A 57,054-nucleotide genomic window follows, 5' to 3' on the forward strand; every position below is an offset into this window, starting at 1 on the left:
CCAGCAGCCAGGAGGTCGGAAACTTCAGCGGACTCTTCCGGCGCGTTGCTTTCGTCTGTGTGCCAAACGACCCCATCGTGATCGTCGATGCTGACATTGGCTCGCTGCCAATGGTGACGATTCACCTTGGAGGAGACGTCGAAGGCTACAAACCTGTAGGCCCACGTCGTGAACCGGCATTCCCCCCGGAACGTGGACACTTTGCGGCAAATTGCAAGAGCGGCATCGGCGGCCGCCTGGTGGGCGATGTCGTCCAGCTCAGGCCCCGCCAACTGTATGCGCGCCCCCTTTCGACGCGCTTCCGAGTACGCCATCTTGAGCAAGATTCTGTACAGCTCGCCGACGGTGTCCGGGTGGTTGGCGCTGCCCGGCGACAACCCGGCGACCCACTGTTCGTTCTCGAACGCGACGTCTGCTGAGACCCGGCTGTCGAGGGTGTGGTCACCAGGGCCAGCAGCGGTCACGACGTACGCATCAGCCTCGGTCGGTTGATCAGCGGACGTCATGGTCCTGGCTCCTTCGTCAGCCCCAACGAACATGTCACTGGCCTGAGACGTGGCTACGTGGAAGCCACGATATATGGACCGATCGGTCCATAGCAAGGGGCCTTGAAACATCCGACCGGGACCGGGCGGCGACGGGCCACGACACGCCTCAAGGCGTCATTTTCAGACGCATGAGCGAGGGCCAGCGCGGGCCTCGCCCTCAAAGAGAGACGGTGTTGATGGGACCGCATGGTCCGCTTGAGATCGCGAAGCGCCAGGGGCGCCCATGGTGCCCGTAGTCCGTGCCAGCAGCTAGGCCGATGAGCGACTCGGCGTCCGCCGCGACTGTGCTGACTGATGCTCGATAGCTCTTCATGTCGTCGACAACACGTCGAGCATCCAGAGGATTACACCACTCGCGGGGACGCCATCCGCGACGTCCTCTGGCGTGAGTTCGGACGCGCGAGGAACGACTGGAACCTGACCTCTTGAACCGGGCCTGGAAGGATGCGGGAGCTGACACGTCGCTGCACCTGGACACTGCGACCGCGCTGGCTGGGCACACCGCCAACCAAGCAATGAGCGCGCTAGTTCAGCACATGCCGGCCGCTGCGAGGTTCACAGCAACCGCCAACAGAGACACCAGTACAGGCGTCGGGCGCCGTCAGGTTCGGGGTGTAGCGCCCTCGGCGAGCTTGACACGAGTCCAGATGTTCATGTTGATGACCACGCCCACCAGTTCCAGAATCTGCTCGTGGTCAAAGTGAAGAGCCAAGTCATCATGAACCTTCTGGAACGGTACGTCGCTCGTGGCGTCCGCGACACGGGTGAGACGTTCCGTGTAGGCCAGCGCTGCCCGCTCGGCATCCGAGAAGAGACCTGTCTCCCACCATGCCGTCAACATCCTCACCTTGACGGCAGGAATGTCGATGTCCTCAGCGGCCGCATGATGGACGCTCAGGCAGTAGACACAGTTGTTGATCTGGGCAACGCGAAGGCGTAGCAGCTGTGCAAGCGCCCGGTCGACCCGTAACGTCACGGAGTATCCGAAGGCGTCGGCGCCAGACCGAGCGAGGGCCGTGAGCGACGGGCTGGCGGTCGCGTCCAACCGCACGTTGTCGAAGTCTGCACCACGTCCGCCGCGGGGTTCCGACGGTGCGCTCATCGCTCACCCACGATCGGGCCGTTGCCGTCCGCACTGGAAATCGCCGTCCGGAAGCCGGCATCGTCGTTGCGGATCTGGTGGGCCACGCTCAACACACCATCGATGTCTGCTTCAGAGATGACGACCGCTCCAGAGGAATCGCAGTAGATGTACTGGCCAGGATGGACACCGACCCCGCCCAACACCACGGGCACGTTCGCCAGATACGGAGTCACTTCGCCACCGCCCCAGCTGACGGCTTCCCCCGAACACCACGACGCATAGGGCTCTGTGGCCAACTCATCAAAGTCTCGGAGTCGTCCGTCGGTGAGGACGCCGGCGAGCCCTTGGTTGGACAACCGTGAGAGCTTCGTCCCCCCCGCCATTGATACGCCTGGGTGGCCGTTGCTGGCCAACAGGAGCACCGTATGGGCGGCATCAGCTGCCGCGCCCTGCATCGCCTCATCGAACAGACGACCAAAGCTGTAGGTCTCTGCGTCAAGGAGCTGGGTACATGTGGGAAAAAACGAAATCGTCACAGCACGTCCGAACAGCTTCCTCTCTGGCGACGGGCTCACGAGATCCAGGATGTGCGCCCGATGTTGATGAATCCGCCCCACCGCATCGACGAGGTCAGCGCATGCCAGGGTCTGCACTGCTTTCGCTCTGCGCTCTTCACGAGCTTGTGCCTCATGCCTCGTATGCTGGCTCACGGACCCCTGCCCTTCAGTTGGTTGGACGACGCGCGCCGCACCTTCATCTTGGGCCAGGACACCCGCTGAGTCACGCCTTGGCCGCCCACCGCGGCACTGAATGCCATCGTCTACGCAAACGAACCTCGGATGGGAGGACGTGACTGAGGCCTCGTACGTCGAGAAACTGGCTCAGAGGCCCGACCGGAGCCACCTGCAATCCAGCCGAAAAGAGTGGGCGAAGAGGGGCTCGAACCCCCGACCTTCCGGGTGTAAACCGGACGCTCTGACCAACTGAGCTATTCGCCCTGAGCCCCGTCACGGGACTGCCGCACCTTACCGCAGCGCCGGAAAAGTAGAGCGCGGCCGCCAGGGTCTCGGGTCCCTGGCAGCCGCAGCACCATCATCGAATCACTCTGGCCGGTCAGGCGCAGTGTTTTGCCGAAAGTCTCCGGACAATTCTTCGATCACGCCCAGATGGACCTCGATCTCGCGCTTCTCCCCGGCCTCGCGCATCAGCTTCCACCGCACGATCCCCGCCTCGTCGAGCAGGAACGAACCACGCGACGCGGCGCCCGTCCGCTCGTCGAAGCAGCCCCACGCGCGTGCGGCGGAGCCGTGCGGCCAGAAGTCGCTGAGCAGCGTGAAGCCGAGCGCGTCACGGTCGTCGAACACGCGCAGCGCGAACATGGGATCGCACGAGATCCCCACCAGCCGAACGCCAGCGTCGTCGAACACGCCGCGATGATCGCGAAGGTCGGCCAGCTCACTGGAGCAGATACCGCTGAAGGCGAACGGAAAGAAGACCACCAGGGCCGGCGCACCGACCAGATCCTGCAGACGCACCGACTCACCGTGCTGGCTCGCCAACGTGAAGTCTGGCGCTCGCTGACCGACGAGACTCACGCCCGAGGTGCGCCGGTCAGCGCTTGTGGGTGGACAGCTTGGTGGAGGCCCACGCGTCGGACGCCGTGGTGGTCGTCGTGGTGGAGAGCCCGGCGATCGGGGCGGCCTCGGCGATGTCGGCGCCCTCGACGTAGCCGTCGCGGCCGATCTTGGGCGTGAACAACCACACCGGGCCGCCCTCGACGACGTCGCGCAGCGTGTCGACCAGCGCGTCGGTCAGATCACCGTCGCCGTCGCGCCACCACAGGACGACGCCGTCGACGACCTCGCCGTAGTCGCCGTCCACGAGCACGTTGCCGCAGGTCTGCTCGATCCCGACGCGCATCTGCTCGTCGGCGTCCTCGTCCCAGCCCAGCTCCTGGATGACGGTGTCAGGCTCGAAGCCCAACTTGGCCGCGTCCACTGTGCGCCTCCTTGTGTCGTGAAAAAGTCTGTTCGCAAAATCTAGCGAGAAATCCCGATCAGAACCTACCTGTAAGTAGGTCCCGAACTGATCTTCCCGCCCTCACCCTAGCGAACGCCGAGTGGTTTGATGGAGAGGTCCACAAGACGTTCAGGAGTCACCATGCCGCAACCCGGTCAGTCATCCGGATCACCGTCCGGAACCGATCGCCCCACCGTGATCCACGAGGGCCTCCCCACCCAGCTGCCGGACATCGATCCGGACGAGACATCTGAATGGCTCGGCTCGCTGGACCAGATGGTCGACAGTCGGGGTAGATCGCGGGCCCGGTTCATGATGCTCAAGCTGCTCGAGCGCGCCCGCGAGCAGAACGTCGGAGTTCCGGCGCTGCGCAGCACCGACTACATCAACACGATCCCGCCCGAGCGCGAGCCGTGGTTCCCCGGCAACGAGGCCATCGAGCGCCGCATCCGGTCCTACATCCGGTGGAACGCGGCCGTCATGGTCTCGCGCGCCAACCGTCCCGGTCTCGGAGTCGGCGGCCACATCGCCACGTACCAGTCGGCCGCCAGCCTCTACGAGGTCGGCTTCAACCACTTCTTCCGCGGCAAGAACCACCCCGGTGGCGGCGACCAGCTGTACTTCCAGGGCCACGCAGCACCCGGGATCTACGCCCGCTCCTACCTGGAGGGCCGACTCGACGAGCAACAGCTCGACCGCTTCCGGCAGGAGAAGTCGCACGGCGACGGCGAGGGCCTGTCGTCCTATCCGCACCCGCGCCTCATGCCTGACTACTGGGAGTTCCCCACCGTCTCGATGGGCCTCGGCGCGATCAACTCGATCTATCAGGCCCGCTTCAACCGGTACCTGCACCATCGCGGCATCAAGGACACCAGCCAGCAGCACGTCTGGACCTTCCTCGGGGACGGGGAGATGGGCGAGGTGGAGTCGCTCGGCGCCATCGGCGTCGCGGCGCGTGAGGAGCTGGACAACCTCACCTTCGTCATCAACTGCAACCTCCAGCAGCTCGACGGCCCCGTACGCGGCAACGGCAAGATCATGCAGGAGCTGGAGTCGTACTTCCGCGGCGCCGGCTGGAACGTCATCAAGGTCGTGTGGGGACGCGAGTGGGACGAGCTGCTCGCTCGCGACACCGACGGCGTGCTGGTCAACCAGATGAACCGCACCCCCGACGGCGAGTTCCAGACGCTCTCGGTCGAGACCGGCGCGTACAACCGCGAGAACTTCTTCGGACCTGACCCGCGCCTGAGCCAGATGGTCGAGCACCTCAGCGACGAGCAGATCGAGCGTCTGCCCCGCGGCGGACACGACTACCGCAAGGTGTACGCCGCCTTCGAGGCCGCGCAGAAGCACACCGGTCAGCCGACCGTGATCCTCGCGCACACCGTCAAGGGGTGGCTGCTGGAGTCCTTCGAGGGCCGCAACGCGACGCACCAGATGAAGAAGCTCACCAAGAAGGACCTCAAGGGCTTCCGCGACCGGCTCAACATCCCGGTCTCCGACGAGCAGATCGACGGTGACGACCTGCCGCCGTTCTACCACCCGGGCCCGGACTCCGAGGAGATCCAGTACATGGCCGCGCGGCGCGAGGCCCTCGGCGGAGGCATGCCGCATCGGCAGGTCGATCCGGTCAGCCTCAAGCTGCCTGAGGCCTCGACGTACGCCGAGCTCAAGAAGGGATCGGGCAAGCAGCCGATCGCCACGACGATGGCCTTCGTGCGACTGCTGCGCGACCTGATGAAGGATCCAGAGATCGGCCGCCGCCTGGTGCCGATCGCGCCCGATGAGTACCGCACCTTCGGCATGGACTCGATGTTCCCGTCGGCCAAGATCTACAGCCCGGCCGGCCAGACCTATCAGGCGGTCGACCGCAAGCTGCTGCTCGCCTACAAGGAGTCGACCGAGGGTCAGCTGCTGCACGAAGGCATCAGCGAGGCCGGGGCGATGGCTTCGGCGACCGCCGCTGGCAGCGCCTACTCGACGCACGGCGAACCGATGATCCCGATCTACATGTTCTACTCGATGTTTGGCTTCCAGCGGACCGCCGACTCGATCTGGGCCATGGCCGACCAGCTGGCTCGCGGGTTCCTGATCGGCGCGACGGCCGGTCGCACCACGTTGACCGGCGAGGGTCTGCAGCACGCTGACGGCCACTCCCCCCTGATCGCCCAGACCAACCCGGCCGTCGTGCACTACGACCCGGCGTACAGCTATGAGATCGCCCACATCGTGCAGGACGGCATGCGGCGCATGTACGGCTCGTCGGACGAGCGGCCTCACGGCGAGGACGTCATCTACTACCTGACGGTCTACAACGAGGCACTCGTGCAGCCGCCGGAGCCCGACGGTCTGGACGCCGAAGGCCTCCTGAAGGGCGCGTACCTCCTGCGCGGCACCGGCGGCGACGCCCCCGCCCAGGCCCGCATCATGGCTTCGGGCGTCTCGGTTCCCTGGGCCCTGCAGGCCCAGGAGACGCTGGCGACCGAGTACGGCGTCGGCGTCGATGTCTGGTCGGTCACCTCGTGGAACGAGATCGCGCGCGACGGCGTCACCGTCGAGCAGTGGAATCTCAACCATCTGGGCGAGCAGCCGCGCACCGCGTGGATCACCGACAAGCTGGCGGCCGAGGGTGGAACGGACATCGCCTCGATCGCGGTCAGCGACTACATGCGTGCGGTCCCCGACCAGATCGCTCGATGGGTCGACGGCCCCTGGCAGTCCCTGGGCACCGACGGTTTCGGCTTCGCCGACACCCGCGCGGCGGCCCGCAGATTCTTCCAGATCGACCCCGAGTCGATCGTCGTGGCCACTCTCGCCGAGCTGGCACGTGGCGGGAAGATCGAGGCATCAGTGGCTCAGAAAGCCTTCTCGACGCTGCGCATCGACGATCCCACCGCCGTGTCCGACGTCGCCCAGGAAGGGACCGACGCCTGATCCGGACTCCCCGGGGGTGGGATCACAGAAAGGTCTCAGACACGACCTCTACGATGGTGCGCATGCTTCTTCGCTGGCCGTACACCTTTGCCGTGGCTCTGTCCGTGGCCGTGGGCGGCGCAGCGATCTACTACTCGCAGACGTTGAACGTGGGCCTCAAGGATCCCGAGGGATTCTTGGGGCCGGCGTACATCCGTCTGCCGATGATCGCCCTGCTGATCTTCGCCGCGGGCATCGTGCCACAGTCCGTGCACCGGTACGGCCTCAAGAAGTCCCTTCCCGGCATGGTCACCATCTTGCGCACGGAGTGGAACCTGCGCCGGGTCGGGCACGTCGCCACCGGCATGCTGGCGTTCTACATCTGCTACGTCAGCTACCGCAATCTCAAGAGCTATCTCCCCGAGCTCCGCCAGGGCGAGAGCGGGCAGCAGCTGCTGTACGACAAGGAGTTCCTGCAGCTGGACAATCTCTTGTTCTTCGGAAACGTTCCCGCAGAAGTTCTGCACAACCTGCTCGGCACGACGATCATGGCCCAGGTCCTGGCCATCCTGTACGTCGCCTACCTTCCGATCGTGCCGATCACGGTGGGTGCGGTGCTCGTCCTGGTCCGCGACTACTCCGTCGGTGCGTGGTACGCCACGGCCATCAGCCTCAACTGGGTGATCGGCACCATCAGCTACTACCTGCTGCCGACGCTCGGTCCGGCCTTCTACCAGCCGCAGTCGTTCTACGATCTCCCCGAAAACGGGGCGTCTGCACTGCAGATGTCCCTGGTCAGAGGTGCGTTCAACTTCAAGGAAGATCCCCAGGGCGGCGCGATCTACGGCATCGCTGGCTTTGCCTCCTTGCACGTGTCGGTCGTGTTCACCGCCGCGTTGTTCCTGCACTACGTCGGGGCGGCCCGGTGGATCCGCGCCGTCGGATGGACCTATCTGGGCTTCACGCTTCTCGCCACGATCTATCTGGGCTGGCACTACATCGCCGACGACATCGGCGGGCTGCTGATCGGTTGGGCGGCCGTCGCGATCGGCGCGGTCGTCACCGGCAACGCGAAGTGGCAGAAGCGTCGCAAGGCGGCGGCCGAGGCCGACGCTGAGGCCGAGGAGGCCCGGGCCGCAGCAGCATCCCCCTCGGCGGCGCCGGAGCCAGCGCCGTAGATCCGGCGCGCCCGGGGTCGACTGGGGTCAGACCGCGCTGGACACGGCTGCGTCGACGGCGGTGACCACGGCAGGAGCCTCGGTGAGCTCGACCTGGTCCCCGCTGCGCAGCAGGGCCCGCCAACGACCACGGTGGTAGCTCGCTGGTGCATGCTCGGCCACGAAGTCCAGCACCAGCTGCACGAACATCTCGGGATGGTCCTTGTGCGGGAAGTGGCCTGCGTCATCGAGCACGTGCACGTCCTGGACCTGGGTGGGCGCCGACTCTGCGTGCTGCGCCGGGATGACCATGTCATCGCGACCCCACACGACCATGACGGGCATCAGACGAGCCAGGTAGCTGCGATCGGTCATGGTGACGAACTGGCCGCGCCAGTCCAGCACGTGCTTGGTCACCCGCTGCACGGCGACGCGGGTGGGTGGGTCGGCCAACGACTCGTAGATGCGCGCCACCTCGTCGAGATCGCGGGTCATCGTGAGCGGCAGCCGCGACAGACCCGTCAGGGCGCTGCTGACCCACGGGCGCCACGGCTGCCACGTCGCGACGCGGATGAGGTGACCGGCGCCCGGGACGGTGAGCAGCCGGATCAGCGGGGAGACGTCTTGCCCCAACCCGCCGGTCGACGCCAGGATGACGCGCTCGGTCCGCTCGGGGAACTGGTAGGCGAACTGCATCGCCACGCCCCCGCCGAAGCTGTGTCCGATCACCGTGGCTCGGTCGATTCCCAGCACCGTCAGGAGGTCGCGCATGCCATTGGCGTAGCCGCCCAAGGAGTAATCGGCGTCGGGCTTGTCGGACTCACCGTGGCCGAGCAGGTCCGGAGCGATGACGGTGAAGTGCTCAGCCAACCCAGACATGACGGGCAGCCAGGTCGAGGAGTCACATCCGAGTCCGTGCAGGAGCAGCAGGGCGGGGCCGGACCCCTGGACGCGAAATGCCCGGCGGTAGCCATGCACCACGACGTACTGGATCTCTCCGGACGTCTGCATCACATCATCGTAGACAGCGGCGAGGGCGCACGGAGCCGACCGGGTGGTTCGTGACGCAGGCGTCACACTCGCGCGAGTGACGTAGAATCACGGTGTGCCAACCAGCGCTGACATTCTCGACGAGATCACCGACGTCACGGTGAAGGTTCTCGGCTGCCCTGCCGCGGACATCACGCCTGACGCGCGCTTCGCCGATCTGGGCAGCGACTCGCTCACGATCGTCGAGATCGGCGAGGAGCTCGGACGGCGCTTCGGCGTTCGTCTCAGCGACGACGCGATCGACACGATGCGCACCGTCCAGGACGGCATCAACGCAGTCGTCGACCTCGCGCCCGAGAGCTATCGCAAGGACGGTGCGGCCCCCGCGACCGCGTCCGCTGCCACGGCCGGTCGTCCCGTTGCCACCCCAGCCAGTGCCGCGACACCGTTCGTACGTCCTGAGCCTGTCGTCCTGGTTGACCCGCCCGTCACGTCTCGCATCAAGCGCAAGGCCCTGGGTCTCGTCATCGCCATGGCCGTCGTCGGCGTGCTGGTGGGAGGCTTCTTCGGTTTCGGGCTCAGTGCAGTCGTCTCCGCCGCTGGCATCGACGACGTCACGCTGCCTCCACTGCCGTCGGCCTCGCCAAGCCCCGTCGAGACCGAGGAGGAGGTCGAGCCGACCCCCGAACCCGAGCCGACTCCGACCGAGGACGAGCCCGAGGAGCCGACCCTGGTCGCCGAGCAGACCCAGGTTGCCCCCGGTCAGCGCTTCGTGCTGTCCGGGGCGTTTCCTGAGGCGGGTCAGGGCGCTCGTCTCCAGGTGCAGGTGCGCGAGGAGGGCACGGACTGGGGCGACTTCCCCATCACGACCACGACGCGCGACGGCGGGGAGTTCCGGGCGGAGCTGTTCACCTCACGACCCGGCGAGCGCGAGTTCAGGATGCTGGACGAGGAGTCCGGGGACACCTCGCCCACCGTCGATGTCACGATCGGCTGACATCACCACCTCGAGCCGGTGAAGCACCAGGCCAGGTGCGTTCACACCACCTGGTGAAGCCAGCGCACCGGTGCGCCGTCGCCTGCGTGGCGGAATGCCTCGAGCTCGTTGTCCCAGGCGACACCGAGCAGTCCGTCCAGCGCGGTCTCGAGGTCGACGTCGCCGCTGGCGGCCTTGACACGGAAGGCCTTGATGCGGTCCTCGGGGATCAAGATGTCGCCGTGCAGGCCGGTGAGGGCGTGGAAGATGCCCAACGTGGGGGTGAAGGAGTACCGGGCGCCCTCGGTGGAGGCCGTGGGCTCCTCGCTGACCTCGAAGCGCAGCTGCTCCCAGCCGCGCAACGCTGATGCGATCGCGGCGGAGGTGCCTGCGGGCGCCTGCCAGGACAGCTCGGCGCGGTAGGTGCCGGGTTCGGCAGGCTGCTTGACCCACGCCAGATCCGCGTGGTCGCCGAGCACGCCGGCCGCGGCCCACTCGATGTGGGGCAGCAGGGCCGATGGTGCCGAGTGCACGAAGAGGACACCCCGGGTGGCGGGGTGTGAGTTCGTGGTCCGGCTGTTCACGTGGTGGTTCATGGGTGCCTCCCTGAGTCGCCTTCCCCAGCGTCAGGAGTCACGGGTGACCAGTGGTTCGTGTGATGTTGCGCAGGTCGCCTGGGTCCATTGTGGCGCACGGGGCCCGATTGGACAACACCAGTGTGATTCCGGTTCAGACAGGACTGGTCGTGCCTCAAGCGAGGTGGAGGTCCTCGACCCCGCGCTCGGCCCACACGTCGAGCACGTCCTGGCGGTCATCCCACGCACCGACCACGCGAAAACCGTCGTCGACGATGTGGTCCCAGATCTGGTTCTTGATGACGGTGTCCTTGCGGTAGTCACCCACGATGCGCAGGTACAGCCCGTCCGACGCGATCTCGTGGCGCGCGAGCCACGTCAGTGTCAGGTCGCGCCAGATGAACTCGCGCGAGGACACGACCAGCACGGCACGGCCGGCCGCGTGGTCCGCGCGGGCTGCGGCCAGCACGTCCTCGCGCGGCGGGCACTGCGCGGAGGCAGCGTGGAAGGCTGGAAAGTCGCGATCGTCGCCCTCGATGAGGTGCTCGATGTCGGACGTGTCACACAGCGTGCCGTCCAGGTCGTAGATCACCGCATCGCGCATGCAGCCAGTGTGCCCGCCCATCACGTGGCGGTGCGCTCCGCCTCGCATCCGGGGTTCTCGCGGTCGGGTGCGAGCTCGTACCGCAGCATGAATGCCTGGTCGTCGGCGTCGAAGAAGGCGATGAACACCTCGGCGCCCTTGATGTAGGCGACGACGATCGCGTCGGGATCCTCCTCGTACACGTCACTCGGCTCACCCATGGCCGCGGTCGTCTCGGCCCGGCTGGCCCCCAGGTCGATCGAGCACCACGTCGCAGCCCAGTCCTCCGCCGAGTCCTCGGTCGACGAGGAGGCGGTCTCGGCCGGAGCTGGGCCGGAGTCCGACCCGCTGCACCCGCTCAGCAGCAGGACGGCGGTGAGCGCGGGAACCAGCGCAGACAGTCGCTTCATGAACAGCAGCATGGCGCACAACGGCCCCACCGGGTGTTGGTGCACCACGGCAGGGCCTTGATCCGAACACCTCAGATAGAAGGTGCGCGAACCCACGGCCGACCGTACGGCACGGGGGCGACGCGCCGTCCGGTGGCTCGATGGCGGTGGGGAGGGCGGTGTGGTGGGGAGGGCGGGGCTCGAACCCGCGACCCAGGGATTATGAGTCCCCTGCTCTAACCGGCTGAGCTACCTCCCCCGATGCGCTCAGCCTATCGGCCCCGACGCCGTCCCGGTCCCGCTGTCCGTAGGGTCGCGTCATGAGTCGTGACATGCAGGTCCAGGACAGCATCGTGATCTCTGCCGAACCTCAGGCGATCTACGAGCAGGTGGCCGATCCGTCCCAGATGGGCCGCTGGAGCCCGGAGAATCGGGGGGCCGAGGTGCCCACCCCGGGCCAGCCCGCCACCGTCGGGACCAGCTTCATCGGATCGAACCGTCGCGGCCGGGCCAGCTGGGTCACCCGGTGCACGGTCACCTCGGCTGATCCCGGTGTCCGCTTCGCCTTCGACGTGGTGCAGATCGGCGTGAAGCGGCCGCTCATGAAGGGAGCCATCGCCTCCTGGTCCTATGACTTCGAGGCCGTCGAAGGCGGTACCCGCGTGACCGAGACGTGGACCGACCGGCGCACTCGCTGGCCGGATGTCGCGGCGAAGGTCTTCGACCAGATCGCCACCGGCGGTCACCTGTTCTCGGACTTCCAGCGCCGCAACATCGCCAGGACCCTGGCCCGGCTCAAGATCGACCTGGAATCCTGAACCGAGCCACCGTTCCTCGTCCTGACTCAGCCACCCACGGCTGCAGCAACGCGGCCGCGGCGCGCCTCGGCCAAGGCCGACAGCGCCGCCGGGAAAATCTCCGCCGGCGGAGTCACGAGACCTGCGCCGACCTGTCCGGTCCCGGCGACCTTGCCGGCCATGCCCGTGTTGATCTGCGGAAGGATGCCGGTCCGGCACACCTTCGAGACGTCGATCCCGGTGGGGGCGCCGTCGAACTCCAGGATCGGGATGGGCCACCGGGAATTCTTGGCCAAGGTGATCTCCCCCATGCGGCGCGACGTGGCCAGAGCATCGGGGACCGAGCCGCCGACGAAGCGCACGATCGCCGGGGCCGTCGCCATCGCGAACCCACCAATTCCCGCGGTCTCGGTGATGGCCGAGTCCCCGATGTCAGGGTTGGCGTCCTCGGGCCCGTAGCTACCGAGGAAGAGTCCGTCGGGCACTTGCGCCGGCCCGGTGAACCATGCGTCCTTGGTTCCGGCGGTCTGGATGCCGAAGTCGGTGCCGTTGCGGGCCATGGCCACGACCATCGTCGACCCCTCGATGTCGCGGGCGGCATCAAGGGCCAGCTTGCACGCAGGCATGCCGACATTGAGGAAGAAGTGGTCATTGCCGCCGATGAAGCTCAGCGCTTCGCCGACCTCGCTGGAGGCGGTGCCGGTCTCGACCATCGCCGGCGCAAGCTCCTTGAGCAGCATCAGCGTCCCAGCACGGTTGCGGTTGTGGCCCTCGTCGCCCATCTGCAGCATCTGGGTGAGGATGGCGGTCGCGTTGATCGGGCCGGTCCGTCGAACAGCCTTCGCCAGCAGCGGGCCGAGCACCGACGACATCCACCGGAGCCGATCCAGCACCTCCGGGGAGTAGGCGCCATAGCGCAGCACCTTTCCGAGGCCTTCGTTGAGCGAGCAGTAGGACCGGCGACCGTCCTCAGGATCTTCCAGGACGTACATCCACATCGATGACGAGACGACGCCAGCCATCGGCCCGACGGTCGCACGGTGGTGACACGGGGACATGCTGACGTTCTGGCCCGACTCGAACAGGGCGGCGGCGTCATCTGGATCGTCAACCAGTCCTTCCAGCGCTGCCGCTCCCAGCAGCGCACCGCGCATCGGCCCGGAGGCCCGCTCCCACTCCAGTGGCGGTCCCGCGTGCAGGAACTCGCCGGGCTGCAACCCGAGCACGTCGCTGGCCGGCGCCACGTCGACGAGCATCGCCTGCACCTTCAGCACCGCCTCGACCGCACGCTCGTTGGCCTCGGAGCGCAACGGATCCAGCGCGACGGTGGCGAGGTCGTCGGACGTCCCGTCCATCGGTGGACCCCAGTCGACCCGGGTCACGGGAACTGCCTGGTCCTCGATGGTGTCGGCGAACAGTGCTGCTCCGCTGGTTGCGACACCCCGGGGTGTCTGGCTCGGTTGGTGTGTCGTCATCGTGCGTCTCCGATCAGGCTGACGGCCCGACGTGCTGCCTGGGCGTTGGAAAGAAATACCTCGGCACCGGCGTCCGCCAGGGCTGAGGCCTGCACGCTGAGGTGCTGGGGGTCGGCGGCAGTGCCGACGCAGGCCATCACGACCGCGAGCTCACGGCCAGCATCGCGTGCCGATTCGATGGCCTGGCGGATGCCGGGAGCGAGGGCGGCAGAAGGGTCGCTCTCCGATCCGTGACCGAGCACGACGTCCATCAGGATCACCGACGTCTGCGGATCGGCTGCGAATCGGGTCAGGTGCTCCAGTCGAATCGACGGATCGATCATCGGATGAGCGCGGCCGGCGGTCAACGAGTCGTCCCCGAAGTCGATCATCAGATGTGCGTCGGCGGACAGGGTCGAGTCCAGCGCGAGCGCCGGGTCGAGCGGGATGTTGCTGCGGATCGGTCCCAAGGAGGACGCTGCGATGAGCATGGACTCATCGCACAATGTTCCTCCGACGAACAGCCCACGCAGATGTCCCGGCGCTGCAGCCGCCGCCGGCGAGCCCCAGGTCGGCCAGACGGGAATCGGTCGGCCCAAGGCCGCCAGAACCGTCTCGGCGGCCGCCGTGAGGTCGGGCTGGCCCGCACCGAGCAGAGCGAACTCCACCGGTGTGGACAGTGCGTCGGCGAAGGCTCGAAGCTCCGTCGCGACATCCTCTGCGGGAGGCTTGGACACCACGACGATCAGCTCGGTCCCCGGATCCTGATCCAGTCGGGTCAACGCCTGCATCGCGGCCATGCCACCCACCTCGGTGCTCAGATCGCGACCGCCGACGCCCAGGGCCGCACTGACCCCCACCTCGGCGTGATCCAGCAGACTCAGCAGCTGCTGGCATCCGGTGCCCGACGCGGCCACCATGCCGACGGTGCCCGGTCGCACCGTGTTGGCGAAGCCAAGCCCCACTCCCCCGACCACAGCAGTGCCGCAGTCAGGGCCCATCACCAGAAGTCCTCGCTCACGGGCGATCGTCTTGAGCGCGACCTCCTGATCGACCGGGACATTGTCGCTGAAGATCATCACGTCCTGGCCGCGATCCAGAGCATCCATGGCCTCGACCGCCGCATGGGCGCCCGGCACCGAGACCACAGCGAGCGACGTGTCGAAACGCGTCATCGCCGAGATGGTCGTTCGCGGTGCGATCGTCTCGCTGCTCCTCTGACCGGACTCACGGTGAGTCGTGGCCGCCAGAGCCGCCTCGACGGCCTGCAGCGCAGTGTCGCGGTGCGCGGTCGACTCGAGCCGAAGAGCCACGATCATGTCGTTGACGGTGACGTCCGGGAGGTCGAATCCCATCTCCTCGAGCAGTCCGAGGTTCAACGGAGTCGCCATCGCCACCTGTGCCATCTGCACACCCGCCGCTGACGCGACGTCCTTGCTCACCTGGAGCAGGGCGACGGAGTCGGCATAGGCTCCGCTGCGGATCTCGACATGGTCGACGCTCGTCGCGTCCGTGGGAGAGGTCATGGGTGTGAGTTCCTTGCCGTCGGGTGAGCATGAGTGAGGTGGTCAAGTGCGATGAGGCAGCCGAGCAGCATGCCGGCCCCTGAGGTGTGGCCGATCGCGAGAACGCTGTCGACACAGGAATCGAGCTGGTCGGTCGTGCCATGCGCAGCACCATGGCGCAGCTGCACGAGCAGCTGACGAAACTCCGGGAGCACATCGCCGGAGACAGCCCGGTCGAGCAGGGTCGCGGACAGCAGCGTCGTGGCCTGCTCGGCGGCCACGGCCACCTCGAGCGCCAGCGCGTGCGGCTCATCGGCCAGGGTTGCTGCGATGACGGCCAACCAGCCGCACAGCACGTCGTCGCCCACCGGCGTGAGGCCACTGCCCCGTCCCAGCAACATGGCCACCGCCCTTGGGTCTGCGTCGGCGAGCAGATCCAAGGAGTCCGACGACAGCTCGGCACGAACGGCCTCCTCCCGTCCGGCGAGCGACGACCGCAGCATCTGCGCCATGACGCCGGCTGCTGTCGCGTCCAGCACCGGCACCGTGGCATCGAGCGTGCGGCCGATGCGGATGCTGGTCGTCCCGATCTCGAACGCCCCACCACCGATGCTCACCGCATCACCCGGTCCAGGTGCGCTCTCGCCGGCCAGCAGGTCCGACAGGTCGGGCCAGGTCGTCTGCATGCCGCACGGCACGAACGAGCTGCGCGCGGACAGGACGCCCACGCATCGGGTGCTCGCACCGTCGGGCACGGCGGCGTAGATGGCGTGCGGGCCGCGGTGCACGACGATGGCTTGCTGCCGCGGACCGTCGACATGACGGCGCACCCACAGCGGAGCAGCAGCTGCCACGACAGTGCGTGCGGGCATCGGCGGAGTCCGTTCTGGGCGAAGGTTCACGTCTGGTCGAAGGTTCACGACGTCCGACATTTCCGGGCTCTTGGACCGTAACCCGCACTGCTACGATCAATCGATGTCAAGTAGTGCTAACAATGTCGTCGCCAAGGCACCAGATATCACAGACGGCAGTCCGTGGGTGACGCTGCGCGAGATCATCCAGATCCCCTGCCTCGCCGGAACCACCGTCCTGGCCGGCGCCGCCGGCCTCGACGCCAGGGTCTCGCGGATCAACGTCATGGAAGTGCCCGATGTCGTCGACTGGGTCAAGCCGCAAGAGCTGCTGGTCACGACCGGCTACCCGCTCTCGTCCTCGACCGGCACCTCGACCGAGCAGAACTCGGCCCTGCTGGACCTGGTGCGTGATCTGGCGGGTCGCCAGATCACGGGGCTGGGAGTCAAGATCGGTCGGTACCTCGAAGAGATCCCGGCCGACGTACTGGCTCTCGCCGACCAGCTGGACTTCCCTCTGCTCGGCCTCCCGCCCCAGGTCGCCTTCGACGATCTGCTGCAGCAGGCGCACCACCGGCTCTACAACGCGCAGGCCGCCGTCCTGGAACGGATCGACGCCCTGCACGAGGCTCTGGCACGACTCGTCCTCGAGGGTGGCGATCTCGAGCAGATCGCGGCCGAGGTCGCCCGCGTGCTGTCCGTCGGCGTCCTGCTCACCTCGACCGACGGACGCGTGCAGGCCGAGGCCGCCACCGAGCAGATGCACGATGCGCTCGTGGCAGCCGATCTGTTCTCCCCCGACGGCCGGCTCAGAGTCGAACGCGTCCCCACCGAGAGCACTCCCATCGGGGACGGGCAGATCCTGCTCAGGCCCATCGTGGCCGGTGGCAACGACCTGGCCCGACTGGTGTGCTTCAGTCCCGCCGACGTCATCTCCTCTGACGACGTTCACGCGCTGGAACGAGCAGCCACCGTTGCCGCGCTGCTGATCACTCGACAGCAGGCCGTGAATGTGGTCGAGAGCAAGTATCGCGGCGACTTCCTGCGCGACGTGTTCGGCGGGCGCGCAGGCGACAACGAGTACGTGCTCGAACATGCCGAGGGACTGGACTGGAGCTTCAAGCTGCCTGCGGTGGTCGTCTCCGCCGAGATCGACGACGCTGCGTCCTCAGAGACAGCCGTGTCGGGTCCGACCAAGCGGGAGTGGCAGCGGCGGTTCTTCACCGCGTGGCGTCAGGTCCTCCATGCGCACGACCGGCGCGTACCGACGGCTGACTTCTCCGCAGAGGTCGTGACGCTGTTGCCGGTGCCCGAGTCCTTCGACGACTCTGACGACCACGCCCAGGCGGACGTGCGACAGACCCTGAAGCGGCTGATCACCGCCGTGGCTGGCGACAGAGGAGGCGGGCGACGCCCCTTCACCGTCGGCGTCAGTCGAGTCGTCCGCAGCCTGGACGACCTCCCGGCCGCCTACGGGCAGTCTCGCCGGGCCGTCGAGGTCGGTCGACGCGTCAACGGTGGCGGCAGCACGACACACTTCAACGACCTGGGCATCCACCGCCTGATGGGGCTGGTGCCCGACCCGCACGAGCTGACCGCCTTCGCCCACGACATCCTGGGCGAGCTCGCTGACAACAGCGCGGAGTCCCTCGAGCTGCGCACGACGCTGCGCGTCCTGCTGGACTGCAATCTCAACGTCGCCGAGGCCTCCAGGATCCAGTTCTTCCACTACAACACGATGCGCTACCGCATCAACAAGCTCGAACGCATGCTCGGTACCTTCACCACCGATCCGAATCTACGTCTGAACATCGCGGTGGCTCTGGAAGTCGGAGATCTTCGCCGCTGACGTCAGGGCGAGAGGGTCCGATCTGACCCTCGGCCGGCACATCATTGACATAGAGCCGGGCGTTCCCTTGGCAAAAGTAAACGACGAGATGTGCGCCAGCGCACACTACAGTCGGACGCCACGGGGCAACAACGATCGAAGGGCAATGACATGTCGATGTTCAGCTGGACAGTGGTGCACGACGGCAAGACGCCGCCACCTGGCGAGGCGGTCGGGCCGCTTGAACGCATGAGCTGGGGACGCACTGCGGGCATTGGCGCGCAGCACGTCGTGGCGATGTTCGGTGCCACCTTCGTGTTCCCGATCGTGATGGGCCTGGACCCCAACCTGGCGATCTTGTTCTCCGGCCTGTGCACGATCCTGTTCCTGCTGATCGTGAAGAACAAGGTCCCCAGCTACCTGGGCACGAGCGCCGCGTTCGTGGCCAGTGTCGGTGCCATCCGCGCGCAGGGCGGCGACTCCGCCGACGTCACTGGCGCGATCCTGGTGGCCGGCCTGGTGCTGGCCGTCGTCGGCGTGCTGGTGCACTTCGCCGGCGCGGGCATGCTCAAGAAGCTGCTCCCGCCCGCCGTCACCGGCGGCGTGGTCATGCTGATCGGCTTCAACCTGGCCCCGGTCGTGGCCGACATCTACTGGCCGCAAGATCAGTGGATCGCCCTGCTCACGACCATCTTCCTGGTCATGGTCGCCGTTCTGGCCCGCGGCTTCTGGTCCCGCATCGCGATCGCTCTTGCTCTTGTCTTCGGTTACCTCCTCTCGTGGTTCGCCGACTCGGTGTTCGGCCAGATCACCTCGGTGACCCCGACCAGCAACGGTGAGGCCATCGCCCACGACCGCATCAGCCTGGCCGGCCTCGGCGACGCCGCCTGGTTCGGTCTTCCCAGCGGAGAGCTCGCTGACGGCGTCTCTGCGGTGCATGGCCCCAGCTTCTCGCTGACCTTCATCCTGCTCGTCCTGCCGGGTGTCATCGCCCTGATCGCGGAGAACACCGGCCACGTGCGCGCGGTCGCGGACATGACCGGAGACGACCTCGACCCGTACATGGGTCGCGCGCTCGGTGCCGATGGTGTGGCCACGGCGTTCGCCAGCCTGTTCGGCGGCGCGCCGACCACCACCTACGCCGAGAACATCGGCGTCATGTCTGCCACCCGGATCTATTCGACCGCCGCCTACTACTTCGCCGCTGCCTTCGCCGTCGTGCTGGGCCTGTGTCCCAAGTTCGGCGTCCTGATCGCGGCGATCCCCGGCGGCGTCCTGGGCGGGATCACCGTCGTCCTGTACGGCATGATCGGGCTGATCGGCGCGAAGATCTGGGTCGACAACCGCGTCGACTTCGGCAACCCGGTCAACATGATCCCGCTGGCCGCTGGTCTGATCGTCGGCATCGGCGACGTGAGCCTGCAGATCACCGACGACTTCGTGCTCAGCGGCATCGCGTTCGGCACGATCCTGCTCGTCGTGCTCTACCACCTGGTCAACTTCCGCGAGGACGATCTCGCCGGAGGGCCCACCATCTCAAGGAATCTTTCGTGAAACCTGCTCCCTTTGACTTCCGGCGTCCGACATCGCTCGACGAGGCCCTGGCCGCTTACGCGGCCGAGCCCGAGGCGAAGATCCTCGCCGGAGGACAGAGCTTGATCCCGTTGTTGTCGATGCGCCTGATGACCGTGTCCGAGCTCATCGACATCAACGGGATCAGCGAGCTGTCGCACATCCGGACCGACGCCAGCGGCGTCCGGTTCGGGGCCACGGTCCGTCACTCCGAGCTGCTCGCCCACACCGAGGCCCGTCGGGTCCAGCCCTTGATCCACCAGGGCCTCAGCCTCGTCGCACACCCCACCATCCGCAATCGAGGGACCACGCTCGGCTCGATCGTGCACGCGGACGCATCGGCCGAGATGCCGGTGGTCCTGGCGCTGCTCGGTGGCTCTGTCACGGTCGCCTCGACCACCGGGACGCGCGAGATCGCAGCCGAGGACCTGTACGTCGGGCCCATGCAGTCGGCCCTCGAGCACGGTGAGATCGCCACCGAGGCGTTCATCCCCGCGCTCGCACCGAATGCAGGCACGGCCTACGACGAGGTGGCGCGGCGGCACGGCGACTACGCGTTGTGTGGCGTCGCCGTCATCGTGACCTCCGACGAGGCCGGCGCACTGGCCAGCGTCCGGGCGGGCTACCTGTCGGTATGTGAAGTGCCGACCGTCGTCGACCTGACCGAGGCCTTCGCCGACGGCGAGATCACCGACGCGGCGCTGGCCGCGGCCGGTGAGCTCGCGGTCGCCTCGCTCGATCCCGAGACAGACATCCACGCAAGTGCTCAGTACCGGGCCCAGCTGATCCGCACCCTCACCGGTCGCGTCATCACCCAGGCCCACCAGGCGTGCATCGCTCGCCGCCACACGACTCATCGCTAGAACAGGAATTCTCCGTGACCATCAGCGAATCCTCCGTCGAACCCACCCACTCCGTGCGCCTGCGCATCAATGGCGTCTCGCACCACATCGACGTGCCGCCGCGCCGGTTGCTCAGTGACGCGCTGCGCCACGACGTCGGTCTGACCGGAACGCACGTCGGCTGCGAGCACGGGGTCTGCGGTGCCTGCACGATCCTCATCGACGGCGAACCGATGCGCTCGTGCCTGATGTTCGCAGTCTCGGCAGCCGACTACGAGATCACCACGGTCGAGGGGCTCACCCGTCCCGACGGGAGCCTCGGTCCGGTCCAGCAGGCCTTCAAGGAGTGCCACGGTCTGCAGTGCGGCTTCTGCACGCCGGGATTCCTCACGACCATCACCGCCGGTCTGCGGGACAATCCCGACCCGACGGTCGACGAGGCGCGCGAGATGATCGGCGGCAACCTGTGTCGCTGCACCGGGTACCAGAACATCGTCTCGGCCGTGAGTCGGGCCGCTGAGATCACCCGCGGAGATGCCGGTTCCTCCGGCAGCGCGTCAGCCTCCCAGGCCGACACGGACAGCTCGTCCGACGTCGAGGAGGCACTCGACGCTCTCGGAGCATCCGACGCGATGGTCGAGGCCGTCGAGCAGGACACCTCGATCGATGGCGAGCACTCATGACCACGACGATGTTCGGCGAGCGCATCGCTCGCGTCGAGGACGACCGATTCCTTCGCGGACTGGGTCGGTACTCCGACGACCTGATGTCCGGCGCCCTCGAGGCCGCGGTGCTGCGCAGCCCGCACGCCCACGCCCGCATCATCGACATCGACGTCGAGGCGGTGCTCGACATCGTAGGTGTGCACGCCGTGCTCACCTACGACGACCTGACCGGTCCGATGGCCGACCCGCTCCCGCTGCTGATCCCCCACCCCGACCTCACCCACGGACGCACGCAGTACGCCCTGGCGAAAGACGAGGTCAACCACGTGGGCGAGGCGATCGCCTTCGTCGTCGCGGACAACCGCTACATCGCCGAGGACGCGGTCGCACGGATCCAGGTGCAGTACGAGTTCCTGCCACCGGTCGTCGGCATCGAGAACGCCCGCGCCGCCCAGCAGCTGGTTCATGCCGACGTTCCCGGCAATGTCGCCGCGCACGTGGAGCAGTCGTTCGGCGACGCCGCCCAGGCCATCGCTGCGGCACCGCACTCGCTGAGCCTGGATCTGGTCATCGAGCGCAGCGCCTCGATGCCGATGGAGGGTCGTGGAACAGTCGCCCGCTGGGACCACGACTCGAGCCGCCTGCAGGTCTGGAGCTCCACGCAGACCTCGTCGGGCGTGCGGGCAGCCATCGCCCACAAGCTCGAGCTCGACTTGGTGCAGGTCGACGTCATGACCCCCGATGTCGGCGGCGGATTCGGCGCGAAGATCATGCATCCGTGGCCCGAAGAGCTGCTGGTGCCGTTGGCCGCCCGGCTGCTGGACCGACCCGTCAAGTTCATCGAGGACCGGCGCGAGCACTTCATCTCCTCAGCTCACGAGCGGGCCCAGATGCAGCACGTCGAGGTCGGCTTCGACGACGACGGCGTGATGTCCGGGCTGGCCGTCGAGTTCTGGCACGACAACGGCGCGTACACGCCGTATGGACTGATCGTCCCGATCATCACCTCGACCCAGCTGCTCGGACCGTACAAGCCGCCGAACTACTCGGTCACCTTCGACAGCCTCTACACCAACACCGTGATCGTGACGCCGTACCGAGGTGCCGGTCGACCCCAGGGCGTCTACGCGATGGAACGCACGATGGATGCCATCGCCGCCCACCTCGGCAAGGACCGCCTCGAGGTGCGCGAGGCCAACTTCATCCAGCCGGAGGACTTTCCGTACGCCCAGGGGGAGCTGACCTTCCAGGACGGACGACCCCTGGTCTACGACTCCGGCGACTATCCCGGGCTCGCCGCCAAGGCGCGCAAGCTGATCGACTGGGACGACTTCGAGAAGACACGGGCCGAGGCGCGGGCCGAGGGACGCCAGGTCGGCATCGGCATCGCCTGTTACGTCGAGGGCACCGGCGTCGGCCCCTACGAAGGTGGCCACGTCCACATCGAGACCAGTGGCAAGGTCAAGGTCTCGACCGGACTGACCACCCAGGGCCAGGGCCATGCGACCGCATTCGCCCAGATCGTCTCCGACGAGCTCGGCGTCGCGATGTCCGACATCGAGGTCGTGACCGGCGACACCCGCCGCTCGCCGTACTCCGTCGGCACGTTCGCCTCCCGATCAGCGGTCATGGGTGGCTCGGCCATCGCTCTGGCCACCCGCAAGGTGCGCCAGAAGGCTCTGCACCTCGCTGCCGATGCCCTCGAGGCCAACATCGAGGATCTGGAGATCGCCGACGGCATCGTCAGCGTCAAGGGCGCACCGACCAGCAACATCTCGCTCGGGACCATCGCCGTGCTGTCCAATCCGCTGCGATACGCCTTCGACGAGGCCTCCAAGGCCGCGACGCAGTTTGCTGTCGGCGATCCAGGCAAGATCCCGATCGCCCAGGGCGAGGAGCCCGGTCTGGAGGGCAAGGAGTTCTACTCACCGCCGCGCAGCACGTTCGCGAGCGGCATCCACGCCGTCATCGTGGAGACCGATCCGCAGACCGCTGAGATCAAGATCTTGCGCTACGCGGTCGTCCACGACTGCGGAACGCTGATCAACCCGCAGATCGTCGACGGCCAGGTGCACGGCGGCGTCGCCCAGGGAGTGGGCGGTGCGCTGTACGAGAAGATGGTCTACGACGAGCACGGCCAGCTGCTCAACGCCTCGTTCATGGACTTCCTGATGCCCTACGTGTCCGAAGTTCCCGCGGGCATCGAGCTGGACCACCAGGAGACGCCGTCGCCGCTGAACCCGCTCGGCCTCAAGGGTGCCGGCGAGGCGGGTGTCATCCCCGGGTCCGCCGCGATCGCCTCGGCGATCGAGGATGCCGAGGGCTTCGCCATCACCAGCATGCCCATCTCACCGTCGGAGCTCTACGACCTCCGACTCCACCATGCCAACCAAGGGGCCCACCAAGGGGCCCACCAAGGAGCAACCTCGTGAAGATCGCCGGCGAAGCCGTGCTCAACGCACCTGTCGAACGCGTCTGGGACGCCATTCTCGACCCCGCAGTCCTCGTCCGGACCATTCCCGGATGTGAGCGGCTGGAGTCGACCGGGGAGAACGCGTACGCCATGACCGTCACCGCCGGTGTCGCCTCGATCAAGGGCACCTATGCAGGCGTGTGCACGCTCAGCGACCTCCACGTGAACGAGTCCCTGTTGATGCGTGCCGAGGGCTCCGGCGCCCCCGGCACGATCGGTGTCGACGTCCGCGTCGGATTCGCCGACCTCGGTGACGGCACGACGAAGCTGACGTACGACGCCGACGCCGTGGTTGGCGGGATGGTCGGCGGAGTGGGTCAGCGCATGCTCACCTCGGTCAGCAAGCGCATGGCCGGGACCTTCTTCAGCTCGGTCAACGACGTGCTGTCCGGCGTCGAGACCGCACCCGCGCCGGTCACGTCAGCGGACTCCGAGTCGGCAACGTCCACCCCGGGCCAGAGCTTCGTGGCACCGACCCGTGCCACCGGCCCGGCCTCGCCCGAGGAGTTCATCAAGGGTGTCGCGGTCGGTGCTGCGCTCGTCCTGGTCGGGGTCGCCGCTGGTGCCCTCGCCGGCCGTCGGCGCGGCTGAGCGGCCACGATGAGCATCGACTGCTTCACCTCGGCCCGCACCATGCTCGCAGCAGTGCGGGACAAGACGATCTCGGCGCGTGAGCTGATGGACCTGCACCTGGCGCGGATCGCCCAGACCAATCCGGCGATCAATGCGATCGTCAGCCTCGACGAGGACCGCGCCCGCGCGGGCGCCCTCGCCGCTGACGAAGCTCTCGTCCGCGGCGACGACGTGGGCGCGCTGCACGGCCTGCCCTTCGCGTTCAAGGACACCCATCAGGTGGGCGGCTGGCGCTCGACATCGGGATCCCCGCTGCGCGAGAACCACGTCCCCGAGGCCGACGAGCTCAGCGTGTCGCGCATCCGCGGCGCGGGCGCCGTCACGATCGGCAAGACGAACGTGCCGGAGTGGGCAGCCGGATCGCACACCTTCAACCCGATCTTCGGCACCACCGTCAATCCGTACGACCAGACACGTTCGGCCGGTGGATCCAGCGGAGGCGCCGCCGCGGCGCTGGCCAGCGGCATGGTGCCGCTCGCCGACGGCAGCGACATGGGCGGCTCGTTGCGCAACCCCGCCTCGTTCTGCAACGTCGTGGGGCTGCGCCCCAGCCTCGGCCGGGTCCCGCAGTGGCCGATCCCCAACGCCTGGGAGTGCAACTCCGTCCAGGGCCCGATGGCCCGCACCGTCGACGACCTGGCCCTGCTGCTGTCGGTCATGGCCGGCCCGTCGCCCGCGACCCCGTGGGCCCGCGACACCCCCGGTTCGACGTTCGCCGAGCCGCTGTCACCCGAGGGCGGCCTGCGCGGCCTCCGGGTCGCCTTCTCCCACGACCTGGACGGAGCCTTCGAGGTCGAGCACAGCGTCACCGCCGTGCTCGAGTCGCAGCGCGAGGTCTTCGTCGGTGCCGGCGCCACCGTCACCGACTCCTCCCCCGATCTGACCGAGGCCGAGAGCGCGTTCCGCACGCTGCGCGCCTGGGGCTTCCAGTCGACGTTCGGCCAGCTGCTCGCCGATCAGCCCGAGAAGTTCAAGGACTCCCTGGCCGACAACATCCGGGCCGGCGAGTCGTTGTCGGGAGCCGACGTGGCTCGCGCCTACGCCCAGCGCACGGCTCTCGGCGAGCGCATGCGGGTGTTCTTCCTCGACCATGACGTGCTGGTCATGCCGGTCAGCCAGGTGCCGCCGTTCAGCGCGGACCAGGAGTACCCACTCGCGATCAACGGCCGGGTCCAGGACACCTACCTGGACTGGATGCGATCGGCGTACTTCATCACGTCGACCGGCTGCCCGTCGATCTCCATCCCAGCCGGCTTCACGCCGGAGGGGTGGCCTGTCGGCATCCAGATCGTCGCCGCACCCAATCACGATCGTCAGTTGCTCGAGGTCGCGGCGGCCTTCGAACAGCTCACCGGGCAGGTGGGGGCTCGCCGCCCGTCACTTTAGGCACGATCGAACTGTAAAACATTTACAACAAAAACCGCGATCAGCAGCAATGTTGGCCGTGGCAGGCAACAGCCGATCGGGATGGAATTGACCCATGCGCTCCGAACCAGGCACCACCCACCGTCCACGCATGATCCGCATCGGAATCGACACCGGCGGAACATTCACCGATGTCGTCGCCTTTGACGAGGGCAGCGGCGAGATCTTCACGACGAAGACGCCGTCCACCCCCAGCAATCCGGCCGATGGCTTCATGGCCGGCGTCAACAAGGTGCTGGAGCAGGTCGGCCTTCCGCCGGACAGCGGTGATGCCATCAGCGCGGTGAGCCACGGCACGACCGTCGCCACCAACCAGCTGCTCGAGGGCAAGGTGGACCGGGTCGGATTCATCACCAACGACGGCTACGAGTCCGTCCTGGAGATCGCGCGGCAGTCGGTTCCCGACGGTTACGGAAACTCCTACTTCTGGGTCAAGCCCAACCGGATCGTGCCCCGCGACCTGGTCAAGACGGTCGTCGGCCGCCTGGACTTCCACGGCAACGAGATCCGCCCGTTCGACGAGGACCAGGCCCGCACGGTCGCCCGGTGGTTCAAGGCCCAGGGCGTCAACACCCTCGGCGTGTGCCTGCTGCACTCGTACGCCAATCCCGTGCACGAGCAGCGGATGCGCGAGATCTTGACCGAGGAGCACCCCGAGGCCATCGTCTCGGTGTCCTCAGAGGTGCTGCGCGAGTACCGCGAGTACGAACGCTCCATGACGACCCTGGTCGATGCGTCGGTCAAGCCCAGCGTCTCGCGCTACATCGACAACATCAAGTCTCGACTCGATGCCTTCACCGCCAGCGACGGAGAGCGCAGCATCCCGTTCTACGTGATGAAGTCCAACGGCGGTGTGCTCAGCGCCGACGAGGTGGTCAAGCAGCCCATCACCACCGTGCTCTCGGGGCCGGCCGCCGGCGCCCTGGGTGCTGCGCTGATCGCCCAGAACGCCGGGTTCGATCGCGTCCTGACCTGTGACGGTGGTGGCACGTCGACCGACGTCTCCGTCGTGATCGACGGCGAGCCCACCCTCACCACCGAGGGAACGGTCGGCGTCTACCCCAGCAAGATCCCGATGATCGACGTCGTGACCGTGGGAGCCGGCGGCGGATCGATCGCTTGGTTGTCCCCCGAGGACGGCCTCAAGGTCGGCCCCGCGTCGGCGGGAGCCGACCCGGGCCCGATCTGTTACGCCAAGGGCGGCACCGACGTCACCATCACCGATGCCCACGTCATGCTGGGTCGCATCCCTGCTCACCTGCTCGGAGGAGAGATCGGCCTCGACGCCGAGGCCGCCGAGGCCGGTGTCGTCGAGCTGGCTGCACGGCTCGGGCTGACCCCGGCCGAGTGCGCCATGGGGGTCCTCGAGATCTCCGCGTGGAACCAGGCCAATGCGCTGCGCCAGATCACCGTCAAGCGAGGTCTGGACGTCCGCGACTTCACCCTGACCACCTTCGGCGGTTCCGGGTCGCTGCTGCTGTGCCGACTGATGGACATCTTGGACATCCCGACCGTCCTGGTGCCGCCGAACCCCGGCAATGTCTCGGCCTTCGGCCTGCTGACCGTCGACGTCAAGAACGACTACGTGCAGACCCACGTGACGCTGCACGAGAACATCGAGGTCGGGTCGTTGCACGCCTACTTCGACGAGCTCACCGACCGTGCCCGTGAAGCGCTCGACAAGGAGGGCTTCACCTCTGATCAGCACCGGTTCGTGCGTACGGCCGATCTTCGCTACTTCGGCCAGGCCTTCGAGGTCCGGGTCCCGGTGGACGAGGGTGCTGTCACCCAGGAGCTGGTCGATGCCGCCGCGGACCTGTTCCACGCCGAGCACCGTGCGCTCTACGGCTACGACTTCGCCGAGGACCCCACCCAGCAGGTCGAGTGGGTCAACCTGCGGGTCTCGGGCATCGGGCCCATCACCCGCCCGGCCTTCGTGTCCTCGGCCCCAGAAGACGGCGCAGTCAGCGGCGCAGAGGCCGGCGCCCCTACGCCGACCAGTCATCGTGCGGTCTGCTTCGATCCGGGCGTCGGAGTCGTCGACACCCCGATCCACTGGCGCCCCGACCTGGCCGCCGGCACCGTGATCACCGGTCCGGTGATCATCGAGGAGTTCGGCTCCACCGTGCCAGTCCACCCCGGCTTCGTCGCCACGATCGACAACTTCCTCAACATCATCGTCACTCGCGAAGGAGTCACTCGATGACCGCCTCACAGACCGCCCCCACCCAGTTCCCCTTCGGCACGCTGACCGACGACGCCGGGGCTTCCGCCGATCCGATCCTCGTCGAGATCGTCCAGGGCAGCCTCGCCTCGGTCGAGATGGAGGTGGAGACCGCCATCGCCAGGACCTCGCGCTCCCCCATGATCCGCGACGCCCACGACTTCCGCGCTGGCATCCACGACCGTCTGATGCGCAAGCTCACCGGTCGTTCCTACAGCGCCCTGGTGCACCCGATCGCCCGGGACTTCCCCCTCGAGGAGATGGTGCCCGGCGACGTGTTCTTCCACAACGACGTCTACCAGTCCGAGGGTGGCATCGGGCACCTGCCCGACCTGTGCGTCACGGTGCCGGTCTTCCACACCGACGAGTCCACGGGCAAGCCCGAGGTCGTCGCCTTCGTGCAGGCATTCGGCCACCACGACGACATCGGCGGCGCCGTCCCGGGCTCGATGCCCAGCAACGCCACGTCGGTGTTCGAAGAAGGCCTGATGGTTCCCCCGATCAAGCTGTGGGACGCCGGCAAGCCCGTGCGGTCGGCGCTGGCGATCATGACCCGCAACTCGCGCATGCCCGACGCCCTCGCGGCCGACCTCGATGCCGAGTGCTCAGCGTGCCTGATGGGCGCCCGCCGCCTCGGAGAGCTGTTCGACCGCTACGGCCGCGAGGTCGTCGAGTCGTGCTTCGACGCCATCATCGACCGCACCACGCAGACCTACCGGCGCGAGATCCTGAGCCAGATCCCGGTCGGGAGCTGGGTCTGGGAGGACTATGCCGAGCACGACGGCGTCGACGACCCGCGGCTGCACACCCAGCGCATCACCTTGACCCGGACCTCGGCCGAGGACGAGGGCGGCGAGCGTCTGATCCTCGACTTCGCCGGCACCTCGCCCCAGGCCAAGGGGCCGATCAACCACTGCGGCGACTACTCCGACGGCGTCTTCCTCAAGAAGTGGCTGGCCCCGATCCTGCGCAATCTCGCCGAGACGCCCGAACGCATGGCCGAGCTCGACGTCAACGAGGGCATCGTGCCGCTGATCGAGATGCGGTTCCCGCCCAAGGGCACCCTGCTCACACCGATCTTCCCGGCTCCGACCAACGCGCGAACCTTCGTCATCCTGCGCCTGCTCGGTGTGCTCGCCGGCGTCATCGCGAAGGCTGTCGACGGCCGGATGCCCGCCGATCAGGAGACGATCCGCTACACCGGGGTCTACGGCGAGGACATGGAAGGTCGCCCCTACCTGATGCGCGAGGTGCTCGGTGGCGGCGCCGGTGGCCGCTACTACGCCGACGGCGAGGACACCATCCACGTCGTTCCCGACTCACGCAACCTGCCGACCGAGTTCACCGAGTCACGGTTCCCGTTCATCGTCGAGCGACTCGGTCTCGCCACGGACTCCGGCGGAGCCGGTCAGTTCCGCGGCGGGCTGGGCTATGAGAAGCACATCCGCATGCTCAAGGATGCGCACTTCATGTCGATCGCCGATCGCTCGATCCTCGCCTGCTGGGGCGTCAAGGGCGGCAAGGCCGGACAGCCCTTCGACGTCGTCATCAACCCGGGCACCCCCGAGGAACGTCAGGTCGACGCGCTTGCCGATGCCGAGCTGGTCCAGGCCGGCGAGACGATCCGCATCCGCACGACCGGCGGCGGCGGCTGGGGCGACCCACTCGACCGCGAACCAGGATCGGTGGTGCGCGACGTCGTGTGGGGCAAGGTCTCGGTCGAGTCCGCGCTGGCCGACTACGGGGTCGAGCTGACCGGGAGCGCCGACACGGATGACCTCGCCCATGACGAGTCCGCCACCGCCGCGACGCGAGAGCGCCTGCGCGGCGAGCGGGAGGAGAGCGCGTTCTTCGATCGCGGGCCCGGTTACGCCAGGCTCAGCGGTGGCGCGGTCTCGGCCGAGGTCGACTGGATCTGAGATGAGCCCCGCCACCATCGCCGTGGTCGGCGCGCGCGGCAAGACCGGGCGCGCCGTCACCGATGCACTCCATCGGCGGGGTGCATCGGCGCGTCCGATCGGGCGCGCCGAGCTGCGTGATCCCGTCAGCGCTCTGCGCGGTTGCGAGGCGGTCTATCTGATCGCCCCCAACCTGCATCCGGACGAACCGGCGTTCGTCGCGGGCATCCTCGACGCAGCGGCCCGCGCCGGCACGTCGCGCATCGTCTACCACTCGGTCGTGTCGCCGCACGCACCGTCCATGCCGCACCACCTGGGCAAGGCGGTGAGCGAGGACCTGGTTCGCCGGTCCTCACTGTCCTGGACCCTGCTGCAACCCAGCTGCTACCTCCAGAACGTCGTGCCCGCGCTCAGCGCTGCGCCACCGGCACTTCGCGTCCCCTACTCCACGACACAGCCGTTCTCCTTCGTCGATCTGCTCGACGTCGCCGAAGCCGCAGCCACGATCGTCGTGGCCGATGGGCACGGGGGCGGTGCCCACCACGGCGCCACGTACGAGCTCGGCGGGACCGAGCGCACCACGATCGGCGACCTCGCTCGAGTCGCGGAGGCGATCCTGGGCACCCCCGTGCCGGCCGAACGGATCGATCCTGCCGCATGGTCGGCAGCTCAACGCACCGCGACCGGGGACGACAGGCTCGATGACCGCCAGGTGTCCTGGTTGTCATCGATGTTCGACTACTACGACCGCCACGGACTGCTCTGCGGCGCCGTTCCACTGACCGCTCTGCTGGGACGGCAGCCGACGACCGTCGAGGCCACCTTGCGGCGCGAGCTCTGACCGACACCGCACGCTTGGCAACTTCTGCCGAACTACCGCGTGTTCCGTGGCCAATCTTGATCGTGCGCCACACCACACATCTGGCCTAGATTTCAGGTATGCGCATCGTGATCGCCCTGGGCGGAAACGCCATGACCTCGGCTGATGGTCAGGCGCGACCCGAGGACCAGCACGCCGCCATCGTGCAGGCCGCCATCCCGATCGCGGATCTGGTCGCGGCTGGCCACGACGTGCTCCTCACGCACGGCAACGGCCCCCAGGTCGGCAACCTGCTGGTCAAGAACGAGCTCGCCGCAGCCCAGGTTCCGCCAGTCTCCCTCGACTGGTGTGGAGCGCAGACCCAGGCCACGATCGGCATGCTGCTGATGAATGCGCTGGACGACGCGTTCGCGGCCCGAGGGCTCGACCAGCGCACGGCGACCCTCGTGTCCCGGACCCTCGTGTCCGCCGATGATCCCGGCTTCACCGAACCCACCAAGCCGGTCGGTCGATATCTGTCCGACGACGAGGCTCGCGTGATGATCGAGCACGGCCAGCAGTACGTCGAGGTCGCCGGTCGTGGTTGGCGCCGCATCGTCGCCTCACCAGAGCCTGTGGAGTGCCTGGACAGCCCCGCCGCGGACACCTTGATCGCAGCCGGCTACGTCGTGGTCTGTTCTGGCGGAGGCGGGATTCCCACGGTGCGCACCCCCACGCACGGGTATGCAGGCATCGAAGCGGTCATCGACAAGGATCTGACCGCTTCCCTGATCGCCCGGCAGATCGAGGCCGATCTGCTCGTGATCGCCACCGACGTCGACTCCGCCATCACCGACTGGGGAACTCCGCAGGCCGCCGCCATCGGGCAGGTGACCGTGACCCAGATGCGCGCCATCGCCGAGGAGCAGGGCTTCGCAGCCGGTTCGATGGGACCCAAGGTCGAGGCCGTCACTCGTTTTGCCGAGTCCGGCCACGGCACCGGCATCATCACCTCACTCCCCCGCATCAGCGCCGCCATCGACGGCCGCGTGGGCACGCGCGTCATGCCCGACTGATCCAGACTCAACAGAACCGTCCACCCACCAGGAAGGAAGCATCCCGTGCTCCCAGCTATTGAAGTCCGCAAGGTCCCGATCCACTCCGTCGCCGATGCGAGCGAGCTCGCCAAGCTGATCGACGACGGCGTCATGGAGGCCGACCGTGTCATCGCCATCATCGGCAAGACCGAGGGCAACGGCGGCGTGAACGACTACACGCGCATCATCGCCGACCGCGCCTTCCGCGAGGTGCTGATGGACAAGGGCACCCGCTCCGATGACGAGGTCCACCAGATCCCCGTGGTCTGGTCCGGCGGCACCGATGGTGTCATCAGCCCGCACGCGACGATCTTCGCGACCCTGCCCGAGGACAAGACCACGCAGACCGACGAGCCACGCCTGACGGTCGGCTTCGCGATGAGCGACGTGCTCCTGCCCGAGGACATCGGTCGCGTGGCGATGGTCGAGAAGGTCGCCGCCGCCGTCAAGGACGCCATGGCCAAGGCCGGCATCACCGATACCGCCGACGTCCACTACGTGCAGACCAAGACGCCGCTGCTGACGATCAACACGATCCAGGACGCCAAGAGCCGCGGCAAGACCGTCTGGACCGAGCACACCCACGAGTCGATGGACCTGTCCAACGGCACCACGGCGCTCGGCATCGCCGTCGCCCTCGGCGAGATCGAGATGCCGACCGATGAGGACGTCATGCACCGGCGCGACCTCTACTCCGCGGTGGCCTCGTGCTCCTCGGGCGTCGAGCTCGACCGGGCCCAGATCGTCGTGGTCGGCAACGCGCGCGGCGTCGGCGGCAACTACCGCGTCGGGCACTCGGTCATGAAGGATGCGCTCGACACCGAGGGCATCTGGGAGTCCATCGCCGATGCCGGCCTGGACCTGCCGGACCGTCCGCGCACCAGCGACCTGAACGACAAACTGGTCAACGTGTTCCTCAAGTGCGAGGTCAGCCAGGACGGAGTCGTCCGTGGTCGTCGCAACGCGATGCTCGACGACTCCGACGTGCACTGGCACCGTCAGATCAAGTCCTGCGTCGGCGGCGTGACCGCTTCGGTCACCGGCGACCCGGCCGTGTTCGTCTCGGTGTCGGCGGCCCACCAGGGCCCCGACGGCGGCGGGCCGGTCGCTGCGATCGTCGACCTGAGCTGATCGAGTCATGACCGAATCGACGACCGGCGGCCCCCTGGACGGCATCCTCGCTCTGGACCTGACTCGAGCCCTGGCAGGCCCCCACGCGGGGATGATGCTGGGCGACCTCGGGGCACGCGTCATCAAGATCGAGAGCACCACCGGCGATGACAGCCGGGGATGGGGTCCGCCGTTCGTCGGCTCGGAGGACGAACGCGAGTCGACGTACTTCATGTCGGCCAACCGCAACAAGGAATCGATCGTCCTGAATCTCAAGGACGCCGAGGACAAGGACGTCCTGACCCGGTTGATCCAGCGTGCCGACGTCCTGATGGAGAACTTCCGGGTCGGCGTGCTCGATCGGCTCGGCTTCAGCACCGAGCGACTGCACGAGCTCAATCCACGCCTCGTCGTCCTGTCCATCACCGGATTCGGCCACGACGGCCCGGAGGCCGCCCGGTCGGGATATGACCAGATCGCCCAGGGCGAGGCCGGATTGATGAGCGTCACCGGGTCCAGCCCGGACGAACCCACCAAGGTCGGCGTCCCGATCGCCGACCTCCTGGCGGGCATGAACGGCGCCTACGGAGTCGTGGCCGCCCTGTTCGAGCGGGAGCGCACGGGCCGCGGTCGTGTCGTGCGGACCTCGCTGATCGCCGGAGTCGTCGGCATCCACGCCTTCCAGGGAACGCGCTGGACCGTGGGCCACCAGGTGCCCGGGCCCTCCGGCAACCAGCACCCCTCGATCGCCCCGTACGGGCTGTTCCACACCGCCACCTCCCCGATCCAGCTGTCGTGCGGCTCCGAATCGCTGTGGCGCTCCTTCGCACCCCTGGTCGCCATCGACCCGAGCGAGCCACAGTTCGCCACCAACGGTCTGCGCGTCACCAACAAGGAAGCCCTGATCGAGCTGATCGAGGCGGTGTTCGCGACCCAGCCCGCCGAGCACTGGCTGGCAAGGCTCGAGGAGATCGGCACACCGGCAGGCAAGGTGCGCACCATCGACGAGGTCTACGAGTGGGAGCAGGTCAGATCGCAGGGACTGGTGATCGAGGTCGACCACGCCACCCAGGGGCGCCTGACCCTGCCGGGGCCGGTGCTGCGCTTCGACGACAACGCCCACGCCGGATCACGGGTGCACAACATCGCACCTCCCACGCTCGGCCAGCACGACGAGTCGATCCGGGCCTGGCTCGACGAGACGCCATGACGGCGCGCCCGTCGGTACGCGAGCTGATCGCGATCGTCCTGGATGCTGACTCGTTCGAGTCCTGGGACACGTCGATCGACATCTCGCACCATCCCGAGCCCTACCGCCGTGAGCTCGAGGCCGCCGCCACCCGGTCCGGCTTCGACGAGTCCGTGCTCACCGGACGCGGACTGATGCGCGGACGCCCGGTGGCGATCATCGCCAACGAGTTCCGGTTCCTCGGCGGTTCGATCGGTGTCGCGGCCGCCGACCGGATCACCTCGGCGATCCGGCGCGCGACGGCCGAGGGGCTGCCCATCTTGGCGACGACCTCGTCAGGCGGCACCCGCATGCAGGAGGGAACTCCCGCGTTCCTGCGCATGGTCGAGATCTCCCGCGCCATCATGGACCACCGGGCCACGGGGCTGCCCTACCTCGTGCATCTGCGTCATCCCACGACCGGAGGGGTCTTCGCGTCCTGGGGATCGCTGGGGCACATCACGGTCGCCGAGCCCGGAGCGCTGATCGGCTTCCTCGGCCCCAAGGTGTACGAGCTGCTCAACGATCGCGCCTTTCCACCGGGCGTGCAGGTGGCCGAGAACCTCGCGAACAAGGGCATCATCGACGCCGTCGTGTCGACCGAGGACCTCGCCGTCGTCGTCGATCGAGCCCTCAGCCTGCTCGTCGACCCCGCCAAGCCCGGATCCTTGACCCCGCGCACCGGCGACACGGACCCGAGCATCTCGACGTGGCAGTCGATCCTGCTGACTCGAGAACCAGCCCGCCCGGGGGTGCGCGAGATCCTGCGTCACGGCGGCGAGGACACCGTTCGCCTGCACGGCACGGACGAAGGTGAACGCGACAGCGCGATGCTGATCGCCCTGACCCGGCTCGACGGACAACCCTGCGTCGTGGTCGGTCAGGATCGGCGACGGCAGACACCGGCAGCCCCGATGGGCCCTGCGGCTCTTCGCGAGGCACGCCGCGGCATGCGACTGGCCAACGAGCTCGGGCTGCCGCTCGTGTCGTTCATCGACACCCCGGGTGCTGACATCGCACCAGCAGCCGAGGAGAAGTCGATCGCCGGGGAGATCGCCCGGTGCCTGGCCACCATGGCCACCATGAAGGTCCCCACGGTCTCGGTGCTGCTCGGCCAGGGTTGCGGCGGCGGAGCCCTCGCGCTCGTGCCCGCGCACCGCGTCATCGCGGCCGAGCACGCCTGGCTGTCGCCCCTCCCTCCCGAGGGCGCCAGCGCCATCGTCTACGGCGACACCGACCACGCCGAGGTGATGGCCGAGAGTCAGAAGGTTGGCTCACGCGAGCTCCTGCAGTCCGGCTCGGTGCACCAGGTGGTCCCCGAGACGCCCTCGGCGATCGAGGATCCCGAAGGCTTCTCGACGGCGCTAGCCGCCGCCATCGGTCACCAGCTGCGCGACCTGATCTCCACCCGCTCGCCCTGAGTGGACCGGACCCCACCCTCCTCCCGCGAAGCGAGCCGACCCATGTCCACGATGCAGATCCACGTCGCGAATCATCCCTTGATCGCGCACAAGCTGACCACGCTGCGCGACACACGGACCGACTCGCCGACCTTTCGGCGCCTGACCGACGAGCTCGTCACGCTGCTCACCTTCGAGGCGACTCGTGACGTCCGGGTCGAGGCGGTCGAGGTGACGACTCCGGTCACCACGACCACCGGAGTCAGGCTGACGTCTCCTCGGCCGCTCGTCGTGCCGATCCTGCGGGCAGGCCTCGGCATGCTCGAGGGCATGCAACGCCTCCTGCCGACGGCCGAGGTCGGCTTCCTCGGCATGGCTCGCAACGAGACGACCTTGGTGGCCGCCACGTATGCCGAGCGACTTCCCGAGTCGTTGTTGGGCCGGCAGTGCTTCATTCTCGACCCCATGGTGGCCACCGGTGGAACGCTGACGGCCGCCATCGAGTTCTTGGCGACGCGCGGCGCCGAGCAGATCACCGCCATCTGCCTGCTCGCGGTGCCTGAGGGCATCGAACGGGTCCAGGCCGGGATCGCGACGCTCGACGTCCCCGTGTCCTTGGTCGTCGCCGGCCTCGACGACGGACTCAACGACGTCGGGTGGATCGTGCCAGGTCTGGGCGATGCCGGCGACCGGCTCTACGGCATCGCACCCTGATATGTACTGATCTGTCTAGGCCCCTTGACTTGAATTGTCTAGTGGCCTTGACTAATCTCATGAAGCGCAAGGATCTCATCAAGCAGCTCCGCCAGTTCGCGAAGGACAACGGCCTCGAAGTGGTCGAGACCGAAGGAAGCAACCACACCCGCTTCATCGTCGGCGGCAGGCGCACCGTCGTTGCCCGCCACAACGAGATTCCCGAAGTCACCGTCAGGAAGATCCTGAAGCAGATCGGAGCCATCGAGTGAAGGTCACTGCACACGCCACCCGATCACAGGGCTGGTGGGCTGTCGAGGTCCCCGAGATCGACGGCGCATTCACCCAGGCGCGCCGGCTCGACCAGGTGCCGGCCATGGTCCGCGACGCCGTCGCTTTGCTCGAGGACGTACCCGAGGAGTCAATCGAGGTCGAGCTGGTTCCTGAGCTTGACGAAGCCTTGTCACTCGCCATCGCTGCCGCAGAGCTTGATCGCGAGGAGTCAGAGCGCCTGGCAAGAAGGGCTTCAGATGCAGTCGCTCTGATTGCTCGATCACTCAGCTCGGACGAGGGTTACTCGTTGCGTGACATCGGCGTCATCCTCGGCGTTTCACATCAGCGGGTGGCGCAGATCATTGGTGCGAAACCTGCTCCTCAGGGCGGTACGTCGTCGTCGAAAGCGAGTGGCCGCACAAGAGTGACGGTCCGGTCGGTTACCTCTGGCCGATCCGGAGCGATGTCGAAGGTCGCACGCGGGCGTCGCTCCATCTCGAAGGCCTAGCGGTCAGGTCCAGCCGACAATTCGATCAGGAGCTTGACCGACGTAGTCGCCGACCCAATCTCGGTCCTGGTCAGCGCCCTGACATGCAGAAGGCCCTCACGCGGAGGGCCTTTGCTCCCCCACTTGGACTTGAACCAAGAACCCTTCGATTAACAGTCGAATGCTCTGCCAATTGAGCTATGGGGGATCGGCTTCGCACGAGGGCCAAGCACGACCACTGATGCTACCAAGTTGGACCCGCAGCTGTCGCATCGCCTCGGTCTCGACGGCCCGGACACGTCCCGGTGAAAGACCGACGTGCTCGGCCACCTGCCGGCGCGACATGGGCGCCGCTCCGCCGACACCGTGGCGCAGGCGCAGCACCTCACTGGCTGGCGGGTCGAGACCTTCGATCCAGGTCCAGCTCTCGTCTCTCGTTGCTGCCACGCCGTCCTGCGCCGGCAGCGGAACGTCGACCCGCGGCGGCGTCCGCATCGCACCGCCGATCCACGACCAGGCATAGGTGGCCAGACGGGCTCCCTGGTCCGGATCGAAGCGATCCACCGCCTGGATGAGACCCACCGCACCGGCCTGGACGCCGTCGCGCAGGTCATCTCCTCGCAGACCGAACATGAGGGCCCGTTGGACCACGGCCCGCATGCCCGACATCACGAGGGCAGCGCGCGCCTCGACATCACCGTCCCGCATCCGGCGGGCGAGTCGGTGTTCCTGCTCGGCATCGAGCGGAGTCTGCTCGAGCAGGCGGCGTACGGAGGCGTCCATGCCTCCAGACAAGGGCTCATCGCGTGCGGCCGACACCCACCGGCACGCGCCTGTGGACGGACGAGTCGGCTCCGGTCAGCTGGGGACGATGCCCAGCGATCGGTCGCGCGTCTGGCGGAGCTGCTGCTCCAGCGCGATCAGCTCGCCGAACATGCGGTTGTAGATGTCGACCTGGTCGATTGGATTGGTGCGCTGCAGCTTGGACTTGACCTCTGCGACCCGACGAGTGAGCGTCAGCACCTGCAACCTCGCCAGCACCGATGACACCACGGCCTCCGCATTGCGCCCACCGGCACGCATCGGCTCGACCGCGGCGATCTCCAGGACCTGGCGAAGAGCGCCGTCCTCGATGCGTTCTGCCACGGTCGGCAGCCAGCCGGGATCGGGCTTCTCGGGCCAGCGCGTGGAGCCGAGGTGCTGCCACAGCGCCTGGGACGCCGGGTGCGTGAAGTCGTCGATGTCGAGATCGTCGCGATGCTCACGTGCCAGCTCGGGGTGCTGCACGATGACCTTGAACGCTTCACGCTCATCGGCGAACTGCGGCGCCCCGAACCCCTGGGTGATGGGCGGCCCCGCGGCGGGCTTCGCCGTCTCGGCCTGTGAGGAGTCGGCGCGGGCGTGCTCGGGTCTGGCCACCTCGGGCCTGGCCACCTCGGACCTGGACGGGGCCGGCGCCGAGGCGAGACTTCGGTGCGCCGCGCGCACCGTCTCGGGGTCGATGCCCACACGTCCTGCGATCTCGCGCAGCAGCTGCTCGATCTTGGATCGATCACGGATGGATCGGGTGAGGGTCACGGCCTCACGGACGGCATCGATGCGCTGGTCGGCGCGGTCGAGGTCGTAGCTGGCGAGCATGTTGTCCAGGACGAATCGGTACAGCGGGATGCGTGACCCGATCAGGTCGCGCACCGCAGCGTCGCCATCGGCCAGGCGCAGATCGCACGGATCCATGCCGCGCGGCTCGACCGCGACGTAGGTCTGCGAGACGAACTGCTGGTCGCCACTGTAGGTCTTGAGGGCTGCACGACGACCGGCCTCGTCGCCGTCGAAGGTGAAGATGACCTCACCCCGGAAGGCGTCGTGGTCCAGCATCAGCCGGCGCATGATGCGGGCGTGGTCCTCGCCGAAGGCCGTGCCGCAGGTGGCGACCGCCGTGGTGACGCCTGCCTCGTGACAGGCCATGACGTCGGTGTAGCCCTCGACGATGACCGCCTGGCTCGCACCGGAGATCGAGCGCCGGGCGAGGTCGATGCCGTACAGCACCTTGCTCTTGTTGTAGAGCGGGGTCTCGGAGGTGTTGAGGTACTTGGCATCGATGCGATCGTCGTCGAGCATGCGACGCGCCCCGAAGCCGATGATCTCGCCGGTCATCTCGCGGATGGGCCACATCAGCCGTCCACGGAACCGGTCGTACAGGCCGTGGTTGCCGCGGGCGCACAGCCCACCTGTGACCAGCTCGTCGTCGGTGAATCCCTTGCCCCTGAGATGGGCTGCAAGTGCCTCCCCCGAGCGCGGAGAGAAGCCCATGCCGAAGCGTTCTGCGGCGGCCTGGTCGAAGCCGCGATCGGTCACGAACTGGCGACCGGGCTGCGCATCGGCGGCCGTGCTGAGGTGCGCCGCATAGAACTCGCCTGCCCACCGGTGTGCCTCGAGCAGTCGCTGCCGCTGCTGGGGGTCCTTGCGCGGACCGGACGGCGCCACTCCCTCTTCGTACTTCAGGACGATGCCGTACTTGGACGCCAGCCGTTCCACGGCCTCGACGAAGCTCAGGCCCTCGATCTCCATCAGGAAGCGATAGACGTCGCCGCCGGCTCCGCAGCCGAAGCAGTGGTACGAGCCCACCGAGGGCCGGACGTTGAACGAGGGCGACTTCTCGTCGTGGAAGGGGCACAGGCCCTTGCGCGACCCGCCGCCAGCATTGCGCAGGGTGACGTACTGCTCGACGATCTCGTCGATCCGGGATCGCTCGCGCACCAGCGCGATGTCCTCGGCCTTGATGCGTCCCGCCATGACGCGATCCTACGTCCGCCTGCCGACGGGCCTCTCGGGGCCGGGCGTCGCGACCGTGGTGACGGGACGCTCAGCCCAGCAGCCTCAAGGCCCAGGAATGAGCAGATACATCGGTGAGGCTGGCGACCTGGTCGATGATCACACGCCGGCGGGCCGCGTCATCGTCGGCTGCTGCGAAGTCGTCGGCGAAGTCCGACTCGAGATCGCGCCCCTCGCTCGACCCGAGCACCGTGACGAGAGCCGTCAGCAGCTCACGCTGCCGGTCCTGCACGGTGGCCCGCTGGTGGGTGCGCATCACGTAGTGCGCCGCCAGTGCCTTGAGCACGGTGATCTCGTCGCGGGTGTCGGTGGGGACCTCCAGGTCGGCCTCGTAGCGCACCAAGGGGCCGGTCCCCCACTGCTGCACCGTGGCGCTCTGGGCTGCGGTCGCGAAGCGTCCGATCAGGGCGCTGGTCAGGCTCTTGAGCTCGGCCCGCGCCGATCGTCCGCCCCCGACGGCCCCGGTCGGCCACTCCTGCAGGGCCTGCAGGCGATCGAGCGCCGAGTCCAGACGCGACGAGGTGGCGTCGGGGTCGTACCAGTCGCGGCCGACCTCGAACACCGACGTGGTGTCGAGGGTCGCCGGGTCGAGCGTGAAGAAGCCGCCCACGACGCCGTCCTCGACGTCGTGCACCGAGTACGCGATGTCGTCGGACAGGTCCATGACCTGCGCCTCGATCGGTCGGCGCCACGCTGGCGCCGCGTCTCGCAGCCAGGCGAAGACGTCGTGGTCGTCGGCGTAGGCGCCGAACTTGACCCCCTGGCCGCCTGCACTGCCGCCGGGGGCCTCACCGCGAGCCCAGGGGTACTTGACGCAGGCCGAGAGCGTGGCGCGGGTCAGGTTGAGCCCCACGCTCTTCCCCGAGGCGTCGAAGGCCTTGGCCTCCAGCCGGCTGAGCAGCCGCAACGTCTGCGCGTTGCCCTCGAAGCCGCCGATGTCGGACGCTGCGGCATCCAGCGCAGTCTCCCCGTTGTGACCGAACGGAGGATGCCCGAGATCGTGCGCCAGCGCAGCGGAGTCGACGATGTCTGGATCGCAACCCAGCGACTTGCCCAGCTCGCGGGCCACCTGGGCCACCTCGAGGGAGTGGGTGAGCCGGTTGCGCACAAAATCATCAGTGCCCGCGCCCATGACCTGCGTCTTGGCCGACAGCCGTCGCAGCGCCGAGCAGTGGACGACCCGGGCCCGATCACGCTCGAACGGTGTACGACCGGCCCGCTTGGGAGGCTCGTCCACGAACCGTTCACGCGCTTCTGCTCCGTACTCGGAACGGGGCTCGGTACTCATCGGATCCGAGACTATCGTTTCGGCCCGCGATCGCGGACCCGCACGCTGACCGTGACATTTCAACTGGCACGGTCGCGTGACCTGAGCAACAGTGGAATCGTTGAACAGTGCGGGCCGGGGGGCCGCGACATCTCGGCGCACGACGCCGGGAGGTTCCCTTTCCGGTCCGAATCAGTTGCTCCCGACCGAAAGAGATCTCGCGATGACGTCAGACACCACCGAGCCGATCACGACCGACGCCGAGGGCGACGGACCTGACGGCGGCCACACGCGTCGCACCTTCCTCGGATACGTCATGGCGGGCACCACCCTGGTCGTCGGCGCAGACTTCGCCTTCCGGCCGCAGACTGCAGAGGCCGCTGTCCCTTCGGTCCCCCAGATTCCCGAGCTGTACGACCTCGAGGATCTGCAGACCCAGGCAGCGCTGCCGACGTCGACCCTGATCAAGATCGAGATCGGCGAGGACGGCAAGGCACGATTCGAGATGCCGCGCGCCGAGGTCGGTCAGGGCATCACCACCGCCGCGGCCATGATCATCGCCGACGAGCTCGACATGCCGCTGGACCAGGTCGAGGTGTCCCTGGCCCCTGCGCGCCCCGAGCTGTTGTTCAACCAGCTGACCGGCGGCTCGAACACCATGAACTCGATGTTCACCCCGATCCGGGTCGCGGCCGCCACCGCGCGCGGCGCCCTGCTGGAGGCCGCCTCCATCATCCTGGGCCGTCAGGTCTCTGATCTCACCGTCAAGGGCGGCGTCATCACCGGATTCGCCGGCGAGGTGCTCACCTTCGCCCAGCTGTCCAAGGAGGCCGCCAGCAGCACCGACCAGGAAGTCGAGGTGACGGTCAAGGACGAGAAGGACCTCACGATCGTCGGAACCCCGCAGAACCGCATCGACGCCCTCGAGGCCGTCACGGGACGCAAGCAGTTCACGACCGATCTCGACATTCCCGACGCGCTGCCGACCATGCTGTGCCGCGCGCCACAGATGAACGGCACACCGGTCAAGCTCAACAACACTGCAGCCATCTCCTCGATGCCCGGCGTCGAGGACATCGCCGTGGTCGACACCGGTGTCGCCGTGCGAGCCCGCACGTTCGGACAGTGCATCGACGCCATCCGCGCGATGGACGTGACCTGGAAGGACGGCCCAGTCGCTGGCGAGTCCGATCAGACGATCATGGACAAGCTCAAGAGCGCCGAGCTGCCGATGGTCGTGCCGAAGGTTCCACTGCTGGCCAAGACCTTCGACATGAAGTTCGAGTTCATGTTCCGCAGCAGCGCTGCCCTCGAGCCCAACTGTGCCGTCGCTGACGTGCGCGGCAAGAAGGCCACCGTGTGGGCCGGGCTGAAGTCGCCGATCGTCGCGCAGAAGGACATCGCCGACGCCCTGGGCCTCGCCCAGAACAATGTGACGGTCAACGTGATGACCAGTGGCGGTTCCTTCGGGCACAAGCTGTTCAACGATGGTGCGCTCGAGGCGGCCAAGGTGTCCCAGGCGATGGGCAAGCCGGTCAAGCTGATGTGGCACCGTGTCGACGAACCCCGCCAGGGCCGTCTGCACCCCGCCTGCACCTCGCGGGTGCGCGCCACGACGCTGCTGGGCCAGGTGCTCACCTTCGAGCAGCGGCACACCAGCGTCGAGACCGACTTCTCGCACGGGCTGGGCGAGCGACTCACCTCGATGGCCGCCGAGCTGCCCGCCGGGCTCGGCAACCTGCCGTTCTCGCAGTCGATCTTCCTGCTCACCCAGGAGCTGCCGTACAACTACGGCGTCGTCACCCAGCTGCTGAACGAGGTCGACACCCGGTTCAACACCGGCAGCATGCGCAACATCTACTCCCCCGACGTCGCCTGCGCCAATGAGCTGATGACCGATCGTCTGGCCAAGGAGCTGCGCAAGGACCCGTACGACTTCCGCATGTCGACCCTGAAGTCCAAGAAGGCCAAGGCGGCCCTCAAGAAGGTCGCCGAGGTGGGCAACTGGGGTCGCACGATGGAGCCCGGGACAGCCCAGGGCATCGCGATCCACTCCGAGTACAAGGGCGCGACCGCCGTGCTGGTCGAGATCGACACCCGTCCCGAGACGGTCAACCGGCCGATTCGCGAAGGCGTCACCGGGCCCCGCGTGACCAAGGTCGTCATCGCCGTCGACGTCGGCCTGGTCGTCAACCCGCGTGGCCTCGAGGCCCAGATGATGGGCGGCGTCGCCGACGGCATCGCGCTCGTGCTGACCAGCAGCAACCACCTCGAGGACGGAGCGTTCCTCGAGGGGAGTTGGGACAACTACTTCTACACCCGTCAGTGGAACACTCCCCCGGAGTTCGAGTGCATCGTGATGCCGAGCAACGGCAACGTGCCCGGCGGCGCCGGCGAGGCCGGCGTGCCCGCCACGGTGGCGGCCACGGCCTGCGCCTACGCCCGGGCCACCGGCACGGTGCCCACGCGATTCCCGATCAACCACGACACGCTCTCCTTCGAGCCGAAGTCGTTCATCCCTTCAGTCCCCGAGTCGCCGACCAACTCGCTCGACTTCACGTTCTGACCCGCTGACCCGAACCACGAGGAGATCTCATGCCGAAGTATTCATTCCAGGTCAACGGCGAACGTGTGACCGTCGACGTCGAGAAGAACGTGCGCCTCCTGTGGGTGCTGCGCGACGTGCTGAAGGTGAACGGACCCAAGTACGGGTGCGGCATCAACGTCTGCAAGGCCTGCACGTCGCACATCAATGGCAAGGCCTTCAATCCCTGCTCCGTGCAGGTCGAGGACATCTTGCCCACTGACGAAATCACCACGATCGAAGGGCTGCCCGACACGGTCGGACAGGACCTGCACCCCATGCAGGAGGCCTGGCTCGCCCGTGACGTCGTGCAGTGCGGCTACTGCCAGCCCGGCCAGATCATGACGGCGGTCGCCCTGGTCAACAAGGTGAAGGCCGAGGGCCGCGCCATCAACGACGACGACCTCGACTCGATCCGCAACATCTGCCGCTGCGGTACCTACAACCGCATCCGGGACGCGATCAAGGAAGGCGCCGAATCCATGTGAGTCGCTTTGCGCGTGGTCTGGCCGGGATCGACGAGGGTGTTCAACGCGCGACACCCTTCGGGCACGCGTCCCAGCTTGCCGAGCGACCGACGGAGAGCACGCTCGGCGACGCATCCTCGACCATGTGATCACATGTCGGGGACGAAGCCGAGACGACCTACTTGGAGGCCAAAAGCGGCCTCGACATGGGCAGCAAGGCCGCCATCTCGAAGATCGCGAAGTTCCTCCCCGGGCGTGCCTCGCGGAACCGAGCCCCACGAGCTCGAGGACCGTCTGCGCTCTTATCTCGGGCCACAGTTCCCGGCCTTCGAATTCGATCGGATCAGCGTCGACACCGTGAACGAGGTGCTCTTCGTCATCGCCCAGCCGCCGCAGGACGGTCAGGCAATCTTCTCGTGCCATCAGAGCTTTCACGGGGACGACGGCCGCGGCAGTCTTGGGGACGGCCCGATCTACGCACGTCGCAGCCCTGGCCGTTGCCGACCATCAGAACCTCTTCGTCGGGCTCACTGGCTTGAGGCGTCGATCAACCCCTGCAGCGCGTCTCTCGTGGTCGTGAGCTCGGCGATACGTCCGTCGTAGGCGTGGAGGTGCTCGACGAGCAGCGGCACCGCGCACGGCTCAAGCAGATCGGTGTCATGGATGCAGTCGAGCAGCTCTCGGATGGCGTCGACGGGCAGTCCCGCCTTCAGCAGACGACGGATCGATCGGACCTGGTCGATCACCGCGGGGGCGAACAGGCGCTGTCCGCTCGGGGACCGCTCGGCCGCGATCAACCCCTGGTTCTCATAGTGCCGCAACATCCGGGGCGTCGTGGACGTGAGTGCGGCGAGGTCACCGATGCGCAACGGACGATCGATCGTGACTTGGCTTGCCTCTGCCACTGGTGTCAGCTCCTACGGTCGCTTCCATGACTACTTCGATTACTCAGTTCAATGGTAGATCGGCTGACATGGCAGACATCGCTCCGCTAGCGTTCGCCGGCTTCGCCCACTTCACCGCCATGCAGATGAGGGACCACCGGGTACGCGGACTGGACCTGCACCTCGACCGCCTCCGCATCGCCAGCGATGAGCTCTACGGCAGGCACCTGACCGACCAGGAGATCCGTGGCCACCTGCGCAACGCCCTCGCAGCCGCGCCACCGGATGCGTCCGTGACCTGCTTCGTGTCATCGCGACCCGGCGAGTTCGCTCCGGCAGGCGATGGGGTCGACCTCGCCGTCCTCGTCAAGGTCACCGATCCAGCCGAGCCGCCCCCCGGCCCCGTTTCCCTCGACCTCGTCGAGCACGAGAGGCACCTCCCCCACGTCAAACACGTCGGGGAGGTCTCCAAGACACTCCTGCTGAGGCGTGCGAACGCGCACGGCTTCGACGACGCTGCATTCACCGACCGATCCGGACGACTGAGCGAGGCGACGATCTGGAATCTGGCCTTCTGGGACGGGGAGACGGTGATCTGGCCCCAGGCCGAGATCCTCACCGGCGTCACCATGCAGATCCTGAAGCGCCGCCTCGAGTACCTCGAGGTCCCGCAGGAGACCCGGGACGTCCACCGCTCCGATCTGGATCACCACCTCGCGGCAGTCGTGATGAACTCGTGGTCTCCCGGCGTCCCCGTCTCGCGGATCGGGGACACGCCCCTCAGCCAGGGCGTCGAATTCACACGCCTTCTGCATGCGGCGTACGCCGACGAAACTCTGGAATCGGTGTGAACGTTCCATCCGCGAGAACGCACTGAGTCACTGCCCAGCGGGAAGCTCACCCTCGCCCGGGTTGACGTGCAGGCACTGCCGGCGGTTCGCTACCGGGCGCGGCTGATCGATCCGTCCGAGGGACTCGGGCCGACGGTCACGACGGTTCGCGGCGACATCCCCGACGGATGACCGACGCCATATAAAGCAGGCCGAGTGAGCGGCTGCTCGACGACTGGCTCGAGCATGATCGCAATTCAGCTCACCGCTGCTGCTCAGCTACCGTATTCGCTGGCAGATCGAACAAAAATGACTAGAGCGATTCATGAAAGGTTCGCGCACGATGGGACTCCCGCACCGCTTGCACGGATGCCCCTCACGCCCATAGACGTCTAGGCTCCGGGAAAAATAGCCGCTCGCGCCGTTGACGTTGACGTACAGGGCGTCGAAGGAGGTGCCGCCCTGAGCCAGCGCCTCGACCATGACCTCGACGACGTGACCCAGCAGGGCGTCGATCTCGCGGGTGCGCAGATGCCGGGTGTTGCGGGCGAAGTGCAACGGCGTGCGCCACAGCGACTCGTCGGCATAGATGTTGCCGACTCCGGAGATCAGCGACTGGTCCAGCAGCGCCCGCTTGATGCCGGTCTCGCGCCGTCGCAGGCGCGCCGTGAAGGCTGCAGCATCGAAGGCCGGGTCCAGCGGATCTCGGGCGATGTGGGCGATCTCGCGGGGCAACGCGCTGCCCCCCACCCCGTCGATAGCACCAGTATCGAGCAGGTCCTCGCTGACGGCCATGCCGCCGAAGATCCGCTGGTCGGCAAACCGCAGCTGCTGTCCGTCGTCCAGGTCGAGCACGATGCGCTGGTGCCGGGTGGGTTCGGCGGCGGGATCGCTGACCCGGAACTGCCCGCTCATGCCGAGGTGACACAGCACCGCGTCGCCGCCCGGGCCGATCTCGTCCAGCGGAAGCCACAGGTACTTGCCCCGCCTGGCGGCACCGGCGATGGTCCGACCGACCAGGCGATCGACGAAGTCGTCGGGACCGGGAGCGTGACGGCGCAGCGAGCGCACGTCGTGGACGGTGACGCCCGTGATGGTGCGGCCCGCAGCATGGTCGACCAGACCGCGTCGGACCACCTCGACCTCAGGAAGCTCAGGCACGGTCAGGCAGTGGTGGCATCAGGTGCTCCGGCGCCACGCAGCTCGGCGTCCAGAACGGTCCAGGCGATCTCGGCGACCATCTGCTCGGCCTCCTTCTTGGACCGCCCGGTGCCACCACCGAACTCACGCTCGCCCACGTGTGCAACGGCCGTGAAGGTCTTGTCGTGATCGGGGCCGGTGCCGATCAGCACGTAGTGCGGCACTCCGAGGTCGTGGTTGGCGCAGATCTCCTGCAGCGACGTCTTCCAGTCCAGTCCCGCGCCGAGTCGAGCCGCGTCGGCCATGACGGGATCGAAGATCGCGTGGATGACCTCGGCCGAGCGCACGATCCCGAACTCGACGTAGATCGCTCCGAGGACCGCCTCGACGGTGTCGGACAGGATCGAAGCCTTGTTCCGACCCCCTGTGATCTCCTCGCCGCGGCCGAGGCGCACGAATCGACCGAGCTCGAGGTCACGGGCCACCACAGCCAATGCCTTGGCACTCACGACCGCAGCTCGCAGCTTGGCGAGCTGCCCCTCGGGAAGGTCTGGATGTGTGGTGAACAACGTGTCGGTGACCACGAGGCCCAGCACCGAGTCCCCGAGGAACTCGTAGCGCTCGTTGTGCGCGATGTTGCCATTCTCGTACGCGTACGAGCGGTGCGTCAGGGCATGCTCGAGCCGCTCGGTGTCCAGATCAGGAACACCGAGCGTGAGCCGCAGCTCGTCGAGGTCCGGTCGATCACTGTCTGGTCGATCACCGTCCGACCGTGCACTGCTCAACGCAACCCGTCTCGTTCGAGCTGGTGCTCAGAGAACCTGACGACGCTCGCCGCGGGCGCCGTACTGGCCGCAGACGGTGCATGCGTGGTGCGGGCGCACCTTGGAGTCGCAGGAGGGGTTGGCGCAGTCGACGATCTGGGTCGCAGTCGTCTTCCACTGCGAACGGCGGTGGCGCGTGTTGCTGCGCGACATCTTCCGCTTCGGGACGGCCATGATTACTCCTCGGGTTCTGTGTCTGTCAGCTGGCTGAGGGTCGCCCACCGGGGGTCGATCGCCTCGCCGTGCGTGTGTTCTGGATCATCCGCGAGCCGCGCCCCACATTCGGGGCACAATCCCGGACAGTCCGGACCACACCACGGGTCTCGCGGCAGTGCCAGGAGCACTGCCTCCCGCAGGGCGGGTTCGAGGTCGATCATGTCGTCCTCGACTGCATGGTCGTCCTCGGTGGCGCCCTCGAACAAGAACAGCTCCTGGAGGTCGATCGTGAGGTCTTCACCGATCTCATCCAGGCACCGCACGCATTCTCCGGTCACCTGTGCCGAGGCTGATCCTGTCGCCAGGATACCTTCCATGATCGCCTCGAACCGAAATTCCAGGGTGATCGTGGATCCCTCGGGCACGCCGTAGACGTCATGCCCCAGACCCTTCGGCGCCTGCACGGACAGGTCGACGGTGCGCTCGTTGCCGGGTTGGCGACCCCATCCACGGGTGTCGACGACCAGAGGTCCCGATTGCACAGTGCCCATCCATTCAGGTGCGCGATTGATCATCGACCTGCAAGCAGGCCGAGAGTCACTGTATCGCGGACCGTCACGGCCGGCCTAATCGCTCCCTCCTGAACCCCAAGAAGGTCCCAGATCCACCGTCACACCGGATGGTTGTCGGTCCGGGGTGACAGACTCAGGCGATGACGGAAGGGACGGTGCTGCACGCCGATCTCGACTCGTTCTTTGCCTCCGTCGAGATCCGCGACGACCCCTCGTTGCGCGGGCGGCCGGTGATCGTGGGCGGCGGTGTGGTGCTGGCAGCCAGCTACGAGGCCAAGGCGTTCGGCGTCCACACCACCATGAACGGACGTCAGGCTCGGATCCTGTGTCCCCAGGCGATCGTGGTGCCGGCGCGGTTCAGCACCTACACCGAGGCCAGCCGCGCCGTCTTCGAGGTGTTTGCCGACACCACCCCGATGGTCGAGGGCGTGTCGATCGACGAGGCGTTTCTCGAGGTGGGTGGCCTGCGTCGCCTGCGGGGAGCACCTTCGGCGATCGCCCAGCAGCTGCGCCTCGACGTGCGCGAGCGGGTCGGCCTACCCATCTCGGTCGGAGTGGCCCGCACCAAGTACCTGGCCAAGATCGCCAGTGCCGAGTCCAAGCCCGAGGGGCTGCTCGTGGTGCCCATCGAGAAAGAGCTCGAGTTCCTGCATGCCCTGCCGGTCGAACGACTGTGGGGTGTCGGCAAGGTCACGGCCGCCAAGCTGCACACGGCCAGGCTCGCCACGGTCGGCGACCTGTCGAAGCTGCTGGAGGTCGAGCTGGTGCACCTCGTCGGCGGCGGGGCGGGTCGGCACCTGCATGCCCTGAGCCAGGGCCGGGATCCGCGCACCGTCCAGGTGGGGAACCGTCGATCGTCGATGGGCGCTCAGCACGCCATCGGGCGCGGCCCGCACGACCTGCAGGCGCTCGACGTCGCGCTGCTCGCCCTGGTCGACCGGGTCACCCGCCGCATGCGCGCGGTCGGCCGCACCGGAAGCACCATCACGGTGCGCCTGCGCTTCGACGACTTCACCCGCTCCACGACTGCGCGCACCCTCCCCCGGCCCACGGCCCACACCGGCGAGGTCCTCACCGTGGCGCGTGGCCTGCTGCGCACCCGGTGGCCCGAGATCGAGCGGCGCGGCTGCACCCTGATCGGAGTGTCGGTGGGGTCGCTGGACGACCAGCCAGCGCAGCTCTCGCTGCCGATCGACGATGCTCCCGATCCCACCCTCGACGACACCATCGACGCCGTCCGCCAGAAGTTCGGATCCGGCGCCGTGCGTCGCGCCGTTCAGCTCAGCCACGACGATCGCGAGGGCCAGCCGATCCTGCCCGACTGAGCCGAGGCGTACGTCTCAGGCGTACTTCTCGGTCAGACGACTCAGCACGGCCGGGGGCACCAGCGCCGACACGTCGCCGCCGTGCTTGGCGACCTCCTTGACCAGGCTGGAGGCGAGGTACGACCACTCCGGCGAGGTGGGGATGAACACGGTGTCGACGTCGGTGAGGCTGCCGTTCATCTGCGCCATCTGCAGCTCGTAGTCGAAGTCGGTGACCGCGCGCAGGCCCTTGGCGATCGCATCGATGTCGTGGGCGACGCAGAAGTCGACGAGCAGGCCCTTGAACGACGCCGTGCGGACGTTGGGAAGGTGCGCCGTGGCCTCGTCGAGCAGCTCGATGCGCTCCTCGATGCTGAACAGGCCCTGCTTGTTCTCGTTGACGAGAACAGCGACGGTGACCTCGTCGAACAGGCGCGCCGCTCGTTCGAAGATGTCGAGGTGTCCGTTGGTCACCGGGTCGAAGGAACCGGGGCACACGACACTGGTCATGTCAGGATCCTATTGCCCGTAGCCACGAGGGTGACCGTACCAAAGCGTGGTCTCGCCGTACTTCTTGTGACGCAACGCCTCGACGTCCTCGGGCCAGGTGAACCCATCGCGCGTCGCGCGCTCGACGACGAACAACGCCTGCCGCGCCGCGTGCCGCTGCAGCGCCCCGACCAGCCCCGCCACCACCTCGGTCGAGACCGCGTACGGAGGGTCGAGGAAGACCAGGTCGAAGGCCAGGTCGTCCGCACGTGCGACGAAGACCTCCGCCCTGACCGGCTCGACCGCGGCACCTGTCAGGCCGAGAGACCTGATGTTGCTGCGGATCGCGGCGACGGCGCGGCGATCGGACTCCACGAGGACTGCCGAGGCGGCCCCGCGCGACAGCGCCTCCAACCCCAGGGCCCCCGACCCGGCGAACAGGTCGAGCACCCGCAGACCGTCGAACCCGCCCAGCTCGGACTCCAACGACGAGAACAAGGATTCCCGCACCCGGTCGGACGTGGGTCGGGTGCCGTCGCCCTGGGGCGTCTCGAGCCGGCGCCCACCGCAGGCGCCGGCGATGATGCGGGTCACGTGCGCTCCAAGTAGTCGGCGGCCTCAGTCGCCTCGAGGGCCCCAACTGCTGCGGCCAGGGTCGGGTGCGAGGCCAGCTGCGGATCCTGCTCGACCACCGCGGACGCGATCGTGCGCGCCTGCTCGATGATCTCGCCGTCACGCACCACCGACAGCAGACGCAGGCTCGAGCGCATCCCGGACTGGCGGGCACCCAGGACATCACCCTCACGACGCAGCTCTGCATCGAGCCGCGACAGCTCGAAGCCGTCGGTCGTCGAGGCCACTGCGGCCAGACGCTCGACGGCGGGTGAGTCAGCGTCGATGTCGGTGATCAGCAGGCACAGGCCCGCCTCGGATCCGCGGCCCACGCGACCACGCAGCTGGTGCAGCTGGGACATGCCGAAGCGGTCCGCGTCCATCACCACCATCACGGTGGCGTTCGGGACGTCGACCCCCACCTCCACGACCGTCGTGGCCACGAGAACGTCGATCTCGCCGGCACCGAACGTTCGCATGACGCGATCCTTGTCGTCCGCAGCCATGCGTCCGTGCAGGGACTCGACGCGCAGGTCAGCCAGCGGGCCCGCCACCAGGTCGTCGTGCACCTGCACGAGCGACCTGGTCTCGCTCTCGGCGGCGCTCGGGCCGCTCACGTCCTCCGAGCCGATGCGCGAGACCACGACGTACGCCTGACGCCCCCGTGCCACCTCTTCGCGGACTCGTTCCCAGGCCCGATCCAGCCAGGCCGGGCGCTGCGTGGCCGGCACGACCGTGGTCTGGATGGGCTGGCGACCCGCGGGCAGCTCGGACAGGGTCGAGACCTCGAGGTCTCCGAACACCGACATCGCGATCGTGCGCGGGATGGGGGTGGCCGTCATCACCAGCACGTGCGGGGTGACCTCGGCCCGATCCACCAGAGCCGCTCGTTGCTCGACGCCGAAGCGGTGCTGCTCGTCGACCACGAGAAGTCCCAGCTCAGCGAACTGCACATGGTCCTGGATGAGCGCATGGGTGCCGATCACGATGCCGGCCTCCCCCGACGCTGCGTCCAGCAAGGATGCGTTGCGGGCCTTGGCCCCCATCGATCCGGTCAGCAGCCGCACCCGGGTCGCGCCGTCGGCACCCCCGAGCATCCCGCCCTTGGCCAGATCGCCGAGCTGGGCGGTGATGCTGCGGTAGTGCTGCGCCGCCAGCACCTCGGTGGGTGCCAGCAACGCCGCCTGCGCCCCAGCATCGACGACCTGCAGCATCGACAGCAGCGCCACGATGGTCTTGCCCGACCCGACCTCTCCCTGCAGGAGCCGGTGCATCGGCCGGCTCTGGGCCAGGTCTTCGGCGATCTCGGCCGCGACCGCTTCCTGGCCTGCAGTGAGCTGAAAGGGCAGCAACCCCGAGAAGCGGTCCCGCAGACCCCCCGTGACCGGGGCCCGGGTGTCAGCACGCTGCTGCTCGATCGCGTGCCGCCGCTGCGCGAACACGGTCTGCACCACGAACGCCTCCTCGAACCGGAAGCGGTCGCGCGCCACCGTGGCTTCGGCGATGCTGCGCGGACGATGGATCGCCTCGAAGGCGGCACGCACCTCGAGGTGGCCGTGCGCAGCTCGCACCTCCTCAGGGAGGGGGTCCGCCAGGTCGCCGATCGTGTCCAGGCACTGGGCGACGGCCCGCTCGATCGACCAGGACGCCATCTTGGCGGTCGCCGGGTAGATCGGCAGCACACCGCGCGCCAACCGCGATGCCGAGACGTCGCCGGTGTCGTCGAACATCTCGAAGTCGGGATTGGCCAGCTGCAGCTGCTGGTTGAAGACGCCGACCACACCGGAGAACAGGCCGGTGCTGCCGGGCGTCATGACCTTGGGCAGCCACGGCCTCTGGAAGAAGGTCAGGGAGAGGCGGTCGGTCCCGTCGGTGACGACGACCTCGGTGCGACTCCGTCGCGGCTGGTTCCTGAACGGGATGACCGTCGCCTGAACGACCTCGGCGAGCACCGTGACGTGCTGGCCGACCTGCAGCGCCGACAGGTCGGTGGGCTGGCCGATCTCGGCATAGCGCCGCGGGTAGTGCCGCAGCAGGTCCTCGACCGTGTGCAGGCCGAATGCCTTCTGCAGCGGCTTGGCCGACTTGTCTCCCACCGCGGTCGACAGCTTGGTCGACAGATTCACCACGGCCTGATCACTCCATCGCCCCTCACTCGACGGCTCCTCGTTCGATGGCCCTCATTCGACAGCGAGGAACAGCGGGTAGTTTTCCTGGCCGCCGTCGTAGACCACCAGGTCGACGTCCGGGCGATGCGCGCGCAGGTAGGCCTGGATCTGCTGCTCGACCGCAGCGTCCCCGCCCTCACCGAGCACGATCGTGACCATCTCGGCCGACGGGGACAGCAGCGCCTCGAGCACGTCTCCGGCGACCTGCGCGATGTCGCGTCCGACCACGGCAAAGTCGCCGGAGACCACACCCAGCACATCGCCAGCCTCACAGGGACCGACCATCGTCATGCCCGGCTCGGTGGCGAGCGTGACGGCACCGTGCTGAGCATGGGCTGCGGCACTGGACATGGCGACGACGGCCTCGTCGAAACCCAGTCCCGGATCGTGCACAGCCAGGGCCGCGAGGCCCTGCACCTGGGCGTGGGTGGGGATCACGGCGACCCTGATCCCGTCGTGTCGAGCGGCCTGCGCCGCCGCCTCGAACAGCTTCACGTAGCGGGGGTTGTTGGGCAGCACGATGACCTCGTCGGCGCTGGCGTCGGACAGAGCCGCGGCCATCTGCGCCGAGGACAACGGTTCATCGCGCGTGAACTCCAGGGCCACGGCACCGGACTCGCGACACAGACCCGACAGACCGTCCCCCGTGGTGGCGACGATCACGGCTCGACCGTCACGCGGCCGACGTGCGATCTGCTCGGCGAAGTGCGTGACCGCGATCCGGTACGGACGACCCGCGGTCAGACCCGCCTCGATCGCGGCGCCCACGTCGTCCACGTGGACATGGACGTTCCAGAGCCGGTCCCCACCGACCACGACCAACGAGTCCCCCAGGGGCGCCAGAGCCGCCCGCAGTCCGGTGATCGCGTCATCGTCGGCCTCCAGCAGGTACATGACCTCGTACGAGGGGCCGTGCGGATCAAGATCGTCGCCGCTGGTGTTCGGCACGGGAAGGCGCGCGGTGATCGGTTGAGGAAGCCGGCCCGTCAGCGCCTGTCCGGTCGCGTCGAGCACGACGACCAGGGCCCGGCCTCCGGCGTCGACGACGCCGGCCCGTGCAAGGCGCTCCATCTGCTGGGGTGTGCACTCCAATGCCTCGCGGGCGGCGTCGGCCGCGCTGTTGAACACCGAGCGTCCGTCGTCGGACGTCGTCGACTCGCCAAAGGCGGCTGCGGTGCGCTGCGCCCCGTCGGCGGCGGCGCGCGCCACCGTCAAGATGGTGCCCTCGACCGGCTCACCGACCGCTGCGTAGGCGGCGTCGGAGGCGTGGACGAAGGACAGCGCCACATCGGCCGACGAGATGCGCCCACCGATCGGCAAGGAACGGAAGCAGGCGCGGACCAGCTGCGACAAGATGACACCGGAGTTGCCCTTGGCACCGGTGAGCAGACCATCGGTGTAGGCGCGAATCAGGTCAGGGAGCTCGGTCTCGGCCGGAAGGCCGGCCACGGCCTCGGCGCCGGCGGCGAAGGTCAAGAACGCGTTGGTGCCGGTGTCGCTGTCCGGCACGGGGAACACGTTGAGGGCGTCGATCTCCGCTCGAGTCGCCGACAGGGCATCGGCGCACAGCTGCGTCCACGCGCGGAACGCGGTCGCGTCGAGTGCCAGAGCCATGTGCCCGAGGTTATCGCCCAGCACACCCGCCGACGGCGCAGGTCACGGCGGTGGGTCAGACCGATTCGCGCCAAGCGGGACCTGTCGGCTATTCTTGAGCGGTTGTCGTCGGAGGGCTTGATGTCCGCGACACCCGAGTTTCTCTATTTCGTCTCACTTTCTCAGGAGTAGCCGTGGCAGCGGTATGTGACGTGTGCGGCAAGGGACCTGGCTTCGGCCACGCAGTCTCCCACTCGCACCGACGCACCAAGCGTCGTTTTGACCCCAACATCCAGCGTGTGCGCGCCGTCGTCGGCGGTACGCCCCAGCGAATGAACGTGTGCACCGGTTGCTTGAAGGCGGGCAAGGTTTCACGCTGAACCCGCACGCCTCCGACAGCAGCCATGCGGTGCACGCCCATGGAGATGATGCACTCGGCGACCTCGACGCTGTCGGGGTCGCCGAAGCCATTTCCACCGGTGTCATCAGCTCACGCGAGGCGACCGAAGCGGCCATCGCCCGCATCGAGAACGTCAACGACGTGCTCAACGCGGTGCAGCACGCCGACTACGAGCGAGCGCTCGAGCACTCCCTGCACCCGCCCCCGGGCCGACTGTCGGGCGTTCCGTCCATCATCAAGGACAACACCGCCGTGGCAGGCCTGCCGACCGGTCACGGGTCCCTGGCCATGTCCTCCATCCCCGCCGGGGCCGACGCCCCCTTCACCCGACAGCTCCGCAGCTCGGGTCTGATCGTGCTGGGCACGTCGACCATGCCGGAGTTCGGGTTCAACGGCTCCACCGAGTACCAGACGATCGCCCCCACCCGCAATCCATGGGATCCGGCCCGTTCCGCCGGCGGAAGCTCGGGTGGTTCGGCCGCGCTCGTGGCCTCCGGCGCCCTCCCCATCGCGCACGGCAACGACGGCGGCGGATCCATCCGCATCCCGGCTGCCGCCTGCGGGCTCGTCGGTCTCAAGCCGACCCGGGGGCGTGTCGTCCCGGCGGCCGAGTCGAAGACGCTCCCGGTCGACATCGTCTCCAACGGCGTCCTGACCCGCACCGTCCGCGACACAGCCCACTTCCTGGCCAGCACCCAGCAGTTCGCCCCAGCTGCCGACCTCCCACCACTGGGCCTGGTCGAGCACGCCGCTGATCGCCGCCTGCGGATCGGCCTCATCATCGACTCGGTCTCAGGTCCTCCTGACACAGACAGTCGAGTTGCCGTCCTCGAGACGGTCGATCTGCTCACCGCGCTGGGCCACGACGTGGTCGAGGTCCCGCTGCCGGTCGACCAACATTTCGCCTCGGCGTTCAAGCACTACTGGGCCATGCTCGCCTTCGCGACACAACGCTTCGGCAAGACGGTCATGCACGACCCCGCCTTCGACCGGTCACGCACCGATGCGCTGACCCGCGGCCTGGCCACGATGTTCTGGCGTCAGGCGTGGCGCACCCCGTTGGCGCTGCGCACCCTGAAGCGGTCCGAGCAGTACTACTCGAACACGTTCGCCGAAGCGTCGATCGATCTCATCGTCTCCCCCACCCTGGGATTCGTGACTCCTGAGCTGGGGGTCCTCAATCCCTCGGTCGGATTCGAGGAGCACCTCGAACGACTCATCCGCTACGCCGCCTTCACCCCGGTCAACAACGCGTCGGGCAGCCCCGCGCTCTCCCTGCCGTTGGGCACGTCGTCGACCGGTCTGCCGGTCGGCGTGCACTTCTCGGCGCTGCACGGTGACGAGCAAACCCTGCTCGAGCTCGCCTACGAGCTCGAGGCCGCGCGCCCGTTCCGCACGATCTGGAGCTGAGCGCGGTCTCAGCGCCAGTGCTGGTGGCCGGGGGCACCGTCGAACGGGGCGCCCGCCACGGTGACCGACGATCCCGCACCGGCCGAGCCCACGACCGTCCACCCGTCGGGGATCGGTGTGCTGGGTGCGAACGTGGCCGCGAGGCCGTAGTCGTCGCCACCTGTCAGCACGAACATCATCGGGTCGATCTGCAGGGCCTCGGCGACCGTTCCGACTGCCTCGACGACCTGGAATGCCGTGGGGTCGATGTCGATCGCGACCCCGCTGGCGGCCGCGACGTGTCCGAGGTCGGCCAGCAAGCCGTCACTGATGTCGGTCATGGCTGAGGCTCCCGCCAACGCGGCTGCGGGGCCTTGTGCGTACGGCGGCGCCGGGACACGATGAGCGTCGACGGCCGCCTTGGGCGACCGGAACCCGCGGCTCAGCGCGGCGAAACCGGCACCAGCCAGGCCCATGGGACCCGTGACGGCGACCAGGTCACCGGGAGCGGCGCCCGTCCGTCGCACGATGGGATCGGCCTCGCCGATCACGCTGATCCCGAGCACGATGAAGTCCGCAGACGTGATGTCGCCCCCCACGACGTGGGCGCCGACTGACGCGGCCTCCTCCTCGAATCCGCGGATCATGTCCACGGCCCACTCCACGGGCAGATCCGCGGGCGCACCGAAGCCGACGGTGAGTGCCGTGGCCGTTCCGCCCATCGCGTTGATGTCGGACAGGTTGCAGGCGGCGGCCTTGCGTCCGATCTCGTAGGCGCTGGACCAGTCACGTCGGAAGTGTCGTCCCTCGATCAACAGATCGGTGGAGATCAGCGTGCCGCTCGGGCCGGTCGCGACGTGAGCGGCATCGTCGCCGGGACCGATCAGCACCAGAGGGCTCGTCCCGAGCTGACGAGCCACGAGATCGATCAGTCCGAATTCACCGAGCTCACCCAGAGTCTGCGAATCGGTCGTCTGCGGATGCGGATTGCCGGTGACCATGTGTGCCATTGTCCCCCACGGCCCGCACGGGTTCACGGCGCCACATCGGGTAGG

52 protein-coding genes and 3 tRNA genes are annotated in these 57,054 nt (G+C 67.7%); 27 read left to right on the forward strand and 28 right to left on the reverse strand.

The window, feature by feature from the left end:
* The 6 genes from ACHAA3_RS15470 to ACHAA3_RS15495 all read right to left on the reverse strand — a co-directional run.
* A partial coding sequence (locus tag ACHAA3_RS15470; protein WP_435709956.1) for a hypothetical protein occupies positions 1-506 on the reverse strand: 506 nt, incomplete at its 3' end.
* A gap of 643 nt (positions 507-1,149) precedes the next feature.
* Positions 1,150-1,650 carry a carboxymuconolactone decarboxylase family protein gene (locus ACHAA3_RS15475; protein WP_435709957.1) on the reverse strand — a complete coding sequence of 167 codons (501 nt, stop codon included), beginning with the start codon at positions 1,648-1,650 and terminating at the stop codon, positions 1,150-1,152.
* Complete coding sequence (locus tag ACHAA3_RS15480; RefSeq protein ID WP_435709958.1) at positions 1,647-2,342, reverse strand: hypothetical protein; 696 nt, start codon at positions 2,340-2,342, stop codon at positions 1,647-1,649. The genes ACHAA3_RS15475 and ACHAA3_RS15480 overlap by 4 nt, the downstream gene beginning before the upstream one ends.
* 214 nt (positions 2,343-2,556) lie before the next feature.
* Positions 2,557-2,630: transfer RNA gene (locus ACHAA3_RS15485), tRNA-Val, on the reverse strand.
* A gap of 102 nt (positions 2,631-2,732) precedes the next feature.
* Positions 2,733-3,227, reverse strand: coding sequence for a redoxin domain-containing protein (locus ACHAA3_RS15490; protein WP_435709959.1), 495 nt, complete (start codon positions 3,225-3,227; stop codon positions 2,733-2,735).
* Positions 3,228-3,243: 16 nt separating this feature from the next.
* Positions 3,244-3,630, reverse strand: coding sequence for a DUF3052 domain-containing protein (locus ACHAA3_RS15495; RefSeq protein ID WP_435709961.1), 387 nt, complete (start codon positions 3,628-3,630; stop codon positions 3,244-3,246).
* Between the two features lie 162 nt (positions 3,631-3,792).
* Between ACHAA3_RS15495 and aceE the strand changes: the two genes are divergently transcribed.
* Together aceE and ACHAA3_RS15505 are read left to right on the forward strand one after the other, a co-directional pair.
* Entirely contained in the window at positions 3,793-6,585 is a 2,793-nt protein-coding gene (aceE, locus tag ACHAA3_RS15500) for a pyruvate dehydrogenase (acetyl-transferring), homodimeric type (RefSeq protein ID WP_435709963.1), read from the forward strand.
* Positions 6,586-6,647: 62 nt separating this feature from the next.
* A complete protein-coding gene (locus tag ACHAA3_RS15505; protein WP_435709964.1) occupies positions 6,648-7,742 on the forward strand; it encodes a phosphatase PAP2 family protein in 1,095 nt (364 codons plus the stop codon).
* A 27-nt stretch (positions 7,743-7,769) separates the two neighbouring features.
* Here the strand turns inward: ACHAA3_RS15505 and ACHAA3_RS15510 are convergent, their stop codons facing one another.
* The gene (locus ACHAA3_RS15510; protein ID WP_435709966.1) at positions 7,770-8,732 is read right to left on the reverse strand and encodes an alpha/beta fold hydrolase; all 963 of its coding nucleotides are present in this window, start codon (positions 8,730-8,732) and stop codon (positions 7,770-7,772) included.
* A 94-nt stretch (positions 8,733-8,826) separates the two neighbouring features.
* Here ACHAA3_RS15510 and ACHAA3_RS15515 point away from each other — a divergent pair, with 94 nt between their 5' ends.
* The gene (locus tag ACHAA3_RS15515; RefSeq protein ID WP_435709968.1) at positions 8,827-9,708 is read left to right on the forward strand and encodes an acyl carrier protein; all 882 of its coding nucleotides are present in this window, start codon (positions 8,827-8,829) and stop codon (positions 9,706-9,708) included.
* 41 nt (positions 9,709-9,749) lie between these two features.
* Here ACHAA3_RS15515 and ACHAA3_RS15520 read toward each other — a convergent pair whose 3' ends face one another.
* The 4 genes from ACHAA3_RS15520 to ACHAA3_RS15535 all read right to left on the reverse strand — a co-directional run bounded on the left by ACHAA3_RS15520 (position 9,750) and on the right by ACHAA3_RS15535 (position 11,493).
* The gene (locus ACHAA3_RS15520) at positions 9,750-10,283 is read right to left on the reverse strand and encodes a DUF3145 domain-containing protein (protein ID WP_435709970.1); all 534 of its coding nucleotides are present in this window, start codon (positions 10,281-10,283) and stop codon (positions 9,750-9,752) included.
* Between the two features lie 154 nt (positions 10,284-10,437).
* Positions 10,438-10,866, reverse strand: a complete 429-nt coding sequence (locus ACHAA3_RS15525; protein WP_435709972.1) for a hypothetical protein — start codon at positions 10,864-10,866, stop codon at positions 10,438-10,440.
* 20 nt (positions 10,867-10,886) lie between these two features.
* Positions 10,887-11,255: a hypothetical protein gene (locus tag ACHAA3_RS15530; RefSeq protein ID WP_435709973.1), complete on the reverse strand. Its 369-nt coding sequence runs from the start codon at positions 11,253-11,255 to the stop codon at positions 10,887-10,889.
* Positions 11,256-11,416: 161 nt separating this feature from the next.
* Positions 11,417-11,493: transfer RNA gene (locus tag ACHAA3_RS15535), tRNA-Met, on the reverse strand.
* A 61-nt stretch (positions 11,494-11,554) separates the two neighbouring features.
* On the opposite strand from ACHAA3_RS15535, the gene ACHAA3_RS15540 reads away from it, so the two are divergent.
* On the forward strand, positions 11,555-12,052 hold the full coding sequence (locus ACHAA3_RS15540; RefSeq protein WP_435709975.1) for an SRPBCC family protein: 498 nt from the start codon (positions 11,555-11,557) through the stop codon (positions 12,050-12,052).
* A gap of 26 nt (positions 12,053-12,078) precedes the next feature.
* Here the strand turns inward: ACHAA3_RS15540 and ACHAA3_RS15545 are convergent, their stop codons facing one another.
* The 3 genes from ACHAA3_RS15545 to ACHAA3_RS15555 are packed head-to-tail and all read right to left on the reverse strand — an operon-like array spanning position 12,079 to position 15,862.
* Positions 12,079-13,506, reverse strand: a complete 1,428-nt coding sequence (locus tag ACHAA3_RS15545; RefSeq protein WP_435709976.1) for a DUF1116 domain-containing protein — start codon at positions 13,504-13,506, stop codon at positions 12,079-12,081.
* Positions 13,503-15,011, reverse strand: coding sequence for an FdrA family protein (locus ACHAA3_RS15550; RefSeq protein WP_435709977.1), 1,509 nt, complete (start codon positions 15,009-15,011; stop codon positions 13,503-13,505). The genes ACHAA3_RS15545 and ACHAA3_RS15550 overlap by 4 nt, the downstream gene beginning before the upstream one ends.
* Positions 15,008-15,862, reverse strand: a complete 855-nt coding sequence (locus ACHAA3_RS15555) for a DUF2877 domain-containing protein (protein WP_435709978.1) — start codon at positions 15,860-15,862, stop codon at positions 15,008-15,010. The genes ACHAA3_RS15550 and ACHAA3_RS15555 overlap by 4 nt, the downstream gene beginning before the upstream one ends.
* Before the next feature lie 103 nt (positions 15,863-15,965).
* Between ACHAA3_RS15555 and ACHAA3_RS15560 the strand changes: the two genes are divergently transcribed.
* The 17 genes from ACHAA3_RS15560 (at position 15,966) to ACHAA3_RS15640 (ending at position 36,509) form a co-directional block, all read left to right on the forward strand.
* The gene (locus ACHAA3_RS15560) at positions 15,966-17,690 is read left to right on the forward strand and encodes a PucR family transcriptional regulator (protein WP_435709980.1); all 1,725 of its coding nucleotides are present in this window, start codon (positions 15,966-15,968) and stop codon (positions 17,688-17,690) included.
* Positions 17,691-17,846: 156 nt separating this feature from the next.
* On the forward strand, positions 17,847-19,223 hold the full coding sequence (locus tag ACHAA3_RS15565; RefSeq protein WP_435709982.1) for a uracil-xanthine permease family protein: 1,377 nt from the start codon (positions 17,847-17,849) through the stop codon (positions 19,221-19,223).
* Positions 19,220-20,104: an FAD binding domain-containing protein gene (locus ACHAA3_RS15570; protein WP_435709983.1), complete on the forward strand. Its 885-nt coding sequence runs from the start codon at positions 19,220-19,222 to the stop codon at positions 20,102-20,104. The genes ACHAA3_RS15565 and ACHAA3_RS15570 overlap by 4 nt, the downstream gene beginning before the upstream one ends.
* Positions 20,105-20,118: 14 nt before the next feature.
* Positions 20,119-20,766, forward strand: coding sequence for a (2Fe-2S)-binding protein (locus ACHAA3_RS15575; RefSeq protein ID WP_435709984.1), 648 nt, complete (start codon positions 20,119-20,121; stop codon positions 20,764-20,766).
* Entirely contained in the window at positions 20,763-23,180 is a 2,418-nt protein-coding gene (gene cutA, locus ACHAA3_RS15580; protein WP_435709985.1) for an aerobic carbon-monoxide dehydrogenase large subunit, read from the forward strand. The genes ACHAA3_RS15575 and cutA overlap by 4 nt, the downstream gene beginning before the upstream one ends.
* Positions 23,177-23,812: an SRPBCC family protein gene (locus ACHAA3_RS15585; protein WP_435709986.1), complete on the forward strand. Its 636-nt coding sequence runs from the start codon at positions 23,177-23,179 to the stop codon at positions 23,810-23,812. Before cutA ends, ACHAA3_RS15585 begins: the two co-directional genes overlap by 4 nt.
* A gap of 9 nt (positions 23,813-23,821) precedes the next feature.
* Complete coding sequence (locus tag ACHAA3_RS15590) at positions 23,822-25,240, forward strand: amidase (RefSeq protein ID WP_435709987.1); 1,419 nt, start codon at positions 23,822-23,824, stop codon at positions 25,238-25,240.
* A gap of 130 nt (positions 25,241-25,370) precedes the next feature.
* Positions 25,371-27,485 (forward strand): hydantoinase/oxoprolinase family protein, encoded by a 2,115-nt coding sequence (locus ACHAA3_RS15595; protein ID WP_435709989.1) that lies wholly within the window; start codon positions 25,371-25,373, stop codon positions 27,483-27,485.
* Entirely contained in the window at positions 27,482-29,422 is a 1,941-nt protein-coding gene (locus tag ACHAA3_RS15600) for a hydantoinase B/oxoprolinase family protein (RefSeq protein ID WP_435709990.1), read from the forward strand. The genes ACHAA3_RS15595 and ACHAA3_RS15600 overlap by 4 nt, the downstream gene beginning before the upstream one ends.
* Position 29,423: 1 nt before the next feature.
* Entirely contained in the window at positions 29,424-30,242 is an 819-nt protein-coding gene (locus ACHAA3_RS15605) for an SDR family oxidoreductase (RefSeq protein ID WP_435709991.1), read from the forward strand.
* A gap of 98 nt (positions 30,243-30,340) precedes the next feature.
* Positions 30,341-31,276, forward strand: coding sequence for a carbamate kinase (locus ACHAA3_RS15610; protein WP_435709992.1), 936 nt, complete (start codon positions 30,341-30,343; stop codon positions 31,274-31,276).
* Between the two features lie 45 nt (positions 31,277-31,321).
* Positions 31,322-32,428 carry a ring-opening amidohydrolase gene (locus tag ACHAA3_RS15615; RefSeq protein ID WP_435709993.1) on the forward strand — a complete coding sequence of 369 codons (1,107 nt, stop codon included), beginning with the start codon at positions 31,322-31,324 and terminating at the stop codon, positions 32,426-32,428.
* A gap of 7 nt (positions 32,429-32,435) precedes the next feature.
* On the forward strand, positions 32,436-33,617 hold the full coding sequence (locus ACHAA3_RS15620; RefSeq protein WP_435709994.1) for a CaiB/BaiF CoA transferase family protein: 1,182 nt from the start codon (positions 32,436-32,438) through the stop codon (positions 33,615-33,617).
* Positions 33,614-35,056, forward strand: a complete 1,443-nt coding sequence (locus ACHAA3_RS15625) for a carboxyl transferase domain-containing protein (protein WP_435709995.1) — start codon at positions 33,614-33,616, stop codon at positions 35,054-35,056. The genes ACHAA3_RS15620 and ACHAA3_RS15625 overlap by 4 nt, the downstream gene beginning before the upstream one ends.
* Before the next feature lie 51 nt (positions 35,057-35,107).
* The gene (upp, locus tag ACHAA3_RS15630) at positions 35,108-35,749 is read left to right on the forward strand and encodes a uracil phosphoribosyltransferase (RefSeq protein WP_435710038.1); all 642 of its coding nucleotides are present in this window, start codon (positions 35,108-35,110) and stop codon (positions 35,747-35,749) included.
* A 59-nt stretch (positions 35,750-35,808) separates the two neighbouring features.
* Positions 35,809-36,000 (forward strand): type II toxin-antitoxin system HicA family toxin, encoded by a 192-nt coding sequence (locus tag ACHAA3_RS15635; RefSeq protein WP_435709996.1) that lies wholly within the window; start codon positions 35,809-35,811, stop codon positions 35,998-36,000.
* Between the two features lie 104 nt (positions 36,001-36,104).
* Entirely contained in the window at positions 36,105-36,509 is a 405-nt protein-coding gene (locus ACHAA3_RS15640) for a hypothetical protein (RefSeq protein ID WP_435709997.1), read from the forward strand.
* A 114-nt stretch (positions 36,510-36,623) separates the two neighbouring features.
* Here the strand turns inward: ACHAA3_RS15640 and ACHAA3_RS15645 are convergent.
* From ACHAA3_RS15645 to ACHAA3_RS15660, 4 genes are all read right to left on the reverse strand, one after another.
* Positions 36,624-36,696, reverse strand: a tRNA-Asn gene (locus ACHAA3_RS15645).
* Entirely contained in the window at positions 36,687-37,271 is a 585-nt protein-coding gene (locus tag ACHAA3_RS15650) for a sigma factor (RefSeq protein WP_435709998.1), read from the reverse strand. The genes ACHAA3_RS15645 and ACHAA3_RS15650 overlap by 10 nt, the downstream gene beginning before the upstream one ends.
* Positions 37,272-37,346: 75 nt before the next feature.
* Positions 37,347-39,281 (reverse strand): DNA primase, encoded by a 1,935-nt coding sequence (gene dnaG / locus ACHAA3_RS15655; RefSeq protein WP_435709999.1) that lies wholly within the window; start codon positions 39,279-39,281, stop codon positions 37,347-37,349.
* A 70-nt stretch (positions 39,282-39,351) separates the two neighbouring features.
* A complete protein-coding gene (locus ACHAA3_RS15660) occupies positions 39,352-40,608 on the reverse strand; it encodes a deoxyguanosinetriphosphate triphosphohydrolase (protein ID WP_435710000.1) in 1,257 nt (418 codons plus the stop codon).
* A gap of 202 nt (positions 40,609-40,810) precedes the next feature.
* Between ACHAA3_RS15660 and ACHAA3_RS15665 the strand changes: the two genes are divergently transcribed.
* Together ACHAA3_RS15665 and ACHAA3_RS15670 are read left to right on the forward strand one after the other, a co-directional pair.
* Positions 40,811-43,153 (forward strand): molybdopterin cofactor-binding domain-containing protein, encoded by a 2,343-nt coding sequence (locus ACHAA3_RS15665; RefSeq protein WP_435710001.1) that lies wholly within the window; start codon positions 40,811-40,813, stop codon positions 43,151-43,153.
* Positions 43,154-43,182: 29 nt separating this feature from the next.
* Positions 43,183-43,659, forward strand: a complete 477-nt coding sequence (locus tag ACHAA3_RS15670; RefSeq protein WP_435710003.1) for a (2Fe-2S)-binding protein — start codon at positions 43,183-43,185, stop codon at positions 43,657-43,659.
* A 506-nt stretch (positions 43,660-44,165) separates the two neighbouring features.
* Here the strand turns inward: ACHAA3_RS15670 and ACHAA3_RS15675 are convergent.
* Positions 44,166-44,543: a MerR family transcriptional regulator gene (locus tag ACHAA3_RS15675; RefSeq protein WP_435710005.1), complete on the reverse strand. Its 378-nt coding sequence runs from the start codon at positions 44,541-44,543 to the stop codon at positions 44,166-44,168.
* A 26-nt stretch (positions 44,544-44,569) separates the two neighbouring features.
* Between ACHAA3_RS15675 and ACHAA3_RS15680 the strand changes: the two genes are divergently transcribed.
* Positions 44,570-45,373, forward strand: a complete 804-nt coding sequence (locus ACHAA3_RS15680; RefSeq protein ID WP_435710006.1) for an aminotransferase class IV family protein — start codon at positions 44,570-44,572, stop codon at positions 45,371-45,373.
* A gap of 258 nt (positions 45,374-45,631) precedes the next feature.
* On the opposite strand, the gene mutM is transcribed toward ACHAA3_RS15680, so the two are convergent.
* From mutM to ACHAA3_RS15700, 4 genes are read right to left on the reverse strand one after another with little or no spacing between them, the layout of a single operon-like run.
* Positions 45,632-46,513: a bifunctional DNA-formamidopyrimidine glycosylase/DNA-(apurinic or apyrimidinic site) lyase gene (gene mutM / locus ACHAA3_RS15685; protein WP_435710008.1), complete on the reverse strand. Its 882-nt coding sequence runs from the start codon at positions 46,511-46,513 to the stop codon at positions 45,632-45,634.
* A 2-nt stretch (positions 46,514-46,515) separates the two neighbouring features.
* Positions 46,516-47,277 carry a ribonuclease III gene (gene rnc / locus ACHAA3_RS15690; protein ID WP_435710009.1) on the reverse strand — a complete coding sequence of 254 codons (762 nt, stop codon included), beginning with the start codon at positions 47,275-47,277 and terminating at the stop codon, positions 46,516-46,518.
* 27 nt (positions 47,278-47,304) lie between these two features.
* The gene (gene rpmF / locus ACHAA3_RS15695) at positions 47,305-47,490 is read right to left on the reverse strand and encodes a 50S ribosomal protein L32 (RefSeq protein ID WP_435710011.1); all 186 of its coding nucleotides are present in this window, start codon (positions 47,488-47,490) and stop codon (positions 47,305-47,307) included.
* A gap of 2 nt (positions 47,491-47,492) precedes the next feature.
* Positions 47,493-48,023 (reverse strand): YceD family protein, encoded by a 531-nt coding sequence (locus ACHAA3_RS15700; protein WP_435710013.1) that lies wholly within the window; start codon positions 48,021-48,023, stop codon positions 47,493-47,495.
* Between the two features lie 161 nt (positions 48,024-48,184).
* On the opposite strand from ACHAA3_RS15700, the gene dinB reads away from it, so the two are divergent.
* Entirely contained in the window at positions 48,185-49,369 is a 1,185-nt protein-coding gene (gene dinB / locus ACHAA3_RS15705) for a DNA polymerase IV (protein WP_435710015.1), read from the forward strand.
* 15 nt (positions 49,370-49,384) lie between these two features.
* On the opposite strand, the gene coaD is transcribed toward dinB, so the two are convergent.
* Genes coaD through ACHAA3_RS15725 form a run of 4 tightly spaced genes read right to left on the reverse strand, consistent with a single transcriptional unit; the run spans position 49,385 to position 54,231 of the window.
* The gene (gene coaD, locus ACHAA3_RS15710) at positions 49,385-49,858 is read right to left on the reverse strand and encodes a pantetheine-phosphate adenylyltransferase (protein WP_435710016.1); all 474 of its coding nucleotides are present in this window, start codon (positions 49,856-49,858) and stop codon (positions 49,385-49,387) included.
* A 9-nt stretch (positions 49,859-49,867) separates the two neighbouring features.
* Positions 49,868-50,431: a 16S rRNA (guanine(966)-N(2))-methyltransferase RsmD gene (gene rsmD, locus ACHAA3_RS15715; protein ID WP_435710018.1), complete on the reverse strand. Its 564-nt coding sequence runs from the start codon at positions 50,429-50,431 to the stop codon at positions 49,868-49,870.
* On the reverse strand, positions 50,428-52,578 hold the full coding sequence (recG, locus tag ACHAA3_RS15720; RefSeq protein ID WP_435710020.1) for an ATP-dependent DNA helicase RecG: 2,151 nt from the start codon (positions 52,576-52,578) through the stop codon (positions 50,428-50,430). The genes rsmD and recG overlap by 4 nt, the downstream gene beginning before the upstream one ends.
* Before the next feature lie 51 nt (positions 52,579-52,629).
* Entirely contained in the window at positions 52,630-54,231 is a 1,602-nt protein-coding gene (locus tag ACHAA3_RS15725) for a DAK2 domain-containing protein (protein WP_435710021.1), read from the reverse strand.
* Between the two features lie 173 nt (positions 54,232-54,404).
* On the opposite strand from ACHAA3_RS15725, the gene rpmB reads away from it, so the two are divergent.
* Both rpmB and ACHAA3_RS15735 read left to right on the forward strand, forming a co-directional pair.
* Positions 54,405-54,590, forward strand: a complete 186-nt coding sequence (gene rpmB / locus ACHAA3_RS15730) for a 50S ribosomal protein L28 (protein WP_435710023.1) — start codon at positions 54,405-54,407, stop codon at positions 54,588-54,590.
* The gene (locus tag ACHAA3_RS15735; RefSeq protein ID WP_435710024.1) at positions 54,551-56,020 is read left to right on the forward strand and encodes an amidase; all 1,470 of its coding nucleotides are present in this window, start codon (positions 54,551-54,553) and stop codon (positions 56,018-56,020) included. The genes rpmB and ACHAA3_RS15735 overlap by 40 nt, the downstream gene beginning before the upstream one ends.
* A gap of 8 nt (positions 56,021-56,028) precedes the next feature.
* Here the strand turns inward: ACHAA3_RS15735 and ACHAA3_RS15740 are convergent, their stop codons facing one another.
* Complete coding sequence (locus ACHAA3_RS15740) at positions 56,029-57,000, reverse strand: thiamine-phosphate kinase (protein ID WP_435710025.1); 972 nt, start codon at positions 56,998-57,000, stop codon at positions 56,029-56,031.
* Positions 57,001-57,054 lie beyond the last annotated feature (54 nt).

It is taken from the genome of Aeromicrobium sp. CF3.5 (assembly GCF_051262695.1).
Classification (GTDB): domain Bacteria; phylum Actinomycetota; class Actinomycetes; order Propionibacteriales; family Nocardioidaceae; genus Aeromicrobium.

Bases quoted from the DNA above. Each gene is read 5' to 3' on its own strand.
- coaD (WP_435710016.1), bottom strand. From the start codon at position 49,858: ATGACCAGTGTCGTGTGCCCCGGTTCCTTCGACCCGGTGACCAACGGA.
- ACHAA3_RS15725 (WP_435710021.1), bottom strand. From the start codon at position 54,231: ATGGCTCTGGCACTCGACGCGACCGCGTTCCGCGCGTGGACGCAGCTG.
- ACHAA3_RS15545 (WP_435709976.1), bottom strand. From the start codon at position 13,506: ATGACGACACACCAACCGAGCCAGACACCCCGGGGTGTCGCAACCAGC.
- ACHAA3_RS15540 (WP_435709975.1), top strand. From the start codon at position 11,555: ATGAGTCGTGACATGCAGGTCCAGGACAGCATCGTGATCTCTGCCGAA.
- ACHAA3_RS15650 (WP_435709998.1), bottom strand. From the start codon at position 37,271: ATGGACGCCTCCGTACGCCGCCTGCTCGAGCAGACTCCGCTCGATGCC.
- ACHAA3_RS15550 (WP_435709977.1), bottom strand. From the start codon at position 15,011: ATGACCTCTCCCACGGACGCGACGAGCGTCGACCATGTCGAGATCCGC.
- ACHAA3_RS15740 (WP_435710025.1), bottom strand. From the start codon at position 57,000: ATGGTCACCGGCAATCCGCATCCGCAGACGACCGATTCGCAGACTCTG.
- ACHAA3_RS15700 (WP_435710013.1), bottom strand. From the start codon at position 48,023: ATGGGCACTGTGCAATCGGGACCTCTGGTCGTCGACACCCGTGGATGG.
- dnaG (WP_435709999.1), bottom strand. From the start codon at position 39,281: ATGGCGGGACGCATCAAGGCCGAGGACATCGCGCTGGTGCGCGAGCGA.
- ACHAA3_RS15620 (WP_435709994.1), top strand. From the start codon at position 32,436: ATGACCGAATCGACGACCGGCGGCCCCCTGGACGGCATCCTCGCTCTG.
- ACHAA3_RS15555 (WP_435709978.1), bottom strand. From the start codon at position 15,862: ATGCCCGCACGCACTGTCGTGGCAGCTGCTGCTCCGCTGTGGGTGCGC.
- ACHAA3_RS15505 (WP_435709964.1), top strand. From the start codon at position 6,648: ATGCTTCTTCGCTGGCCGTACACCTTTGCCGTGGCTCTGTCCGTGGCC.
- ACHAA3_RS15640 (WP_435709997.1), top strand. From the start codon at position 36,105: ATGGTCCGCGACGCCGTCGCTTTGCTCGAGGACGTACCCGAGGAGTCA.
- ACHAA3_RS15590 (WP_435709987.1), top strand. From the start codon at position 23,822: ATGAGCATCGACTGCTTCACCTCGGCCCGCACCATGCTCGCAGCAGTG.
- ACHAA3_RS15610 (WP_435709992.1), top strand. From the start codon at position 30,341: ATGCGCATCGTGATCGCCCTGGGCGGAAACGCCATGACCTCGGCTGAT.
- ACHAA3_RS15660 (WP_435710000.1), bottom strand. From the start codon at position 40,608: ATGAGTACCGAGCCCCGTTCCGAGTACGGAGCAGAAGCGCGTGAACGG.
- ACHAA3_RS15565 (WP_435709982.1), top strand. From the start codon at position 17,847: ATGTTCAGCTGGACAGTGGTGCACGACGGCAAGACGCCGCCACCTGGC.
- aceE (WP_435709963.1), top strand. From the start codon at position 3,793: ATGCCGCAACCCGGTCAGTCATCCGGATCACCGTCCGGAACCGATCGC.
- ACHAA3_RS15635 (WP_435709996.1), top strand. From the start codon at position 35,809: ATGAAGCGCAAGGATCTCATCAAGCAGCTCCGCCAGTTCGCGAAGGAC.
- ACHAA3_RS15525 (WP_435709972.1), bottom strand. From the start codon at position 10,866: ATGCGCGATGCGGTGATCTACGACCTGGACGGCACGCTGTGTGACACG.
- ACHAA3_RS15605 (WP_435709991.1), top strand. From the start codon at position 29,424: ATGAGCCCCGCCACCATCGCCGTGGTCGGCGCGCGCGGCAAGACCGGG.
- cutA (WP_435709985.1), top strand. From the start codon at position 20,763: ATGACCACGACGATGTTCGGCGAGCGCATCGCTCGCGTCGAGGACGAC.
- ACHAA3_RS15625 (WP_435709995.1), top strand. From the start codon at position 33,614: ATGACGGCGCGCCCGTCGGTACGCGAGCTGATCGCGATCGTCCTGGAT.
- ACHAA3_RS15530 (WP_435709973.1), bottom strand. From the start codon at position 11,255: ATGAAGCGACTGTCTGCGCTGGTTCCCGCGCTCACCGCCGTCCTGCTG.
- rpmF (WP_435710011.1), bottom strand. From the start codon at position 47,490: ATGGCCGTCCCGAAGCGGAAGATGTCGCGCAGCAACACGCGCCACCGC.
- dinB (WP_435710015.1), top strand. From the start codon at position 48,185: ATGACGGAAGGGACGGTGCTGCACGCCGATCTCGACTCGTTCTTTGCC.
- upp (WP_435710038.1), top strand. From the start codon at position 35,108: ATGCAGATCCACGTCGCGAATCATCCCTTGATCGCGCACAAGCTGACC.
- ACHAA3_RS15475 (WP_435709957.1), bottom strand. From the start codon at position 1,650: ATGAGCGCACCGTCGGAACCCCGCGGCGGACGTGGTGCAGACTTCGAC.
- ACHAA3_RS15595 (WP_435709989.1), top strand. From the start codon at position 25,371: ATGATCCGCATCGGAATCGACACCGGCGGAACATTCACCGATGTCGTC.
- ACHAA3_RS15510 (WP_435709966.1), bottom strand. From the start codon at position 8,732: ATGCAGACGTCCGGAGAGATCCAGTACGTCGTGGTGCATGGCTACCGC.
- ACHAA3_RS15680 (WP_435710006.1), top strand. From the start codon at position 44,570: ATGACTACTTCGATTACTCAGTTCAATGGTAGATCGGCTGACATGGCA.
- ACHAA3_RS15560 (WP_435709980.1), top strand. From the start codon at position 15,966: ATGTCAAGTAGTGCTAACAATGTCGTCGCCAAGGCACCAGATATCACA.
- ACHAA3_RS15600 (WP_435709990.1), top strand. From the start codon at position 27,482: ATGACCGCCTCACAGACCGCCCCCACCCAGTTCCCCTTCGGCACGCTG.
- ACHAA3_RS15670 (WP_435710003.1), top strand. From the start codon at position 43,183: ATGCCGAAGTATTCATTCCAGGTCAACGGCGAACGTGTGACCGTCGAC.
- ACHAA3_RS15520 (WP_435709970.1), bottom strand. From the start codon at position 10,283: ATGAACCACCACGTGAACAGCCGGACCACGAACTCACACCCCGCCACC.
- ACHAA3_RS15665 (WP_435710001.1), top strand. From the start codon at position 40,811: ATGACGTCAGACACCACCGAGCCGATCACGACCGACGCCGAGGGCGAC.